The following is a 55,372-nucleotide window of genomic DNA, read 5'->3' as shown; positions in this document are numbered from 1 at the left end:
ATCGAACTGGCCTCGCCAGTTGCCCACATCTGGTTCCTGAAATCGCTGCCGTCGCGTATCGGCTTGCTGATGGACATGACCCTGCGTGATATCGAACGCGTTCTCTACTTCGAGAGCTATGTCGTTATCGATCCAGGCATGACCACCCTTGAAAAAGGCCAGCTGCTGAACGACGAGCAGTACTTCGAAGCGCTGGAAGAGTTCGGTGACGATTTCGATGCCCGCATGGGTGCCGAAGCTGTCCGTGAGCTGCTGCACGCTATCGACCTGGAGCACGAGATTGGCCGTCTGCGTGAAGAAATTCCGCAAACCAACTCCGAAACCAAGATCAAGAAGCTGTCCAAGCGTCTGAAGTTGATGGAAGCCTTCCAGGGCTCCGGCAACCTTCCAGAATGGATGGTGCTGACCGTTCTGCCGGTTCTGCCGCCAGATCTGCGTCCACTGGTCCCGCTGGATGGCGGTCGCTTCGCGACTTCCGACCTCAACGATCTGTATCGTCGAGTGATCAACCGTAACAACCGCTTGAAGCGCCTGCTGGATCTGTCCGCTCCGGACATCATCGTGCGCAACGAAAAGCGTATGTTGCAGGAAGCCGTCGACGCACTGCTCGACAACGGTCGTCGTGGCCGCGCTATCACCGGTTCCAACAAGCGTCCTCTGAAATCCCTGGCTGACATGATCAAGGGTAAGCAAGGTCGTTTCCGTCAGAACTTGCTCGGTAAGCGTGTTGACTACTCCGGCCGTTCGGTAATTACCGTAGGTCCGACCCTGCGTCTGCACCAGTGCGGTCTGCCGAAGAAGATGGCTCTCGAGCTGTTCAAGCCGTTCATTTTCGGCAAGCTGGAAATGCGTGGTCTCGCTACCACCATCAAAGCAGCCAAGAAGATGGTCGAGCGCGAATTGCCAGAGGTTTGGGACGTTCTCGCTGAAGTGATTCGCGAACACCCGGTTCTTCTCAACCGTGCACCGACCCTTCACCGTCTGGGTATCCAGGCGTTTGAACCGGTACTGATCGAAGGTAAGGCTATCCAGCTGCACCCTCTGGTCTGCGCCGCGTACAACGCCGACTTCGACGGCGACCAAATGGCTGTGCACGTACCGCTGACACTGGAAGCCCAGTTGGAAGCGCGTGCGTTGATGATGTCGACCAACAACATTCTGTCGCCAGCCAACGGTGAGCCAATCATCGTTCCGTCGCAGGACGTTGTATTGGGCCTGTACTACATGACCCGTGAAGCGATCAACGCCAAAGGCGAAGGTCGTGTGTTCGCGGATCTGCAGGAAGTTGACCGTGTGTTCCGTGCCGGCGAAGCCGCACTGCACGCCAAGGTCAAAGTGCGGATCAACGAAACCGTCAACGACCGTGATGGCGGCAGCGTGACCAACACCCGTATCGTCGACACCACTGTCGGCCGTGCGCTGTTGTTCCAGGTTGTGCCAAAAGGTCTGTCGTACGACGTCGTCAACCTGCCGATGAAGAAAAAGGCGATCTCCAAGCTGATCAACCAGTGCTACCGCGTGGTTGGTCTGAAAGAGACCGTGATCTTCGCTGACCAGTTGATGTACACCGGTTTTGCCTATTCGACCATTTCCGGCGTTTCCATCGGTGTTAACGACTTCGTTATCCCGGATGAAAAAGCCCGCATCATCGGTGCAGCCACCGACGAAGTGAAAGAGATCGAAAGTCAGTATGCCTCCGGCCTGGTAACCCAGGGCGAGAAGTACAACAAAGTGATCGACCTTTGGTCCAAGGCGAACGACGAAGTTTCCAAGGCGATGATGGCCAACCTCTCGAAAGAGAAAGTCATCGACCGTCATGGCGTCGAAGTCGACCAAGAGTCTTTCAACTCGATGTACATGATGGCCGACTCGGGTGCGCGGGGTTCCGCAGCACAGATTCGTCAGCTGGCCGGTATGCGTGGCCTGATGGCCAAGCCGGACGGTTCCATCATTGAAACGCCGATCACCGCGAACTTCCGTGAAGGTTTGAGCGTACTCCAGTACTTCATCTCCACTCACGGTGCTCGTAAAGGTCTGGCGGATACCGCGTTGAAAACAGCGAACTCGGGTTACCTGACCCGTCGTCTGGTAGACGTGGCGCAAGACTTGGTTGTAACCGAGATCGATTGCGGCACCGAACACGGCCTGCTGATGACTCCGCACATTGAAGGCGGTGACGTTGTAGAGCCGCTGGGTGAGCGCGTATTGGGTCGTGTTATCGCCCGTGACGTATTCAAGCCAGGTACCGAGGACGTCATCGTTCCTGCCGGCACCCTGGTTGACGAGAAGTGGGTCGAGTTCATCGAGCTCAACAGCATCGACGAAGTGATCGTTCGTTCGCCGATCAGCTGCGAAACCCGTTTCGGTATCTGCGCCAAGTGCTACGGTCGCGACCTGGCTCGTGGTCACCAGGTGAACATCGGTGAAGCGGTCGGCGTTATCGCTGCCCAGTCCATCGGTGAGCCGGGTACCCAGCTGACGATGCGTACGTTCCACATCGGTGGTGCGGCAAGCCGGACCTCCGCAGCCGACAGCGTTCAGGTTAAGAACGGCGGTACCGTCCGTCTGCACAACCTGAAACACGTTGAGCGAGTGGACGGTCACCTGGTTGCCGTGTCCCGTTCCGGTGAGCTGGCTATCGCTGATGACTTCGGTCGTGAGCGCGAGCGTTACAAGCTGCCGTACGGTGCGGTAATTTCGGTTAAGGAAGGTGACAAGGTCGACGCTGGTGCCATCGTGGCCAAGTGGGATCCGCACACTCACCCGATCGTTACCGAAATGAAAGGTACCGTGACCTACGTGGGCATGGAAGAAGGCATCACGATCAAGCGTCAGACTGACGAATTGACCGGTATGACCAACATTGAAGTACTCGACGCCAAAGACCGTCCAGCTGCCGGTAAAGATATCCGTCCTGCTGTGAAGATGGTTGATGACAACGGCAAGGATCTGTTGCTGCCAGGCACTGACGTTATCGCTCAGTACTTCCTGCCAGCCAACGCCCTGGTCGGTGTGGCGGACGGCGCGAAGATCGCGATCGGTGATGTTATCGCTCGTATCCCGCAAGAAACTTCGAAGACCCGTGACATCACCGGTGGTCTGCCGCGTGTTGCGGACTTGTTCGAAGCTCGTCGTCCGAAAGAGGCCTCGATTCTGGCTGAAGTCAGCGGCACCATCGCGTTCGGTAAAGAAACCAAGGGCAAGCGCCGTCTGGTTATTACCCCGAACGACGGTAGCGATCCGTACGAAGAGCTGATTCCGAAGTGGCGTCACCTGAACGTGTTCGAAGGCGAACAGGTAAACCGCGGCGAAGTTATCTCCGACGGCCCAAGCGATCCGCACGACATCCTGCGTCTGCTGGGTGTGAGTGCGCTGGCCAAGTACATCGTCAACGAGATCCAGGACGTTTACCGTCTGCAAGGCGTGAAGATCAACGACAAGCACATCGAGACCATCCTGCGTCAGATGCTGCGTAAAGTTGAGATCGCTGAATCCGGCGATTCCAGTTTCATCAAGGGCGACCAGATGGAATTGACTCATGTTCTGGTAGAGAACGAACGTTTGAGCGGCGAAGACAAATTTGTCTCCAAGTTCACTCGCGTTCTGCTGGGTATCACCAAGGCGTCGTTGTCCACCGAATCGTTCATCTCGGCGGCTTCCTTCCAGGAAACCACCCGTGTACTGACCGAGGCGGCGGTTACCGGCAAGCGCGACTACCTGCGCGGCCTGAAAGAAAACGTGGTCGTGGGTCGTCTGATCCCGGCGGGTACCGGCCTGGCCTACCACAGCGAGCGTAAGCGCCGCCGTGATGCAGACAAGCCGTTGCGCGTAAGCGCCAGTGAAGTGGAAGCTGCACTGACCGAAGCGCTGAACTCGAGCGGTAACTGAGTTCTGCGGTAAATGAGCTGAGGCCCTGGTCACTCCGTTCATCGAATCGAGACAATTTGTCGAGGTTTGATGGGCGGGGAGGTCGGGGCCTTGCCTTGACTGGGGACAAGATCCTCTTTAGACTCTTGTACCCCTAAATTTGGCGGGAATTCGTTCCTGCCATTTTGCTTTTCTTGCAAGACAATAGCGTCGCAAGACAACAGTGGAGCTAGTAGATGGCAACTATCAACCAGCTGGTACGTCAGCCGCGTAAGCGTATCGTCGAGAAATCCGACGTGCCTGCGCTGCAGAACTGCCCGCAACGCCGTGGCGTGTGCACCCGTGTGTACACCACCACGCCGAAAAAACCTAACTCGGCACTGCGTAAAGTATGCCGTGTGCGCCTGACCAACGGTTTCGAGGTTTCCTCGTACATCGGCGGTGAAGGCCACAACCTGCAAGAGCACAGCGTGGTACTGATCCGCGGCGGTCGTGTAAAAGACTTGCCAGGTGTTCGTTACCACACCGTTCGCGGTTCGTTGGATACTTCCGGCGTTAAAGGTCGTAACCAGGGTCGTTCGAAGTACGGTACCAAGCGTCCGAAGTAATGGTCGCTTGCTGCAAAAAACTGATTTCTATTTTTCTGAGTCGATAAGAGTAAGGTCGGAGGCGTCCCGTAGTAATGGGCACCGATTCCGAGCGAACCTGAAGACCGTTTGAGGGCTTATCCATGCCAAGAAGACGCGTAGCAGCCAAGCGCGAAGTGCTTGACGATCCAAAATACGGAAGCCAAATCCTGGCCAAGTTCATGAACCACGTGATGGAAAGCGGCAAGAAAGCCGTTGCCGAGCGTATCGTTTATGGCGCGCTGGAAAAGGTTAAAGAACGCAAGAACAGCGACCCCCTGGAAATCTTCGAGAAAGCTCTCGACGCCATCGCTCCGCTGGTCGAAGTAAAGTCGCGCCGTGTAGGCGGTGCTACTTACCAGGTTCCGGTTGAAGTTCGTCCGTCCCGTCGTAACGCTCTGGCAATGCGCTGGTTGGTAGACTTCGCCCGTAAGCGCGGCGAGAAGTCTATGGCTCTGCGTTTGGCTGGCGAACTGTTGGACGCTGCCGAAGGTAAAGGTGCTGCAGTTAAGAAGCGTGAAGACGTGCACCGTATGGCTGAAGCTAACAAAGCTTTCTCGCACTACCGCTTCTAATTTTAGCGTCACTCAATTTGCGAGGGCTTTATGGCTCGTACTACACCGATTAATCGCTACCGTAACATTGGTATCGTTGCTCACGTGGATGCTGGTAAAACCACCACCACCGAGCGCGTCCTTTTTTACACTGGCAAAAGCCACAAGATGGGCGAGGTGCATGACGGCGCCGCGACCACCGACTGGATGGTTCAGGAGCAGGAGCGTGGTATTACCATTACTTCTGCTGCTATTACCGCCTTCTGGCAGGGTTCTGCTAAGCAGCACAAAGACCAATATCGCTTCAACGTCATTGACACCCCGGGTCACGTAGACTTCACCATTGAAGTTGAGCGTTCCCTGCGTGTACTCGACGGCGCGGTCGTTGTGTTCTGTGGCACTTCCGGCGTTGAGCCTCAGTCCGAAACCGTATGGCGTCAAGCCAACAAGTACGGTGTTCCACGTATCGTCTACGTGAACAAGATGGACCGTGCCGGCGCTAACTTCCTGCGCGTGATCGCTCAGATCAAGCAGCGTCTGGGTCACACCCCGGTGCCAATCCAGTTGGCTATCGGTTCCGAAGACAACTTCCAGGGTCAGATCGACCTGATGACCATGGAAGCGGTTTACTGGAACGATGCTGACAAGGGCATGACTCCACGTCGCGAAGCCATCCCTGCTGAACTGCAGGAGCTGGCTGAAGAGTGGCGCAGCAACATGGTTGAGGCTGCGGCCGAAGCCAGCGAAGAGCTGATGAACAAGTACCTCGAAGGCGAAGAGCTCACCATCGAGGAAATCAAGGCCGCTCTGCGTCAGCGTACTATCGCTGGCGAAATCGTCCTGGCTGTTTGCGGTTCTTCCTTCAAGAACAAAGGCGTTCCCCTGGTTCTCGACGCCGTTATCGACTACCTGCCGGCTCCAACCGACATTCCTGCCATCAAGGGTACTGACCCGGATGACGAGGAAAAGCAGATGGAGCGTCACGCAGACGACAACGAGCCGTTCTCGGCTCTGGCGTTCAAGATCGCTACCGACCCATTCGTGGGTACCTTGACCTTCGTCCGCGTTTACTCGGGCGTGTTGGCCTCCGGCGACGGCGTGATCAACTCGGTTAAAGGCAAGAAAGAGCGTGTGGGTCGTATGGTGCAAATGCACGCAAACGCCCGCGAAGAGATCAAGGAAGTGCGCGCTGGTGACATCGCGGCCTTGATCGGCATGAAGGACGTCACCACTGGTGAAACCTTGTGCAACGCTGACAAGCCAATCATCCTGGTTCGCATGGACTTCCCGGAGCCGGTTATTTCGGTTGCCGTAGAGCCTAAGACCAAGGATGACCAGGAAAAAATGGGTATTGCTCTGGGCAAACTTGCTCAGGAAGACCCGTCTTTCCGCGTTAAAACTGATGAAGAGACTGGTCAGACGATCATCTCTGGCATGGGCGAGTTGCACCTGGACATCCTGGTTGACCGGATGCGCCGTGAGTTCAACGTCGAAGCCAACATCGGTAAGCCTCAAGTTTCGTACCGTGAGCGCATCACGAAGAGCTGCGAAATTGAAGGCAAGTTCGTTCGTCAGTCCGGCGGTCGTGGCCAGTTCGGTCATTGCTGGATTCGTTTTGCTCCTGCTGACGAAGGTCAGGAAGGTCTGCAATTCCTGAACGAAGTAGTGGGTGGTGTGGTTCCTAAGGAATACATCCCGGCTATCCAGAAGGGTATCGAAGAGCAGATGAAGAACGGTGTTGTTGCCGGCTATCCGCTGATCGGCCTGAAGGCTACCGTGTTTGATGGTTCTTACCACGACGTCGACTCGAACGAGATGGCGTTTAAGGTGGCTGCTTCCATGGCGACCAAGCAACTGGCCCAGAAGGGTGGTGGTGAGTTGCTCGAGCCGATCATGGCGGTAGAGGTTGTTACGCCTGAAGACTATATGGGTGACGTGATGGGCGACCTGAACCGTCGTCGCGGCATGATTCTGGGTATGGAAGATACGGTTTCCGGTAAGGTTATCCGTGCTGAAGTTCCGTTGGGCGAGATGTTCGGTTATGCGACCGACGTTCGTTCGATGTCCCAGGGTCGCGCAAGCTACTCTATGGAATTCAAAAAATACAATACGGCTCCGTCGCACATCGTCGAAACCGTTACCAAAAAACAAGGCTGATTCAGTCCTTTAGGCAAGGAGTTAATTGTCGTGGCTAAAGAAAAATTTGATCGTTCCCTACCGCACGTAAACGTTGGCACCATCGGCCACGTTGACCACGGTAAAACCACTCTGACCGCTGCTCTGACTCGCGTCTGCTCCGAAGTTTTCGGTTCGGCCGTAGTTGAATTCGACAAGATCGACAGCGCACCAGAAGAAAAAGCTCGCGGTATCACCATCAACACCGCGCACGTCGAGTACAACTCGAACATTCGTCACTACGCTCACGTTGACTGCCCAGGTCACGCTGACTACGTGAAGAACATGATCACCGGTGCTGCCCAGATGGACGGCGCGATCCTGGTTTGCTCGGCCGCTGATGGTCCGATGCCACAAACCCGTGAGCACATCCTGCTGTCCCGTCAGGTAGGCGTTCCGTACATCGTGGTCTTCCTGAACAAGGCTGACCTGGTAGACGACGCTGAGCTGCTGGAACTGGTTGAGATGGAAGTTCGCGACCTGCTGTCCACCTATGACTTCCCAGGCGACGACACTCCGATCATCATCGGTTCTGCTCGTATGGCGCTGGAAGGCAAAGACGACAACGAAATGGGCACCACTGCCGTTCGTAAGCTGGTCGAAACTCTGGATACCTACATCCCAGAGCCAGAGCGTGCTATCGACAAGCCATTCCTGATGCCAATCGAAGACGTATTCTCGATCTCGGGTCGTGGTACTGTTGTGACTGGTCGTATCGAGCGCGGTATCGTTCGCGTTCAAGATGCACTGGAAATCGTTGGTCTGCGTGACACCACCACCACCACCTGCACCGGTGTTGAGATGTTCCGCAAGCTGCTCGACGAAGGTCGTGCTGGCGAGAACTGCGGCGTTCTGCTGCGTGGCACCAAGCGTGACGACGTTGAGCGTGGCCAGGTTCTGGTTAAGCCAGGTTCGGTTAAGCCGCACACCAAGTTCACCGCAGAAGTTTACGTTCTGAGCAAGGAAGAAGGCGGTCGTCACACTCCGTTCTTCAAGGGCTACCGTCCACAGTTCTACTTCCGTACTACTGACGTGACCGGTAACTGCGAGCTGCCAGAAGGCGTTGAAATGGTAATGCCAGGTGACAACATTCAGATGACTGTTACCCTGATCAAAACCATCGCAATGGAAGACGGTCTGCGCTTCGCTATCCGTGAAGGCGGCCGTACCGTTGGTGCTGGCGTTGTAGCTAAAATCATCGAGTAAGCATCTCTTTTGAGATAGCTTCGATGCTTTGAAAGGCCCCCGCTCAGCGGGGGCTTTTTTATTGGGTTGACACCTATATGGGGCGTCTATAGAATTGCGCCTCCTTTTAACGGGCGTATTGCGCTCGGTGGGAATAGCAGCCGGAGTCTGAAATCCAATGCAAAATCAGCAAATCCGTATCAGGTTGAAGGCTTTTGACCATCGCCTGATCGACCAATCCACCCAGGAAATCGTGGAAACCGCGAAACGTACTGGTGCTCAAGTGCGTGGTCCAATTCCACTGCCTACCCGTAAAGAGCGGTTCACCGTTCTGGTCTCCCCGCACGTCAACAAAGACGCGCGTGACCAGTACGAGATCCGTACTCATAAGCGCGTTCTGGACATCGTCCAGCCAACGGATAAAACCGTTGATGCACTTATGAAGCTTGATCTTGCGGCCGGTGTGGAAGTGCAGATCAGCCTCGGCTAAGACTCGGTCTTAGTCGTGTAACGCTCTGAAATGGGCGGCCATAGCGGGTGAAAGCCCCGTACACTCATGAGGTTTACAACATGACTATTGGTGTAGTCGGTCGTAAATGCGGTATGACCCGTATTTTCACCGAAGAAGGTGTCTCCATTCCGGTCACGGTCATTGAGATCGAGCCGAATCGCGTCACCCAGTTCAAAACTGAAGAGACCGATGGCTATCGTGCAGTGCAAGTCACTGTCGGCGAGCGTCGTGCTTCGCGTGTAACAGCAGCTCAGGCTGGCCACTTCGCTAAAGCGAACGTTGCCGCTGGTCGTACCGTAATGGAATTCCGCCTTGAAGAAGGCGAGTACCAGGCCGGCGATCTGATCAACGCTGAAATCTTCGCCGCTGGTCAACTGGTTGATGTAACCGGTCAGTCCAAGGGTAAAGGCTTCCAGGGTACGATCAAGCGTTGGAATTTCCGCGGGCAAGATAACACCCACGGTAACTCCGTATCCCACCGCGTTCCAGGCTCTATCGGCCAGTGCCAGACTCCTGGTCGTGTATTCAAGGGCAAAAAAATGTCCGGTCATATGGGCGCTGAGCGCGTGACCGTGCAGTCCCTCGAAGTAGTGCGCGTGGACGCTGAACGCAATCTGTTGTTGGTCAAGGGCGCTGTTCCTGGCGCTACTGGCGGCAACTTGGTTGTACGTCCAGCAGCCAAGGCTCGCGGTTAAGGGGAAGCTGACATGCAATTAAATGTAAATGACGCTCAAGCGATCGAAGTTTCCGAACTGACATTTGGCGGCGAATTCAACGAGACGCTGGTTCACCAAGCAGTCGTGGCCTACATGGCTGGCGGCCGTCAGGGTAGCAAGCAGCAGAAGACCCGTTCCGACGTTCGTGGTGGCGGTAAGCGCCCATGGCGTCAGAAAGGTACTGGCCGTGCTCGTGCCGGTACTATCCGTAGCCCAATCTGGCGTGGCGGCGGTACCACTTTCGCAGCTCGTCCTCAGGATCACTCGCAGAAGCTGAACAAGAAGATGTATCGCGCAGCAATGCGTTCCATCCTTGCTGAGCTGGTGCGTACTGATCGTCTGGTCGTGGTTCAGGATTTCGCCGTTGAAACGCCGAAAACCAAAGACCTGCTGGGCAAGCTGAACAACATGAGCCTGACCGACGTTCTGATCGTGTCGGACGCTGTTGATCAGAACCTGTACCTGGCTGCTCGTAACCTGCCACACGTAGATGTACGTGACGTGCAAGGTTCCGATCCAGTTAGTCTGATCGCATACGACAAGGTGTTGATCACCGTGTCGGCCGTGAAGAAATTCGAGGAGCTGCTGGGATGAACCAGGAACGCGTATTTAAAGTTCTGCTTGGCCCGCACGTTTCCGAGAAGGCTACGGTTCTGGCAGACAAGAAAGGCCAGTTCGTTTTCAAGGTTGCTACTGATGCAACCAAGCTGGAAATCAAGAAGGCCGTCGAAAGCCTGTTCAGCGTGAAAGTAGAGCGTGTTACTACCCTGAATGTTCTGGGTAAGAGCAAGCGCACTGCTCGCGGTCTGGGCAAGCGTAATGACTGGAAGAAGGCAGTTATCTCCCTTCAGCCAGGCCAAGATCTCGATTTCAGCAGCAGTGCTGAGTAAGGAAGGGGTGCATCATGGCAATCGTTAAATGCAAACCGACTTCCCCTGGCCGCCGTTTTGTGGTCAAGGTGGTCAACCAGGAGCTGCATAAAGGCGCTCCTCACGCACCGCTGCTCGAGAAGAAGTCGAAGTCTGGTGGTCGTAACAACAATGGCCGTATTACCACTCGTCACATCGGTGGTGGTCATAAGCAGCATTATCGTCTGGTCGATTTCCGTCGCAACGACAAAGATGGCATCGCTGCCACTGTCGAGCGTATCGAATACGATCCAAACCGTACTGCTCACATCGCTCTGCTGCTGTACGCAGATGGCGAGCGTCGCTACATCATCGCCCCTAAAGGCGTGAGCGCTGGCGACCAGCTGATCGCAGGTGCCCTGGCACCGATCAAGCCGGGCAACGCTCTGCAACTGCGTAACATTCCAGTTGGTAGCACCGTACACGGCATCGAATTGAAGCCAGGTAAAGGCGCTCAGATCGCTCGTTCCGCTGGTGCTTCGGCTCAGCTGATCGCTCGTGAAGGCGTGTACGTTACCCTGCGTCTGCGTTCCGGTGAAATGCGTAAAGTCCTGGCTGAATGCCGTGCGACCCTGGGCGAAGTCTCGAACTCCGAGCACAGCCTGCGTTCGCTGGGTAAAGCTGGTGCCAAACGCTGGCGTGGCGTTCGCCCAACCGTTCGTGGTGTTGCCATGAACCCGGTTGACCACCCACATGGTGGTGGTGAAGGTCGTACCTCTGGTGGTCGTCATCCGGTATCGCCATGGGGCTTCCCGACTAAGGGCGCGAAGACTCGTGGTAATAAGCGTACCGACAAAATGATCGTCCGTCGTCGCAAGTAAATAGAGGGATACGACAGTGCCACGTTCTCTGAAAAAAGGTCCTTTTATCGATCTTCACCTACTGAAGAAGATCGAAGTGGCGGCGGAAAAGAACGATCGCAAACCGGTGAAAACCTGGTCGCGTCGTTCGATGATCCTGCCACAAATGGTCGGTCTGACCATCGCAGTACACAACGGTCGTCAGCACGTCCCAGTTCTCGTGAACGAAGACATGGTCGGCCACAAACTGGGCGAGTTCGCCGGTACCCGCACTTATCGCGGGCACGTGGCAGACAAGAAAGCCAAGCGTTAAGGGGTTAGGAAATGGAAGTAGCCGCTAAGTTGTCGGGCGCTCGAATCTCCGCCCAGAAAGCCCGCTTGGTCGCCGACCAGATCCGCGGGAAGAAGGTGGGCGAAGCGCTCAACCTGTTGGCTTTCAGCAGTAAGAAAGCCGCCGAGATCATGAAGAAAGTGCTGGAGTCGGCCGTAGCCAACGCCGAGCATAACGAAGGCGCAGACGTTGATGACCTGAAGGTCAGCACCGTTTTCGTCAACGAAGGGCGTTCGCTGAAGCGCATCATGCCACGTGCCAAAGGCCGTGCTGATCGCATCGTCAAGCGGTCTTGCCATATCACTGTCAAGGTTGCTGACAAGTAACGGAGTCGAAGAGATGGGTCAGAAAGTACATCCCATTGGCATTCGCCTGGGAATCGTCAAGGAGCACACCTCCGTCTGGTACGCAGACGGTCGGACTTATGCGGACTATTTGCTCGCAGATCTGAAGGTGCGTGAGTATCTCCAAGACAAACTAAAAAGCGCGTCCGTAAGCCGTATCGATATCCATCGTCCGGCTCAAACTGCACGCATCACCATCCACACCGCTCGTCCAGGTATCGTTATCGGGAAGAAAGGTGAAGATGTTGAGAAACTGCGTCAGGACCTGACCAAGCAAATGGGTGTGCCTGTGCACATCAATATCGAAGAGATCCGCAAGCCGGAGCTCGACGGTATGCTGGTTGCGCAGAGCGTAGCTCAGCAGCTGGAGCGTCGCGTAATGTTCCGTCGCGCTATGAAGCGCGCTGTACAGAACGCCATGCGCATTGGTGCCAAAGGCATCAAAATCCAAGTGAGCGGTCGTCTCGGCGGTGCTGAAATCGCACGTACTGAATGGTATCGCGAAGGTCGTGTGCCATTGCACACCCTGCGTGCCGACATCGACTATGCCAACTACGAAGCTCACACCACCTACGGTGTGATCGGTGTAAAGGTTTGGATCTTCAAAGGCGAAGTAATTGGTGGTCGCCAAGAAGAACTGAAACCACAAGCACCAGCGCCTCGTAAAAAAGCTGCTAAGTAAGGGGTACGCCAAATGTTGCAACCAAAGCGTACGAAGTTCCGCAAGCAAATGACTGGTCACAACCGTGGCCTGGCATTGCGCGGTAGCAAAGTCAGCTTCGGCGAGTTCGCGCTGAAGTCTGTAGCTCGTGGTCGTCTCACCGCTCGTCAGATCGAGTCAGCGCGTCGTGCTCTGACCCGTCACGTAAAACGTGGTGGCAAGATCTGGATCCGTGTATTCCCGGACAAGCCGATCTCCAAAAAACCTCTCGAGGTTCGGATGGGTAAAGGTAAGGGTAACGTGGAATACTGGGTTGCCCAGATTCAGCCAGGCAAAGTCCTGTATGAAATCGAGGGTGTTTCTGAAGAGCTGGCGCGTGAGGCTTTCGCCCTGGCTGCTGCAAAGCTGCCGCTCGCCACCTCCTTTGTTAAACGGACGGTGATGTGATGAAAGCGAATGAACTTCGTGAAAAATCCGCACAGCAGCTGAACGAGCAACTGCTCGGCTTGCTGCGCGACCAGTTCAATCTGCGTATGCAGAAAGCAACTGGCCAGTTGGGGCAGTCTCATCTGCTCTCGCAAGTTAAGCGTGACATCGCTCGCGTGAAGACTGTGCTCAACCAGCAGGCAGGTAAGTAATCATGGCTGAAGCCGAAAAAACTGTCCGTACGCTGACTGGCCGTGTTGTCAGCGACAAGATGGACAAAACCATCACCGTTCTGATCGAGCGTCGCGTTAAGCACCCGATCTACGGTAAATACGTTAAGCGTTCGACTAAGCTGCACGCGCACGACGAAACCAATCAGTGCCACATCGGCGACAAAGTCACTATTCGTGAAACTCGTCCTTTGGCCAAGACCAAGTCTTGGGCGCTGGTTGATGTTCTCGAACGCGCTGTGGAAGTCTAAGGACTAGGGGTCGGAGAAATTATATGATTCAGACTCAATCCATGCTCGATGTGGCCGATAACAGCGGCGCTCGCCGTGTTATGTGCATCAAGGTGCTGGGTGGCTCCCATCGTCGTTACGCTGGTATCGGTGACATCATCAAAGTTACCGTGAAGGAAGCAATTCCTCGCGGTAAAGTGAAAAAAGGCCAAGTGATGACTGCTGTTGTAGTCCGCACTCGTCACGGCGTACGTCGTGCTGATGGCTCCATTATCCGCTTTGATGGCAACGCTGCTGTTCTTCTGAACAACAAGCAAGAGCCAATCGGCACCCGTATCTTTGGGCCAGTGACCCGTGAACTTCGTACTGAGAAGTTCATGAAGATCGTCTCGCTCGCCCCAGAAGTGCTGTAAGGAGATCCGACATGCAAAAGATTCGTCGTGACGACGAGATCATCGTGATCGCCGGCAAAGACAAAGGTAAGCGCGGTAAGGTGCTGAAGGTTCTTGCTGACAACCGTCTGGTTGTTGGTGGTCTGAACCTGGTCAAGCGTCATACCAAGCCTAACCCGATGTCGGGCGTACAAGGCGGTATCGTCGAGAAAGAAGCGCCACTGCACGCTTCTAACGTCGCCATCTTCAACGGCGAAACCAACAAGGCTGACCGCGTTGGTTTCAAAGTAGAAGACGGTAAGAAAATTCGTGTCTTCAAGTCGACCCAAAAAGCGGTTGATGCTTGAACACTGCTAGGTAGAAGACCATGGCACGACTAAAAGAGATTTACCGGAAGGAAATCGCTCCGAAACTTAAGGAAGAACTTAAGCTTTCGAACGTGATGGAAGTTCCGCGCGTTACCAAAATCACCCTGAACATGGGTCTGGGCGAAGCGATCGGCGACAAAAAAGTCATCGAGCACGCTGTAGCTGACCTGGAAAAGATCACCGGCCAGAAAGTCGTTGTGACCTACGCTCGCAAATCCATCGCTGGCTTTAAAGTCCGTGAAGGTTGGCCGATCGGCGTCAAAGTGACCCTGCGCCGTGAGCGTATGTACGAGTTCCTGGATCGTCTGCTGTCGATCTCCCTGCCTCGGGTTCGCGACTTCCGCGGCCTGAATGCCAAGTCCTTCGATGGTCGTGGCAACTACAGCATGGGCGTGAAAGAGCAGATCATCTTCCCGGAAATCGACTACGACAAGATCGATGCTCTCCGCGGTCTGGACATCACCCTGACCACCACTGCCAAGAACGATGATGAAGGCCGCGCTCTGCTGCGTGCGTTCAAATTCCCGTTCCGCAACTGATTGGAGTAGGACCATGGCCAAGATGAGCATGAAAAACCGCGAGCTGAAGCGTCAGCTCACGGTTGCCAAGTACGCCAAGAAGCGTGCAGCACTGAAAGCTATCATCGTTGATCTGAACGCAAGTCCAGAAGCGCGTTGGGAAGCTACAGTTGCCCTGCAGAAGCAGCCACGTGACGCAAGCGCCTCGCGCATGCGTAACCGCTGCCGCCTGACCGGTCGTCCACACGGCGTTTACCGCAAGTTCGGCCTTGGCCGTAACAAACTGCGTGAAGCGGCAATGCGTGGTGACGTACCAGGTCTGGTTAAAGCCAGCTGGTAAGTACTGTCAAAGTCTCGGTGCAAGGGTTCGCAAGAACCTGACCACCGGTGGCCTTGAATCTGGATCAAGCCCCTTTTGGGGCTTGATTCATTTCTGGGGTGTGTCTAGAATACCCGGCTCGCCTGAGCCCGTGTTTTTTATACCCGGAGATTCTCGGCGACACGTAGTAGCCGCAAGGCTAATTTTTCTGTATTAGGAGCGTCTAGCCCATGAGTATGCAGGACCCGTTAGCGGACATGCTAACTCGAATCCGTAATGCCCAGATGGCTGAAAAGTCCGTCGTAAGCATGCCATCTTCCACGTTGAAGGTAGCTGTTGCCAAAGTCCTGAAGGACGAAGGTTACATCGCGGGTTATCAGATCAGCAGCGAAACAAAACCACTGCTGTCTATCGAGCTGAAATACTTCGAAGGCCGTCCGGTTATCGAAGAAGTGAAGCGCGTTAGCCGTCCAGGCCTGCGTCAGTACAAGTCCGTCGATGATCTGCCAAAAGTTCGTGGCGGTCTCGGTGTGTCTATCGTCTCCACCAACAAGGGTGTGATGACTGATCGTGCTGCGCGCGCTGCCGGTGTCGGCGGCGAAGTTCTTTGCACTGTGTTCTAAGGGGGGATAAGCATGTCTCGCGTCGCTAAGAACCCCGTTAAGCTGCCAGCCGGCGTCGAAGTAAAATTCGCAGGCCAACAGCTTTCGGTGAAGGGTGCCAAGGGCACTCTCGAACTGAATATCCATTCGTCCGTTGAGATCGTTGAAGAAGCTGGTGAGCTGCGTTTCGCTGCTCGCAATGGCGATCAACAAACTCGCGCAATGGCTGGTACCACTCGTGCGTTGGTAAACAACATGGTCCAAGGCGTAAGCCAAGGCTTCGAGCGCAAGCTCCAGCTGGTCGGTGTTGGTTACAAAGCGCAAGCAAAAGGCACAGTGCTGAACCTGGCTCTTGGCTTCTCGCATCCAGTGGATTACGAACTGCCGGAAGGCATCACCGCTGAGACTCCTAGCCAGACCGATATCCTGATCAAGGGCATCGACAAGCAGCTGGTAGGTCAAGTGGCCGCCGAGATCCGCGACTTCCGTCCACCAGAGCCGTACAAAGGCAAAGGTGTGCGCTACGCGGACGAAGTCGTCCGTCGTAAAGAAGCCAAGAAGAAGTAGGGCATAGCAAATGACCGACAAAAAAGTTACTCGACTGCGTCGCGCTCGCAAAGCACGCCTGAAAATGCACGAACTCGAAGTCGTGCGTCTCTGCGTGTTCCGCTCTTCGCAGCACATCTACGCCCAGGTCATTTCGGCCGACGGCAACAAAGTCCTGGCAAGCGCCTCGACTTTGGATAAAGAACTGCGTGATGGCGCCACTGGCAACATCGACGCGGCCACTAAGGTTGGCCAGCTGGTCGCTACGCGTGCTAAGGCCGCTGGCGTCTCGCAGGTGGCTTTCGACCGCTCTGGCTTCAAGTACCACGGCCGCGTTAAAGCGCTGGCTGATGCTGCTCGTGAAGCTGGGCTGGAGTTCTAAGTTATGTCAAATAACGACCAAAAGCGCGACGAAGGCTACATCGAGAAGCTGGTTCAAGTTAACCGCGTAGCCAAAACCGTTAAAGGCGGCCGTATCTTCACTTTCACCGCGTTGACCGTGGTTGGTGATGGTAAAGGGCGTGTTGGCTTCGGCCGTGGCAAGTCGCGTGAAGTGCCTGCTGCGATCCAGAAGGCAATGGAAGCTGCTCGCCGCAACATGATCCAGGTTGATCTGAACGGCACCACCCTGCAGTACGCAATGAAGTCCGCCCACGGCGCTTCGAAGGTGTACATGCAGCCTGCTTCTGAAGGTACCGGTATCATCGCTGGCGGCGCAATGCGTGCCGTTCTCGAAGTTGCTGGCGTTCAGAACGTTCTGGCCAAGTGCTATGGCTCGACTAACCCGGTAAACGTGGTTCACGCCACTTTCAAGGGTTTGAAAGCAATGCAGTCTCCTGAATCCATTGCCGCCAAGCGTGGCAAAAGCGTCAAGGAGATCTTCTGATCATGGCTACCGTTAAAGTTACGCTGATCAAAAGCATGACCGGCCGCATCCCTAACCACAAACTGTGCGTTAAGGGTCTGGGTCTGCGTCGCATCGGTCACACTGTAGAAGTCCAGGATACTCCCGAGAATCGTGGGATGATCAACAAGGCTTACTACATGCTGCGTGTCGAGGGTTAATCGATGAAACTCAATGATCTGAGTCCAGCGCCGGGTTCCCGTCGCGAAAAGCATCGTCCGGGCCGTGGTATCGGTAGTGGTTTGGGTAAGACTGGTGGCCGTGGTCACAAAGGTCAGACTTCCCGCTCCGGTGGCACCATTGCTCCAGGCTTTGAAGGCGGTCAACAGCCGCTGCATCGTCGCCTGCCGAAGTTCGGTTTCGTTTCCCTGAAGGCCATGGACCGCGCAGAAGTGCGTCTGTCCGAGCTGGCTAAAGTGGAAGGCGACATCGTCACCGTGCAGTCCCTGAAAGATGCCAACGTGATCAACGTCAACGTACAGCGTGTGAAAATCATGCTGTCCGGTGAAGTGACTCGCGCTGTCACTATCGGCAAGGGAATCGGCGCCACCAAAGGTGCGCGTGCGGCTATCGAAGCAGCTGGCGGCAAGTTCGAGGAATAAATGGCTAAGCAAGGTGCTCTCTCTGCGCTCGGCAAAGGCGGTATGTCTGAACTTTGGGCTCGTCTGCGTTTTCTGTTCCTGGCGATTATCGTCTACCGAATAGGCGCACACATCCCGGTTCCAGGTATCAACCCGGACCGACTCGCGGACCTGTTTCGACAGAATGAGGGGACCATTCTTAGCTTGTTCAACATGTTTTCCGGCGGCGCGCTGGAGCGGATGAGCATTTTTGCACTGGGGATCATGCCGTACATCTCGGCATCGATCATCATGCAACTGATGACCGCCGTCAGCCCGCAGCTGGAGCAGTTGAAGAAGGAAGGTGAAGCTGGCCGTCGCAAGATCAGCCAGTACACCCGCTACCTCACCGTCGTTCTTGCTCTTGTCCAGGCCATTGGCATGTCCATTGGTCTGGCAGGGCAGGGCGTTTCGTTCACTGGTGACTTTAGCTTCCATTTCGTCGCAGTAACCACTTTTGTGGCTGGTGCGATGTTCATGATGTGGCTGGGTGAGCAGATTACTGAGCGTGGTGTTGGCAACGGTATCTCGATGTTGATTTTTTCGGGTATCGTCGCCGGTCTTCCGAGAGCGATCGGGCAGTCTTTCGAGTCTGCGCGTCAGGGTGATATCAATATCTTCGCCCTGGTTGCCATCGGTTTGCTGGCAGTAGCGATTATCGGTTTCGTGGTGTTCATTGAGCGTGGTCAGCGTCGTATTGCTGTTCACTACGCCAAGCGTCAGCAGGGCCGCAAGGTCTTCGCTGCGCAGACCAGCCACTTGCCGCTGAAGGTGAACATGGCCGGTGTTATCCCGGCTATTTTCGCGAGCAGCATCTTGCTGTTCCCGGCTTCGTTGGGTGCCTGGTTCGGCCAGTCTGAAGGTATGGGCTGGTTGCAGGACATCTCGCAGTCGATCGCTCCTGGTCAGCCGTTGAATATTCTGCTGTTTAGTGCAGGGATTATTTTCTTCTGCTTCTTCTATACGGCGTTGATGTTCAATCCGAAAGACGTAGCGGAGAACCTGAAGAAGTCCGGTGCCTTTATTCCGGGTATCCGTCCAGGTGAGCAGTCTGCGCGCTACATTGATGGCGTTCTGACTCGTTTGACCCTGTTCGGTGCTCTTTACATGACGGCCGTCTGCCTGTTGCCCCAGTTCCTGGTGGTTGCAGCGAACGTACCGTTCTACCTTGGCGGGACCTCGTTGCTGATCGTCGTCGTGGTTGTGATGGACTTCATGTCCCAAGTACAATCGCACCTCGTTTCGCACCAGTACGAATCCCTGATGAAGAAAGCCAACCTGAAGGGTTACGGCAGCGGCATGCTGCGCTGACCCATAAGGTTCGAGGAGTTGGTGATGAAAGTTCGTGCATCGGTGAAAAAGCTGTGCCGTAACTGCAAGATTATTCGCCGCGAAGGTGTTGTTCGAGTAATTTGCAGCGCGGAACCGCGTCACAAACAGCGCCAAGGCTGAGTGTGATTGTGCTTCAAGCCCGGCAGCTAGTGCGCTGCCGGGTTGATTATTTGTTATTACAGCGATATTATCTCGCGCCCTATTTCTTGGCTTCCGGGGCGTAGGTAGCTGTCAATTGGAGTCCCACTGAATGGCCCGTATTGCAGGCGTTAACATTCCAGATAACAAGCATACTGTTATCTCGCTGACCTACATCTATGGTGTTGGTCGCACTACTGCACAGAAAATTTGTGCAGAGACTGGGGTAAACCCAGCCGCAAAGATCAAGGATCTGAGCGACGAGCAGATTGAACAGCTGCGTGGCGAAGTGGCGAAGTTCACCACTGAAGGTGACCTGCGTCGCGAAATCAACATGAAAATCAAGCGCTTGATGGACCTCGGTTGCTATCGCGGTCTGCGTCATCGTCGTGGTCTTCCAGTACGCGGTCAGCGTACCAAGACCAACGCGCGTACCCGTAAAGGTCCGCGTAAGCCGATCCGCAAGTAATCGCCCCAGCGAATCGACAGGAAAATTATCATGGCAAAACCTGCTGCTCGTCCTCGTAAAAAAGTTAAAAAGACAGTGGTTGATGGCATCGCCCACATCCATGCTTCTTTTAACAACACCATCGTGACCATTACCGACCGTCAAGGTAACGCTCTTTCCTGGGCTACCTCCGGTGGTTCGGGTTTCCGCGGTTCCCGCAAGTCCACCCCGTTCGCTGCTCAAGTAGCTGCTGAACGTGCTGGTCAAGCTGCGCTGGAATACGGCCTGAAAAACCTCGACGTAAACGTCAAAGGTCCAGGTCCAGGTCGTGAATCCGCAGTCCGCGCTTTGAACGGCTGTGGCTACAAGATCGCCAGCATCACCGACGTGACGCCTATCCCGCACAACGGGTGCCGTCCGCCGAAGAAGCGCCGCGTGTAATCCAGGAGATTGTAAAGAATGGCTCGTTACATTGGTCCAAAATGCAAACTCGCTCGTCGCGAAGGCACCGATCTCTTCCTGAAGAGCGGCGTGCGCGCGATCGAATCGAAGTGCAACATTGAAGCAGCACCTGGTATCCACGGCCAACGCCGCGGTCGCCAGTCCGATTACGGCACCCAACTGCGTGAAAAGCAGAAGGTCCGTCGTATCTACGGCGTTCTCGAGCGTCAATTCAGCGGCTACTACAAAGAAGCAGCTGGCAAGAAAGGTGCAACCGGTGAAAACCTGCTGCAACTGCTCGAATGCCGTCTGGACAACGTTGTATACCGTATGGGCTTTGGTTCGACTCGTGCCGAATCCCGTCAGCTGGTATCGCACAAGTCGATCAGCGTAAACGGTCAGACCGTTAACGTTCCGTCCTACCAGGTTCGTGCTGGTGACGTGGTTGCTGTTCGCGAGAAAGCAAAAAACCAACTTCGCATTGTCCAAGCTCTCGATCTGTGTGCCCAACGTGGCCGCGTAGAATGGGTAGAAGTAGACACTGAGAAGAAGTCGGGCGTTTTCAAGAACGTTCCAGCTCGCAGTGATCTGTCCGCCGACATCAACGAAAGCCTGATTGTCGAGCTCTACTCCAAGTAAGGGCTAGAAAATAGGTGCATCCATGCAGATTTCGGTAAATGAGTTCCTGACACCCCGCCACATTGATGTGCAGGTTGTCAGTCCAACCCGCGCCAAGATCACGCTCGAGCCTCTCGAGCGTGGCTTTGGCCACACCCTGGGCAACGCGCTGCGCCGCATCCTGTTGTCCTCAATGCCCGGCTGTGCAGTAGTCGAGGCCGAGATTGACGGTGTGCTCCACGAGTACAGCGCCATCGAAGGTGTACAGGAAGACGTAATTGAAATCCTGTTGAACCTTAAAGGTCTGGCTATCAAGCTGCACGGCCGTGACGAAGTTACGCTGACCTTGTCGAAGAAGGGTTCGGGGGTGGTTACCGCTGCCGATATTCAGCTGGATCATGATGTCGAGATCGTTAATCCCGATCACGTAATCGCTAACCTGGCGTCTAACGGCGCCCTGAACATGAAGCTCGTAGTAGCTCGTGGTCGTGGTTATGAACCGGCAGACTCGCGTCAGAGCGATGAAGACGAAAGCCGCAGCATCGGTCGCTTGCAGCTTGACTCTTCGTTCAGCCCGGTTCGCCGTATCGCATACGTGGTGGAAAACGCCCGTGTCGAGCAGCGTACTAACCTGGACAAGCTGGTTATTGATCTGGAAACCAACGGTACCCTGGATCCTGAAGAGGCTATCCGCCGTGCTGCAACCATTCTGCAACAGCAGTTGGCTGCGTTCGTCGACCTCAAGGGTGACAGTGAGCCAGTGGTTGTCGAGCAGGAAGACGAGATCGATCCGATCCTGCTTCGCCCGGTTGACGATCTGGAACTGACTGTACGTTCGGCTAACTGCCTTAAGGCGGAAAACATCTACTACATCGGCGACCTGATTCAGCGTACCGAAGTAGAGCTGTTGAAGACTCCGAACCTGGGCAAGAAATCCTTGACTGAAATCAAGGACGTTCTGGCCTCCCGCGGTCTGTCCCTCGGCATGCGCCTCGACAACTGGCCGCCTGCAAGTCTTAAGAAGGACGACAAGGCGACTGCCTGATCGTCGTAATCACCGAACGTAGTGTTTGGTAAGGAATGAACCATGCGTCATCGTAAAAGTGGTCGTCACCTGAGCCGCACCAGCTCGCACCGCAAGGCCATGTTCCAAAACATGGCGGTGTCGCTGTTCGAGCACGAGCTGATCAAAACTACTCTGCCAAAAGCTAAAGAACTGCGCCGCGTTGCCGAGCCGCTGATCACTTTGGCCAAGACAGATAGCGTTGCTAACCGCCGTTTGGCTTTCGACCGTACCCGTTCGAAAGCTATCGTTGGTAAGCTCTTCAACGACCTGGGCAAGCGTTACGCTACCCGTGAGGGTGGCTACCTGCGCATCCTCAAGTGCGGTTTCCGCGCTGGCGACAACGCGCCTATGGCGTACGTCGAGTTGGTTGATCGTGCTACTGCTGGCGAAGCTGTATCCGCCGAGTAAGACGTCAGTCTGAAACAAAAAACCGGGCCTAGTGCCCGGTTTTTTGTGCCTGAAAGTAAAGCGCGCTGCGTACAAGCTTTTAACCGCTTCAAGTGGTCATCATGGGTCGGGGATGATCATTAGTAATTTTCTATCGATGCCTACAGGTTAATGAATTTGTAGGTGTCAGATTGATGATCAATACTCCCTCTCAGCCGATTAGCCGGCAGTTCAAGACCGACAGAGGAAGGAAGATCACATGAGCCAAAACAACACGCTAACAACTGCCAGTGGCGCTCCTGTCGCCGACAACCAGAATTCCCGCTCCGCCGGCCCTCGCGGCCCATTGCTGCTCGACGACTTCCACCTGCTCGAGAAGCTTGCCCACTTCAACCGTGAAAATATCCCGGAGCGTCGTGTGCACGCGAAGGGTTCAGGTGCTTACGGTACGTTTACCGTCACCCGCGATATCACCCAATACACCAATGCCAAGCTATTTGAGGCTGTCGGTAAGCAAACGCCAACCTTCCTGCGATTCTCCACTGTCGGTGGTGAGCGCGGTTCGGCAGACACCGAACGTGATCCTCGTGGCTTCGCGCTGAAGTTCTATACCGAAGAAGGCAACTGGGACATTGTTGGCAACAACACGCCGGTATTCTTCATTCGCGACCCACTCAAGTTCCCGGACTTTATCCACACTCAAAAGCGCCTGCCACAAAGCAACCTCAAAAGTGCACAGGCGATGTGGGACTTCTGGTCGCACTCTCCGGAAGCGTTACACCAGGTCACCATTCTGTTCTCCGACCGGGGCATTCCCGACGGCTATCGTCACATGCACGGCTTCGGCAGCCACACTTACAGCCTGATCAACGCCACGGGCGAGCGTCATTGGGTGAAGTGGCACTACAAGACCCAACAAGGCATCAAGAATCTTGCACCTGCAGAGGCGGCGCGGCTGGCGGGTACCGATCCTGATTACGCCCAGCGCGACTTGTTCGAAGCGATCGAGCGAGGCGAGTTCCCAAAATGGCGCGTGTGCATCCAGATCATGACCGAGGCCCAGGCTTGCGCGCACTATGAGAATCCGTTCGACGTGACTAAAACCTGGTCGCAGAAGGAATTCCCGTTGATCGAAGTGGGTGAGTTGGAGCTCAATCGAAATCCACTGAACTACTTCGCCGAGGTCGAGCAAGCTGCGTTTGGCCCAAGTAACATGGTGCCCGGTGTAGGTCTGTCGCCAGATCGCATGCTGCAAGGTCGGGTATTCGCTTACGCTGATGCGCACCGCTACCGTATCGGTACCAATCACCAGCAATTGCCGGTGAATGCGCCGCGCAGTCCGGTGAACACCTATCAGCGCGATGGCTCGATGGCGTTTGGCAGCAATGGTGGTGCGGCGCCCAACTACGAGCCCAATAGCTATATCGAGTCGCCAAAGCAGGCGCCCCGTTATGCTGAACCTGCATTGGCATTAAGCGGCGCAGCTGATCGTTATGATCATCGCAAAGACACCGACTATTACAGTCACGCTGGCGCACTGTACCGATTGATGAATGACGAACAGAAAGCGTTGCTGGTCCACAACATTGCGGGCGCAATGGCGGGGGTCTCAAGCGACGTCGTCGACCGTCAACTGCAGCATTTCTTCAAGGCCGATCCGGCGTATGGAGAAGCAATTGCAACGCTGCTCAACGTACAGCTTAACGAAGTCTAAATGAGAAGCAGAACCGCCCTTATTAGGGCGGTTTTTGCGTTATTTAAGCTGCTTTTCTCAGAATATCTTCGCTTTTATTGCGTGCGGCGAGTGACGTTGTGGTCATGTTGGTTCAAACTACAGACTTTCAAGCAGGGAGATGTAGGGCGATGCAAGGCCACCCAGACGTTATCGATTACCTCAACACGTTGCTGACCGGCGAACTGGCCGCGCGTGATCAATATTTCGTCCACTCGCGGATGTATGAGGACTGGGGTTTCACCAAGCTCTACGAACGAATCAACCACGAGATGGAAGAAGAAGCAGGGCACGCTGATGCACTGATGCGCCGGATTCTGATGCTCGAAGGCACGCCGCGCATGCGTCCGGACGATCTGGATGTCGGCACCACGGTTACTGAAATGCTCGAAGCGGACTTGCGCCTGGAATACAAGGTTCGGGCCGCGCTGTGCAAGGGCATCAAGCTCTGCGAACAGCACAAGGACTATGTCAGCCGCGAAATGCTGCGGGTCCAACTGCATGACACCGAAGAAGATCACACCTATTGGCTTGAAAAGCAGCTTGGCCTGATCAAGTTGATCGGTCTCGAGAATTACCTGCAATCCCACACCTGATTGCGGCGAATACAAAAAAGCCCCTGTCACCGATGAAGTGACAGGGGCTTTTTCGTGGGGGCCCAGTTAAGCCCTGTCACGCTCCAGCAGGGGCTTGAGGTAATAACCGGTATGGGATTGCTTCATCTCTGAAACCTCTTCCGGCGTGCCAACGGCAATGATCTGCCCGCCCTTGGAACCGCCCTCCGGGCCCAGGTCCACCAGCCAGTCAGCGGTCTTGATGACGTCTAGGTTGTGCTCGATCACCACCACCGTATTGCCGTGGTCGCGCAGACGGTGCAACACATCCAGCAGTTGCTGGATGTCCGCAAAGTGCAGCCCGGTAGTTGGCTCGTCGAGGATGTACAGGGTCTTGCCAGTGTCACGCTTGGACAGTTCGCGCGACAGTTTGACCCGCTGGGCCTCACCACCGGACAGTGTGGTCGCCGATTGTCCCAGCTTGATGTACGACAAGCCGACGTCCATCAGAGTTTGCAGTTTGCGCGCCAAAGCCGGCACCGCATCGAAGAACTCCCGGGCCTCCTCGATGGTCATCTCGAGGGTTTCATGAATGCTCTTGCCCTTGTATTTGATCTCAAGGGTTTCGCGGTTGTAGCGCTTGCTCTTGCACACATCGCACGGCACATAGATATCCGGCAGGAAGTGCATTTCCACCTTGATCAGGCCATCACCCTGACAAGCTTCGCAGCGTCCGCCCTTCACGTTGAAGGAGAAGCGCCCGGGGCCATAACCGCGCGATCGTGATTCCGGTACGCCGGCAAAAAGCTCACGAATCGGTGTGAACAGACCGGTGTAGGTGGCCGGGTTGGAGCGTGGGGTACGACCAATGGGGCTCTGGTCGATGTCGACGACCTTATCCAGATGCTCCAGGCCCTTGATGCTGTCGTGAGCAGCCGCTTCCAGGGTGGTTGCACCGTTGAGCGCCGTGGCACTCAACGGAAAGAGCGTGTTGTTGATCAGTGTCGACTTGCCTGAGCCGGACACGCCGGTCACGCAGGTCAGCAGGCCGATGGGAATATCCAGGTCTACGTTGCGCAGGTTATTGCCACGGGCGCCCTTGAGCGTCAGCGACAGCTTCTTGTTGCGCGGTGTGCGCTTGGCCGGCACCGCGATCTTCACGCGGCCCGAGAGGTACTTGCCGGTCAGGGAGTCGGGATGTGCCATTACCTCGGCCGGCGTACCTTCAGCAACGATGTGTCCGCCGTGAACCCCCGCACCAGGGCCGATATCCACCACATAGTCGGCCAGGCGAATCGCGTCTTCATCGTGCTCTACCACGATCACCGTGTTGCCGATGTCCCGCAGGTGTTTCAGTGTGCCAAGTAACCGGTCGTTATCACGCTGGTGCAGGCCGATCGAGGGTTCGTCGAGGATGTACAGAACACCGACCAGCCCGGCGCCGATCTGGCTGGCCAGGCGGATACGCTGGGCCTCACCACCGGACAAGGTGTCTGCGCTGCGATCCAGCGACAGATAATCGAGGCCGACGTTGACGAGGAACTGCAGGCGTTCGCGAATTTCCTTGAGGATCTTGTCGGCGATCTCGCCACGGCGGCCAGTCAGTTTCATCCCTTCGAAATAGTCGCAGGCATCACCGATTGGCAGGTTGGTCACCGCCGGCAGGGTTTTCTCGCCGACCCACACATGCCGTGCTTCGCGACGCAGACGGGTGCCGCGGCAATCAGGGCAGGACTGGGTGCTGAGGAACTTGGCCAGCTCTTCGCGTACCGAGGCCGACTCGGTTTCACGGTAGCGGCGTTCCAGGTTTGGCACGATGCCTTCGAACGGGTGCGAGCGCTTGACGATATCGCCCCGGTCATTCAGGTATTTGAAATCGACGTTTTGTGAACCGCTGCCGTGCAGGATGCTCTTCTGCTGCTCGGCCGGCAGTTCGTTGAACGGCACTTCCAGACTGAACTTGTAGTGGGAGGCCAGCGAGCCAAGCATCTGGAAGTAATAGACGTTGCGCCGGTCCCAGCCGCGAATCGCGCCTTCGGCCAGGGTCAACTCTCCATTAACCAGGCGCTTGATGTCGAAGAACTGCTTGACCCCCAGGCCGTCACAGGTCGGGCAGGCACCGGCCGGGTTGTTGAAGGAAAACAGCTTGGGCTCGAGTTCACTGATGGCGTGCCCGCAAATTGGGCAGGCGAAGCGCGCGGAGAAGATCATCTCTTCGCCCGGCTCGTCGTCCATCGGTGCCACCAGGGCGATGCCATCTGCCAGTTTCAGCGCGGTCTCGAAGGATTCGGCCAGGCGCTGTTGCAGGTCTGCACGCACCTTGAAGCGGTCGACCACGACATCAATGGTGTGTTTTTTCTGTTTATCGAGCTTCGGTGCTTCGTCCAGCTCATACAACTTGCCGTTGATCCGGGCACGGACGAAACCTTGTGCGCGCAGTTCCTCGAAGACCGAAAGGTGCTCACCTTTGCGCTCGCGAATGACCGGGGCCAACAGCATGAGCTTGCTGCCCTCAGGTTCGGCAAGGACCAGGTCGACCATCTGGCTGACGGTCTGCGCTTCCAGGGGAATGTCGTGGTCCGGGCAGCGTGGAATGCCGACGCGCGCATAGAGCAGGCGCAGGTAGTCGTAGATTTCGGTGATGGTGCCCACGGTCGAACGCGGGTTGTGCGAGGTCGACTTCTGTTCGATGGAAATCGCCGGCGACAGGCCTTCGATGGTGTCGACGTCAGGCTTTTCCATCATCGACAGGAACTGCCGGGCATAGGCCGACAGCGACTCGACATAGCGGCGCTGGCCTTCGGCGTACAACGTGTCGAAAGCCAGGGACGACTTGCCCGAGCCGGACAGGCCGGTGATGACGATCAGCTTGTCCCGTGGCAGGGTCAGGTCGATGTTCTTCAGGTTGTGGGTTCGAGCCCCACGAATCAGGATCTTGTCCAAGGTGGCCTCGCTCGGCGGGCGTCGAAAACGTAGGAGTATACGGCCAAATACTGGATGGATGCACACTATCGAATGTTGCAATGGCTGCCTTACATGAAAGCTCTGTCATCTACACGCGGCAAAGCGTCGCGATATACCCTGCCAATCGATGGGACTGGTAGAATCGCCGCCGGTTCACATGAGGTTTTTCCATGCACGATCCCCACAGCGAGCGCATGAGTGGCAGCGAGACCCGCGCGGCAAGCGGTCTGGCCCTGGTGTTCGCCTTCCGTATGCTCGGCATGTTCATGGTGTTGCCGGTATTGGCGACCTATGGCATGGACCTCGCAGGAGCGACCCCGGCCCTCATCGGGCTGGCGATTGGCGCTTATGGCCTGACCCAGGCGATTTTCCAGATTCCCTTCGGTTTCATTTCCGACCGCATTGGCCGCCGCCCGGTGATTTACCTGGGGCTGATCGTCTTCGCGCTTGGCAGCGTCCTGGCGGCCAACGCCGACTCGATCTGGGGCGTGATCGCCGGGCGCATCCTGCAAGGTGCCGGGGCGATTTCCGCCGCGGTGATGGCTTTACTGTCAGACCTGACACGCGAACAGCACCGGACAAAGGCCATGGCGATGATCGGCATGACGATCGGCCTGTCGTTTGCTGTTGCCATGGTAGTAGGACCGTTGCTGACCCGTGCCTTCGGGCTGTCCGGACTGTTCCTTGCCACAGGTGGCATGGCGCTGGTTGGCATCGTGATTGTGATGTTCATGGTGCCGCGCTCCACGGGCCCGTTGCAGCACCGTGAATCCGGCGTCGCGCGCCAGGCCCTGATACCGACGCTCAAGCACCCGGACCTGCTGCGCCTGGATCTTGGTATCTTTGTGTTGCACGCAATGCTGATGTCGAGTTTCGTCGCCTTGCCCCTGGCGCTCGTCGAAAAAGCCGGGCTGCCCAAGGAGCAGCATTGGTGGGTGTACCTGACCGCGCTGCTGATTTCCTTCTTCGCCATGATCCCGTTCATCATCTACGGCGAGAAGAGACGCAAAATGAAACGTGTTTTACTCGGCGCCGTCGTGACGCTGATGCTCACTGAGCTATTCTTCTGGCAGTTCGGCGACAGCTTGCGGGCTCTGGTGATTGGTACCGTGGTGTTTTTCACCGCCTTCAATCTGCTGGAAGCTTCGTTGCCGTCGCTGATCAGCAAGGTTTCACCGGCGGGCGGCAAGGGCACGGCGATGGGGGTCTACTCCACCAGTCAGTTCCTTGGCTCGGCACTGGGCGGCATACTTGGCGGCTGGCTGTTCCAGCATGGCGGTCTGTCGGTTGTGTTCCTTGGATGCGCTGGTCTGGCTGCCCTCTGGCTGGCCTTTGCTGTTACCATGCGTGAACCTCCCTACGTGACAAGCCTGCGCTTGCCATTGTCGCCCGAGGCGATCCGCGAAGCGGGGCTGGTTGAGCGCCTGAAGGCCGTCGTAGGGGTAACAGATGCAGTGATAGTCGCAGACGAAGCGGCGATTTACATCAAATTGGACACCGAACTATTGGATCGCACCACCCTTGAAAGCCTGGTGAACAACCCGGCCGGGGCAGCGTGCGTAGCCTAGGAGAACGTAATGGCCCGTGGGGTTAACAAAGTCATATTGGTCGGCACTTGCGGCCAGGATCCTGAAGTTCGTTACCTGCCGAATGGCAACGCCGTGACCAACCTGAGTCTGGCAACCAGCGAACAGTGGACCGACAAGCAAACCGGTCAGAAAGTCGAAAAAACCGAATGGCACCGCGTGTCGATGTTCGGCAAGGTCGCGGAAATCGCCGGCGAATACCTGCGTAAAGGTTCGCAGGTCTACATCGAAGGCAAGCTGCAGACCCGCGAGTGGGAAAAAGACGGTATCAAGCGTTACACCACTGAAATCGTGGTCGACATGCAAGGCACCATGCAACTGCTGGGCGGTCGTCCTCAACAGGGTGACCAACAAGGCCAGGGCGGCGGTAACAACTACCAGCAATCCGCTCCTCGCCAGCAGGCTCCGCGTCCACAGCAGTCGGCACCGCAACAGTCGCGCCCGGCTCCTCAGCAGGCCGCGCCGCAGCCAGCTCCGGATTTCGATAGCTTTGATGACGATATTCCGTTCTAAGCAATAGCTTCGAACGAATGAAAGCCCGGCACTCCCATCAGGATGCCGGGCTTTTTGTTACCCGCGGTTTTCGATTCCTCTGTAGGAGCCGTATTGCGCGGCAAGGCGCGTTTTGTGGTTAACGGCTGGCGGCGAGGAACTCGTCGGTGGACACCACCTTGGCGTAGGCAAAACCCAATGCCGACATGAACGCGGCATGCACGTGGGCTGCCGGAACGGTCAGTCCATTGAACTCCAGGTCACGGGAGGCACAGGCATCGTGGATCACCGTGACGCTGTAGCCGAGGTCGTTGGCGGCGCGGGTGATGCCGTCGACACACATGTGGCTCATGCTGCCGACCACCACCAGTTCCTTGATGCCTTGCTCGTCGAGAATGCTCTGCAGTTCGGTTTCGCGGAACGAGTTGACGAAGTGCTTGAGCACCACCGGCTCATTGCCTTGGTTGAGGACTTTAGGGTGCAGCTTCGCCCCGTCGGAGCCCGGGGTGAAAAACGGCGCTTGTGCGGAGGTGAACTCGTGGCGGATGTGCACTACCGAATCACCGGCCTCACGAAAGGCCTTGAGCAGACGAACAGCGTTGTCTGCGGCGGCATCGGCACCGACCAACGGCCACTTGCCCTGGGGGAAGTAGTCTTTTTGGATATCGACTACGATGAGTGCTTGCTTGGCCATGACTGTTTCCTCGAAGTGCGGTTTGGGTGTGGAATGAAGTATTGACCCTGGCAGACCGTCCGGGGATTGGCCGCACCGACAATAGAAGGGGGAAAACTGACAATGGAAGCACAAAGGGCAATCGCCGAGCTGGGCGTGTTGATCTATCCCGGCGCGCAGATGGCGGCGGTGCATGGGTTGACGGACCTGTTCGGGGTGGCCAACCGTATCGCTGCAGAGCACCAGGCGGCGCGCTTGCCTTTGTTGCGGATCAGCCATTGGCAGGTCGATGGCGAACAGGCGCCCGTTCGTGTCTATGACAGCCATCCCGCTGCGGACAGCGCATTGGTAGCGGTGTTGATTCCGCCGTCGATTGCCGGCTTCACCGAAGCCCAGGCGCCGCATGCGCTGCTGCGTTGGCTTCGCCAGCAGCACGCCAACGGCGCGACCCTGGGCGGTGTCTGCGTGGGCTCGCTGCTATTGGCTGAAAGCGGACTGCTGGACGGTCGCAGCGCCACCACCCATTGGACTTCCGCGAAAACCTTCGCCGAGCGCTACCCGGCGATCAAGCTCAAGGCTGATACGCCCATCGTCGATGACGGCGACCTGATTACCACGGCCGGGCTGATGGCGTGGTCTGAATTGGGTCTGCGCCTGGTCAATCGTCTGCTGGGCCCGAGCATTGCCACCGGCACTGCGCGTTTCCTGGTGGTGGAACACAGCGACAGCGCCAGTGAGTGTGGCAGCAATTTCGCCCCGATTCTCAACCATGGCGATGCCGCGATCCTCAGGGTTCAACACTGGCTGCAAAGCACGGGTGCCACCGATGTCTCGCTGACGGCGATGGCTGAACGGGCAGGGCTGGAGGAGCGGACGTTCCTGCGGCGATTCCGTGCGGCAACCGGGCTTAAGCCGACGGAGTACTGCCAGCACCTGCGAGTCGGCAAGGCCCGGGAAATGCTCGAATTCACCAACGGCACCATCGATCACATCGCCTGGACCGTGGGATATCAGGATCCGGGGGCGTTTCGTTCGACATTCAAGAAGATTACCGGACTGGCCCCCAGTGATTACCGGGCGCGGTTTGGGGCGATGCCGAGTGCGGCCCCCCGATAGAAGCATCACCCTGCGGGAGTGCCAAAATGCTCAAGTCGTGCAAAATGCCAGAATCCTGATACCCGTCGTGCAGAATAAAGCAGGCGCGACGCTATGCTTTTTGCACAACCGATTGATTTTAAAACCGTTATTTTCGAGGGACGATTGGCCTGAACCCTGCACCCCATCAGCTACATTCATTTAGCGACGATTGAAGGGGGACGCATGACCCCAACCAACCGCAAAAAACTGGTAGTCGCCCATTCGGTCCGCCCCGATGCGCCGCAGCACGAAGTCGAAACCAATCGCGCCCTGGCCCGTTGGCTGGCGCAAATCCTCGGGCTCAAATACGGCGGCAGCTACGACCCGCAGGTGCATGGCGGGCGGGACATCTATTTGTTGCCGACCCAGACCCTGGTGGGCGCCGCTGCCGCCCGGCAGTTGGGCGTCAAGGGACCAGAGGATTTATGGGGCGGATACGTCGAGCACGATTTCATCTGCACCAAGGCCATCAGCCATGGTTTGTTGAACAGGCATGCCCATGCACCGCAAGGCTGGGCGCCGATGTTTTCCGAACGGGTGCGCACGGTAGTGCTCGACGGTCTCAGTGTTTTCTCCTTCGACGATGCACGGCCGGCGGCGGAGCATCTGCTCTACAGCGGTCCGATCCGTATGAAGCCAATTCATGCCTGTGCGGGGCGCGGCCAGGAAGTCATCACTAGCCTCGACCAGTTCGACGAAATCCTCGCCCGTCCTGAAGCCAAGGCGCTGTTCAGTGAAGGTGTGGTACTGGAGCAGGACCTGGACCAGGTGATTACCCACAGCGTTGGGCAGAGTTTCATCGGCGCCAGGTTGCTCAGTTATTGCGGTGATCAATACTTGACCAAAGACGCTCATGGCGAAGAGGTCTATGGTGGTTCGAACCTGCTGGTGGTGCAGGGTGGCTACGACGATCTGCTGGCGCTGGATTTGCCTGACGATGTGCGATTGGCGATCAGGCAGGCCAAGGTGTTCGACGCGGCCGCCGATGAAGCCTATCCCGGTTTCTACGCCTCGCGGCGCAATTACGACATCGCCCAGGGAATTGCCAGTGACGGCCAGCGACGCAGCGGCGTGCTCGAGCAATCCTGGCGCATGGGCGGGGCCAGCAGCGCGGAAGTGGCAGCGTTGCAGAGCTTCGTCAACGATCCGGGGATGCGCGCGATTCTTGTGTCTTCGGTGGAAACCTACATCGATCAGCCACTGCCGGCGGACGCCATCGAGGTGTACCGAGGGCCAGCGGAAAACAGTGATTTTCTTCTCAAGTACGTAACGGTCAAATCCTATGACGGCTAGAAGCGAAAGCATTCAAATCGACATCGACGACGAACAGATGAGTGGGACTTTCCTGAGCCCCAAATCAAAAGTCCCTGGCGTGCTGTTCGTGCACGGTTGGGGGGGTAGCCAGGAGCGAGATCTGGAGCGGGCGAAAGGCATCGCCGGTCTGGGGTGCGTATGTTTGACCTTCGACCTGCGCGGGCATACCGGCGGCACGGGTATTCCGTTGACCCGCGTGACCCGTGAAGACAATCTGCGTGACCTGCTGGCGGCCTACGACCGCTTGCTGGCGCACCCGGCGCTGGATACCTCGGCGATTGCCGTGGTCGGCACCAGTTACGGCGGATACCTGGCCTCGATCCTCACCTCGCTACGGCCGGTGCGCTGGCTGGCCCTGCGAGTGCCGGCGCTGTACCGCGACGATCAATGGCATACGCCCAAGCGCGATTTGGACAAGCTCGATCTGCGCGATTACCGCAGCACTCTGGTGCGCGCCGACAGCAATCGGGCACTGCATGCCTGTTCGCAATTCACGGGTGATGTGTTGTTGGTACAGTCCGAAACCGATGATTACGTGCCTCACGCGACCATCATGAGTTATCGCGCGGCGTGCCAGCAGACACACTCGCTGACCCACCGCATCATCGACGGCGCCGATCATGCGCTGAGCGATCCGGTTTCCCAGCAGGCCTACACCTCGATCCTGGTGGACTGGATTACGGAAATGGTGGTGGGTGAGCGGTTGAGCATTATTCAGTCAAAATGAATAGTAGTGTCGCTCATGACGCCTTCGCGACCAGGCTCGCTCCCACAGGGGAATGCATTTCAAATGTGGGAGCGAGCCTGCTCGCGAAGGCGTCCACCCATTATTTGGGTTTTTTCGATATCCGCAATGACTTGGCCTTGGCCTCCACCATCAGGTACATCACCAGCGTGATCAATAACGGCAACAGGAAATAAATCGCCCGATACGCCAGCAAACCCGCCACCAGGCTACCCCGCGATGCCTCGTGTTGCAGCAGCGCCACGAACACCGCTTCCAGCACGCCAAGCCCTGCCGGAATGTGGGTGATGACCCCGGCGATGGCGCTGATCAGCAACACGCCAAGCACCAGCGGATAATCCAGTTTGCTCGGTAGCAGCGTGAAAATGACCGCGGCCATCAACGACCAGTTCAGCGCCCCCAGGGCCAGTTGCAGGACCGCCATGCGCAGTGATGGCAAGTTGATTTCGACCCCGCGGATCGCCCACTCGCGGCGTTTGGAAAACTGGCAGGCCGCGAGATATCCCGCGCTCGCCAGCAAGAGTAAAACGCCCACGCCTTGCAGCGCGCCGCTACTGAGTTTCCAGCCTGGCGGCATGCGCACCAGCCCACTGCTGAACACCGCGCCGGCAATCACCATGTAGCCGAACCAGTTGGTCGCCAGGCTCAGGCCGAGGATTTTCGCAATGTTGGCCTTGCTCACCCCGAGTCGCGAATACAGCCGATAACGCATGGCGATGCCGCCCACCCAGGCGCTCAGGTTGAGGTTGAAGGCGTAGCTGATGATGCCCACCGGCAGGATCTGTTTCCACGTCAGGTCCTGGCGAATGTAGGTTCGGCCGATCAGGTCGAAGCAGGCGTAGACCAGGAAACTCATCAGTGTCAGCCCTGACGCGATGATCAAGGTGCGTACCTTGAAATCGGCCAGGGTGTCGAGCACCTCGTTCCATTCGATGCGCTGGGCAAACATCGTCAAGAGGACGATCAGCGCCAGGAAAAACAGCATTGTCAGTGGTCTTTTCCAACGACTCCAGCGCGATTTCGCCGGGTGCTCGGCGTGGGACGCCGCGTGTGTTTCAGTGCGGCTCATGTTGATCGCTCCCGGTCGGTGGGGTGAACGTTTTCAAGCGTGGTTTGTGCGCTGGCAGCCAACCGGCCCATGCCGGGAAATGGCGTAGGAAATGGAACACCAGAAAGCCCACGGTCATGTGCCAGATGCGCCCGCGTGGGGCCTCGTCCACCGACATGGCCTTGCAATGGTTGTCGCTGAGTTCTTCAAGCCGATCGAACAGGTCGCGGTTGAACGCGCGGTCACGGATCAACACGTTGGCCTCCAGGTTCATCGACAGGCTCAGCGGGTCGAGGTTGCTGGAGCCGACTGTGCTCCAGTCTTCGTCCACCAGCGCGACTTTGCCGTGCAGTGGCCGGTCGCAGTATTCGAAGATTTTCACCCCGGACTTGAGCAGGTAATCGTAAGTCATGCGCGCCGCGAGTTTGGCCACCAACATGTCCGGCTGTCCCTGCAGGATCAGGCGCACTTCTACGCCGCGGCGCGCGGCGTTGCGGATTTCGCGCAGCAACCTGTAGCCTGGGAAGAAGTAGGCGTTGGCAATGACCACGCGCCGCTGCGCCGTGCGCAGCGCCAGGCGGTAGACCTCTTCGATGTCGGTCGCGTGCTCGGCGTTATCGCGGTACACCAGTCGTACCTGACCGTCGTGATCGGTGACGGCCAATTCCGAACGCCGTTGTCGACGCCGTTGCCACCAGTATTTGGCGCGGGCCGGGCGACCGCATTGCAGCAGGGCAAAGTGGTGAATGTCGGCCACCGCCGGGCCTTGCACTTCAACCGAATAATCCTGCTTGGCTTCGGGGCCGAAATCGGCCAAATGATCGGCGGAGAAGTTGATCCCGCCAATGAACGCAATCGTCCCATCCACTACCACGATCTTGCGGTGCAGGCGTCGAAACCAGTTGGTGCGGATGCCCAGGCGCTTGGGTGCCGGGTCGAACATCTGTAAATGCACGCCAGCACCGCTCAGGGCGGAAAGATAATCGGCAGTCAGTTCTCCGCAGCCAAACCCGTCGAAGCTGGCAGTCACGCGGACACCCCGTTGTGCCGCCTCGATCAGCACCTCCTTCAATTCTTCACCGACTTTGTCCTCGAACACAATGAAGGTTTCCAGGAGGATTTCGGTGGTGGCCTGGCGCATCGCCTCGAATACTCTAGGGAAATAGGCTTCGCCATTTTCCAGCAGTTGGACCCGATTGTTGCCTTGCCAACCGTACTCGACGTCGACGGCTGCCGGCTCGCTAATGGGCGGTGCGGCAATGGTTCTTTCCAGCGTGTTTTTTTCCATCGACGGGATGCTCATAGCTCGATCTCCACCGACAACGGTGCGTGATCCGATAGGTGTGACCAGGGACGGTTCGCCAATACCTGCGGATAGCTGGCCTTGAGGTTACGTACGTAGATACGGTCCAGGCGCAAGGTCGGCAATCGCGCGGGGAAACTGCGCGCCGGCTTGCCGTGGTGCTCGGCGAACACTTCGCGCAGACCACAGGGCTGGAGCAGGGCATCGGCGCGTTGGCGCCAGTCGTTGAAATCACCGGCGACAATCACCGGGGCGTCGCCTGGCAACGACTCAAGGCGGCGGCCCAGTAACTTGAGTTGTTCATTGCGATGGGTTTCGCGCAAGCCAAGATGGACGCAAATGGCATGCACCTCCGGGCCCTCTCCCGGCAGGCGCAACACGCAATGCAAAATGCCGCGGCTCTCGTGTCCGCTGATGGACACGTCCAGGTTGTCGTGCCGAACGATCTGGAATTTCGACAGCAAGGCGTTGCCGTGATCACCTGCCGGATAGACCGCATTGCGTCCGTAGGCAAACTGCGGCCAGAGGGTGTCCGCGAGGAATTCGTACTGGGGCATCGCTGGCCAGTTGTCGTAGCGCTTGTGGTGATGCTCGTGGGTGCCGTGTACCTCCTGCAGAAACACCACGTCGGCGGAGACACTGCGCACCGCCTCGCGCAGTTCAGGCAGGATGAATCGCCGGTTCAACGCCGTGAAGCCCTTGTGGGTGTTGACCGTCAGTACGGTGAAACGATGCACCGTGGTATCGATGGTCGCCTGCTCGTCGGTGGTGCCAACCGGGTCGGAAACGCTCATGGCAGCACCCCTTCCGCAGCGGGCTCACCGGGGGCGGTGAGCAGCTCTTTGTCGAGGTCGAAGCGTGCCAGCAAACGGCGCGCATCGAAGGGCGCGCGGACCTTGATGTCGTTATCGAAGTAGCAGAAAACTTCTCGAGACTTTCGCACCCTGGGTTTGAGGCGAGGTGCGATCAGGTGGGGATCAGCCGGTTGCCGACCATGATGCCAGGCATCGATCCGGTCACCCCAACGCTTCAGTGCCTGAGGGGTGTAGCCACTGGCGTAGAGCTCTTCGGCACCGTGCAGGCGCAGGTACACGAAGTCGCTGGTGAGGTCTTCGCGATAGGGCCATTTACCGGCGGTGTCGGCAATCACCAGGGCCGTGTTGTAGCGTTTGAGCAGGCGGACAAATGCCGGATCGATGAAGCTGTCGTTGCGGATTTCCACGGCATGGCGCAAGGGCTTTTTCTTGCTTGTCTTAAGGCTGGCGTGGCCGTTCACATGGGCGTCGTGCTGGCGGGCAAGGGCAGCGGCCTGCTCCGTGTCGTGGGGCAATTGCTCGAGGAAGCTCTCGAACAGTGCGGCGTCGAATTTGAAGTTGGGCGGAAACTGCCATAGAAACGGTCCGAGTTTTTCCTTGAGTTCCAGGACCCCGGAGGCGAAGAAGTTCGCCAGGGGTTTGTGGATGTCACGCAGACGCTTGATATGGGTGATGAAGCGCGGCGCCTTGACGCTGAACACAAAGTGCTCCGGGGTTTCGGCATACCACTGGGCATAGCGTTCTGGCCGCTGCAGGGCGTAGAACGACCCATTGATTTCGATGCTGTTGACTGCCCGTGAGGCGAATTGCAATTCGCGCCTCTGGGCCAGTCCCTTCGGGTAGAAATCCCCCCGCCAGGGCGTGTAGCGCCAACCTGAAATGCCGATGTGAATCGCCGCCATGTCGCCTCCCGTCTGACTGCCCCCTGATCTTTTGATGACTGCCAGAGGTTGACGAAAGTTTCGGTGGGACTACGGACGGTATGCATTTCATACATCACCGCAATACCCGTTGGGGCCGGTTTGCTGGCGATCGCGCTGGCGGCTTTTTCCTTGGGCACTAGACTGGTGGCGATTGTCGAGCCAATCGAGAAAAACACCCCGTGCGCCAGGCCGGTGACGATCCGCGACAGGATCAGCGAGTAGCCCGGCGCTTGGCATTTACCGGCCAACACCGAACTAGTCCGGCATTTCTCGATCAGTTCCTTACAGTCCTATCCAAAGGAGCGGATGCCTTGATCAGGCTCAAGACGGCGATATTAATGGGGGCGCTGTTGTTCTTCGGCAGCGAGGAACTGGAAGCGGCGGCGATACCGGGTGTGCCGGCAGCGGCCACCGCCGCCACACCGCCGGCACATCCCGAACCCTTGGTTCAGGGCGGGTTGCTGGGCGCCATCAGTTCAAGCATCGATGGCATTCAGGACAAGCTCAATTTCAACAAGGACCTGCTCGACGCCTGGCGTCTGCGTGCGGATCGTGCGGCCGATGAGGTGGATCAATTGGTCAATCGTCCATCGGCCCGCTCGAGCTGGAGCGTGGCGGCCGATTTCCTGCTGCTGACGGCGGTGTGGGCAGGTGTCTTCGGCTTGCTCTGGATGTTCGGCAAGTTCTTGACCGAACGCCTGTGCCGTCATCGCTTGCTGCTCAGTCGAGAGCGTGGGCAGGCGTTGCTTGGGTATGTCTTGCCCTACAGCCTCCCCGCGGTGATCAGCCTGCCGTTGACGATCTATGCCAGCCAGTTCATGGCTTTGTCAGCGGGTCGGGCGCTGGCGTTGTGTTTTGCCTATGCCACCAGCAGTGGGGTGTTCGCGGCGTCGTTGGTGATGTCCCTGGTGGTGCTGTTCAATGTCGGGCACAAGCGCCGGGCGGTGCAGATCATTCGCCAGGACAGCCCGCGGCCGCTGTTCGCGATCGGCTTCCTGGTCGCCCTCAGCGACGCCTTGACCAGTCCGCAGATCGCCCATCAACTGGGTAACAACCTCACCAGCAGCATCGCCGTATTTACCGGGCTGGCGGCCTCGATTTCCTTTGGTTTGCTGGTGGTCCGCATGCGCCGTCCGGTCGCTCACGTTATCCGCATCCTGCCGCTGGCCCAGCGGCGGGCGCAGCCGGCGTTGCGCGAAACCCTGCGGATTTTTTCCGGGCTCTGGTATTGGCCGATCCTGTTGATGGTGCTGGTGTCTGTCATCAACTTGATCGGCATTGGCGATGACAACCAGCAAGTGTTGCGCAGCGCGCTGTTCACCACGGTGCTGCTGATCGCGACGGTGTTTCTCAGCACCACGTTGCATCACTTGTTCAAGTCCCGTAGCGAATCCGACGTGCGCCGCAGTGGCGCCTACAAAGAGCGCTTCCTGAGCCTCTCCCACGCGTTGTTGCGTATCGCCATGGCCATTGTGTTCATCGATATCCTCGGACGAATCTGGGGCGTGTCACTGTTCGATTTTGCGGTCAGCAATGCCGTAGGGCGGGCGATCAGTGACGCGGTGAGCCATATCGGCTTGATCTTCCTGGTGACGTGGATGGTCTGGGTCGTGCTGGACACGGCGATCCAGGAAGCCTTGAAACCCCCGCTCAACAAGCGCGGGGCGCGCCAGCCTAGTACGCGGGTAAAGACGATCCTGCCGTTGCTGCGCAATGCGATCAAAATCATTTTGGTGGTGATCTGCGCTATCACCACCATGGCCAATCTGGGAATCAATGTTGCGCCGTTCCTGGCCGGTGCCGGGGTCATTGGCCTGGCCATCGGTTTCGGTTCCCAGCAACTGGTTCAAGATGTAATCACCGGGTTGTTCATCATCATTGAAGACACCCTGTCGATCGGCGACTGGGTGGTGCTCGATTCCGGGCATGCCGGCACGGTCGAAGGCCTGACCATTCGCACCCTGCGCCTGCGCGACGGCAAAGGGTTCGTGCATTCGGTGCCCTTTGGCCAGATCAAGGCCGTGACCAACCAATCGCGGCAATTTGCCTACGCGTTCTTCTCCGTGCAGTTCACCTATGACACCGATGTCGACAAGGCCATCGAACTGATTCGCGAAGCAGGGCATTCGATCAGCGACGACCCGTTCCTCAGGTACAACCTGCAAGGGCCGCTGGATGTGTTCGGCGTTGACAAGATGGACCTCAATGGCGTGGTCTTGACGGCACAATTTCGCACCGTGTCGGGAGGGCAGTATGCGGTGAGCCGTGCATTCAACCAGCGTTTGAAAAAGCTTGTGGATAACAGTCCCGAGGTGCATTTCGCGCAGACTTATCCACAGCAGGTCTTGATGCCGAGGCAGGCGGTGGAGCCTGTGCTTGATGGGGCGGCTGAGCCTGGGCATTCGGCGGTGATGATGCCGGATCGGCCTCGCCCCCAATAAATTTGTCGGTTGTGATGGCCCCTTCGCGGGCAAGCCCGCTCCCACAATGGATTTATGTACACCGGTCCAATGTGGGAGCGGGCTTGCCCGCGAAGGGGCCGGATGAGACAACATCAATGCCGGATAAGCTTGCTCTGCACTTCAGCCATAGCCCGTTGATCCAGCTCCAGCCAAAAACACGGCTTGCCAGCGATCTGCGCAGCCACCGGCAAACCATCGCGATACACCAGTCGATTACTCGCCAGCGCCGGCACTTTCGCACCGGGCAGCAGGGTGCCGGCGAGGTTCAGCGGATCGACCCCGCAGACTGCGATCAAGCTGCCGTCGTGGGGTCGTCGCCGTACTTCGCGCAGCAGTGGAATAGCCTCCGGCAGTGCGAACTGTTCACCCGCCAATCCACTGACAAAACGCCCGCCCCGAATCTCGCCCCGCGCTTCCAGCCGATGGAAGGTGCGCAGCAATTCCCGCCAGCTCGGCAGCCAATCGGCCTCACGTTCGAGCAATCGCCAGAACACCACACCGTAGCGGCGCAACAAGGTCATGGCGATGTGTTCCAGGGTCTCTGCGGGTGTTGGCGTCGGTCGCGGATTATCCACCACTGGCGCGGCAGTCCCACGACGCAACAGTGCCCAGCGCCCGGCATCGTCCATGCCGCCGATAAAGGCCCCGCGCCCGCGCCGGCTACTACGCTGCTGGCGCTTGCTGGCCGGGGTGATCAGTGCGCGCAGGCCGGCAAAGCTGTCGGCGTTGACCAACCCGGCACCGACCAGTTCCTGCAGGGCGATTTCCAGTTCCGTGCGCAACAGGTGGGCTTCATGAATCAGCTCATCGAAAAACAGCGCGCCGTGCTGGCTGAGGGCGGCGTGAACCTTCTGTGTCTTGGGCGACAGTTCGCCGACCGGCGTCTGTTCGGTCAAGTCGCTCCAGAGACCGACCCGCTGACGCGGCAACAACACGATCGGCGTACTGCGCAGCGCGGTGCCGGTGCTGCGGTTGCGTGCGGTCAACCGGGTCCAGACCAGCTTGCCGCTACGGCAGGCATCATCGAGCCAGGTGGGCGAATAGTCCTTGAGCCTCGCGGGCAGCAGGTCGCTGTCCCAGGCCGAAGCTGCAGCGGGGTAGCCTTCGAACTGAGCACTGATGGCCGATAACATCGAGCTGCCCTGGCCTCGGGTGGCGTTGGACAGGTGCTGCCAGTCGAACAGAAATCGCATGAAATCCTGCAAGGCCACGGGCTCGATTTCCCGGCGCAGGCGCTTGACCGTATAGCGGTGAATCCGTGCCAGCAGGTGTCGCTCGCACCACTCATCTTCAGTGCTGCCCGGAGTGAACCGGCCGCGCAGCACGTAGCCTTCGTGTTCGAGTAGCGCCAGCGCCCGAGTGACGTGTGTCGCTGGCAATTGGAGCGGCTCGGCGATCGCCTGCAGCGGCAATGGACCAAACGCGCTGAGCCGTGCGCGAATCACTTCAAGCACCGCGTCGTCCACTTCCCAGTGCTCATCGAACCCCGGCAACGCTTCCAGCGCTGGCATCAAGACAGCCTGTGGATAAATGGCCCGCAGGCAGGTCAGTCGTTCCCGCGCCAACCAAAGTGAATGGCTGATGCGGCAGGCGCGGCCGCTGTCGGCCAGGGTGTCCAGCCAATCGAGCCATGGGGCGTTGGCGCTGGCCTCGGCCTCGGTGATGCACGCCAGGCTCATCAACGCCTCGTGCATTTCATCCACACCGCTGGGTGTCGGCCAGGCTTCTTCGCGCACGGCAGCAATCGCCTCGACATCCAACGCACCAAGGTCATCGGTTGATTCTGGCTCGCTCCAGCGTCGATTGATAACGGCTTGTGTGCGGCGCTCTTCCAGTGGCGCGTCGTCAAGAAAAGTGTATGGCCGGGCGCTGAGTATTTCCGCCGCCAGCGGCGAGGGTGCCGGCAGGTCTCGGCTGATCAGGCGGACCTCACCGCGCTCCATGCGCCGCAACAGCGCCAGCCAGCCTTCACTGTCCATGGCGTCGTGCAGGCAATCATCGAGGGTTTGTTCCACCAGCGGATGGTCGGGGACTTCCCGTTCGCCGACCAGGTTTTCCACGCAGGCAATCTGATCGGGAAACACGCTGGCGATCAGGTCTTCACTTTTCATGCGCTGGATCTGCGGCGCGACCTTGCGCCCGCCGGTATAGCGCGGCAACGCCAGTGCCACGCCGGCATTCCAGCGCCAGCGCACACCGAACAGCGGCGCGTCGAGCACGGCCTGGATCAGAATGTGTTGCGCGCTGTTGCTGTGCAGATAGCGCCAGACCTCATCGAGTTCAAAGCTGTGGCTGGTGGACAACGACAAGACGATGGCGTCCTCGCTGGCGGCCGCCTGCAATTCGAAATTGAAGGTGCGGCAAAAACGCTTGCGTAGGGCCAAGCCCCACGCGCGATTGATGCGGCTGCCGAACGGGCTGTGGATGATCAGTTGCGTGCCGCCCGACTCATCGAAAAACCGCTCCATCAGCAGCGTGTCTTGGGAGGGCAGGGCGCCGAGGGACTGGCGCGCACGGGCGAGGTATTCGACCAGTTGTTCGGCGCTGGCCAGGTTCAGGCCGAGGTTGTCGGTCAACCAATCGAGGCTTGGCTGCAAATTGCCCGGCGTGGCGCCCAAGAGCTCATCGAGTCGGGCCTGCAGGCGCGCTACGGCAAACGACAGTTCAGCACTGCGCCCCGGGGCTTCGCCAAGCCAGAACGGGATCGTCGGCGGCTGGCCCTGAGCGTCTTCGACCCGGACCTTGCCGGTTTCGACCCGCAGGATCCGGTACGAGGTATTGCCCAACTGGAACACATCGCCAGCGATGCTCTCCACGGCGAAATCTTCGTTGACGCTGCCGATATTCAGCGCTTGCGGCTCCAGCAATACGGCGTAGTCGGCGTTGTCCGGAATCGTCCCGCCGCTGGTCACGGCCGTCAGTTTGGCGCCGCGACGACCACGCAGGGTACGGTTCACGGCGTCGCGGTGCAGATAGGCGCTGCGAATACCCTGACGCCCGTTGTAACCCTCGGCAAGCATGCGCAGCAGCGCCTGATAATGTTTTTCGTCGAGCGCGGCATAGGGCGAGGCCTGCCGGAACAACGCCAGCAAGGCGTCCTCTGGCCATTCCTGGCAACTGACTTCGGCGATGATCTGTTGCGCCAGGACATCCAGCGGTGCCTCGGGGATCAGCAGGGTGTCGAGCTCGCCCCGGCGCACGCAGTCGAGCAGCGCGACGCATTCAATCAGGTCGTCGCGGGTGGTCGCGAACAAACGACCCTTAGGCGTGCCGCCGACCTGGTGTCCGGAGCGTCCAACCCTTTGCAAAAAGCCGGCAATCGAGCGCGGCGAGGCGATCTGGCACACCAGGTCGACGTCGCCAATGTCGATGCCCAATTCCAGCGACGCGGTGGCGATCAACACTTGCAGCTCGCCGCGCTTGAGCCGCTGTTCGGCGTCCAGGCGAAACTCCTTGGCCAGGCTGCCGTGGTGGGCGGCCACGGCGTCCTTGCCCAAGCGTTCGCTCAGGTGCCGACTCAGGCGTTCGGCCAGGCGCCGCGTATTGACGAACACCAGCGTAGTGCGGTGCTCGCGGGCCAGGGCGGCCAGACAGTCATAGACCAGTTCCCAGACATCGTTCGCCATCACCGCCGACAGCGGCACGGGTGGAACCTCGATGCCCAGATCTCGTGGGCGGGCATGGCCGATGTCGATGATTTCGCAGTCCCGATCGCGGCCGACCAGAAAGCGCGATACCGCTTCTATGGGTTTTTGCGTGGCCGACAGGCCGATGCGCACCAGCGGTTCGGCGCACAACGCCTGCAAGCGTTCCAGGCTCAGGGCCAGGTGGCTGCCGCGCTTGCTGGCGGCGATGGCGTGGATTTCGTCGACGATCACCGTGCGTGCGGTGCCGAGCATTTTTCGGCCTGAGTCGGAGCCGAGCAGCACGTACAGCGATTCCGGGGTGGTGACCAGAATGTGCGGCGCGGTCTTGCGCATCGCCGAGCGGTCTTTTTGCGGTGTATCGCCGGTGCGCACGGCGGTGCTGATGCGCAACTCGGGCAGGCCCATCACCCTCAACTGTTCGCTGATACCGGCCAACGGGTTTTGCAGGTTGATCTGGATGTCGTTGGACAGCGCCTTGAGCGGCGAAACGTAGACCACCAGGGTTTCGTCAGGCAAGCCTTCGAGGGTTTCCAGGCCACGGTGGACCAGGTCGTCGATCACGGCGAGGAAGGCGGTGAGGGTCTTGCCGGAACCCGTGGGTGCGGCAATCAGGGTCGAGCGGCGCTGGCGGATCAGCGGCCACGCCCGGGCCTGGGCGGCGGTGACCGTCGCGAAAGTCTTGCTGAACCAGGCGCTGACGGCGGGGTGGAAGCCGGCCAAGGCACTGTCGACGGGGATGGGCAGGTTCATGGTCTGATTTATGCGGGTGACTCAGTGAAGATGCAAGTACCGCTCAAGACCTTTGCTGGCCTTTAGGGCCCCTTCGCGAGCAGGCTCGCTCCCACATTGGGCCGGTGTACACAATTTCATTGTGGGAGCGAGCCTGCTCGCGAAGAGGCCAGTAGCTGCACTACAAATCCCGGACATCTACACTTTACGGATGACGGTTGCGCACTAAACCCGCAAAATGCAACGATTCCGGCAACTATCGACGACATTGCCCGCGGGCGCCGTCGATTAAGCCATCGTTCCAATCAGACTGGGCCTGCTGACTCTATGCGAATGCGCCTTATGTTACTGGGCGGCGGAAATGCCCTTGGGCAGGCGCTGATTCGCCTCGGTGCGGAGGAAGACATCGGTTTCCTCGCCCCCCGCCCACCTCAAGACGGCTGGGATGCCGCGAGCCTGACGCAACTGCTCGACGACACCCGTCCGGACGCGTTGATCAACCTCGCCTACTACTTTGACTGGTTCCAGGCGGAGGCGGTCAGCGAACAGCGCCTGGCCGGGCAGGAGCGGGCGATCGAGCGCCTGGCCGAACTGTGCCAGCATCACAACATCGTCTTGCTGCAACCCTCGAGTTATCGCGTGTTCGACGGCTCCCGGGCGACAGCCTACAGCGAAAAAGACGAGCCGCAGCCGCTGGGCCTGCGTGGCCAGGCGTTGTGGCGAATCGAACAAAGCGTGCGCGCCACCTGCCCGCAACACGTGCTGTTGCGTTTCGGTTGGCTGCTCGATGACAGTCCCGACGGCACCCTCGGGCGCTTCCTCAGCCGCGCCGAGCAGTCACAGGAGCTGTTGATGGCCGACGATCGCCGTGGCAATCCGACACCGGTGGACGACGCGGCCCGCGTGATCATTTCGGTGCTCAAGCAACTGGACTGTGGCGCGCCGCTTTGGGGCACCTACCACTACGCCGGGCATGAGGCGACCACGCCACTAGCCTTGGGGCAGGCGATTCTCACCGAAGCACGCGCCCTGCATCCGCTGGCCGTCGAAGCTCCGACCGCCCAGGCTCACGCCGCGCGACCGGACGCCGCCGAAGAACCGCAGCACGCGGTACTGGCCTGCAAGAAAATTCTGCACACCTTCGGAATCAAGCCGCGCGCCTGGCGTGCGGCCCTTCCGGGTCTTTTGGACAGGTTCTATCGTCATGGCTGATCGCCCCGTTTTGATTACCGGAGGGGCCGGTTTCATCGGCTCCCATCTCACCGATGCCTTGCTCGCCAAGGGCTATTCGGTTCGGATTCTCGATGATCTGTCTTCCGGTAAACGCAGCAACCTGCCGCTGGACAATCCCAAGGTCAAGCTGATTGTCGGCGACGTGGCCGATGCCGCCCTGGTCGCCCGTGCGATGGCCGGTTGCGGTGCCGTGGCGCACCTGGCGGCAGTGGCATCGGTACAGGCGTCGGTGGACGATCCGGTGAAGACCCACCAGAGCAACTTCATCGGCTCGCTAAATGTTTGCGAAGCCATGCGCCAGTCCGGGGTCAAGCGCGTGCTTTTTGCCTCCAGTGCCGCGGTGTATGGCAACAATGGCGAAGGCGAGTCGATCGGTGAAGACACGCCCAAGGCACCGTTGACGCCCTACGCATCGGACAAGCTGGCGAGCGAGCAATACTTCGATTTCTACCGGCGCGAGCATGGGCTGGAACCGGTGATTTTTCGCTTCTTCAACATCTTCGGCCCGCGCCAGGATCCGTCCTCGCCGTATTCCGGGGTGATCAGCATTTTCAGCGAGCGCGCACAGAAAGGCCTGCCGATCACCGTGTTTGGCGACGGTGAGCAAACGCGGGATTTTCTCTACGTCGAAGACCTGGTCGATTTGCTGGTGCAGGCTATCGAGAAACCCCAGGTGGAAGACGGCGCGGTAAACGTCGGCTGGAACCAGGCGACGAGTCTCAAGCAAATGCTTGCAGCCCTCGAGGTGGTCGTTGGCAAGCTGCCCCCGGTGAGCTACGCCCCGGCACGCTCCGGCGATATTCGTCATTCACGGGCCAACAACCAGCGTTTGCTGGAACGCTTCAGAGCGCCCGAGCCGACGCCGTTGAGTGTCGGGTTGGCGCGGTTGCTGGGACAATAGAAAAAGGCGCCGGTTGAGGCGCCTTTTTTGTTGCCGATCGTTCTCACGCTCTGCTTGGGAATGCCTCAATGGACGCTCTGCGTCTGCTCTTGGGACGCGGAGCGTCCCTGGCTGCATCCCACGCTGAGCGGGGGAACGATCATCACCACCACGTGAATGTTTAGAACTTGTAACCCAGGCCGACCATGTAGATAAACGGATCCGCATCCACGTTCACCCGTGCCCGGGTGCCCGGCGCGATGGCGTTGTTTTCCACGGTCGCACGCGTGTCGATGTCGATGTAGCGCATCTGCGCGTTGAACAGGATGTTGTCAGTCAGCATGTAATCGGCACCTACCTGCCAGGCCACGCCCCAGGAGTTTTCGGTCTTGAAGTTGCTGAAACCATTGGCGCGCGCTTCGCTGCTCAGGTGTTCGTCATACATCCAGGTGTAGTTGACGCCTGCACCGACATAGGGCTGGAACGCGGACTTGGGGTCGAGCGGGTAGTACACCAGGCTCAAGGTCGGCGGCAGTTGATTAAAACTGCCGAGTTTGCCGTTGGCTGCGCTCAGGGCAGTGCCCTTGAGTTTTACGTCATGCTCGAACGGCGTGGCCGCCAGCAATTCGATGCCAAGGTGATCGGTGATCATATAGGCGAAGTTAAGGCCCAGTTGTGTGTCGCTGCTCAGCGTCGCCTCGCCGCCCAGGTCGGCACCGCTCAATGGGCCCTGATCGACCTTGACGCTGGAACTGTCGGTATTCGGATCGACGGTGATCGCGCCTGCACGCAAGAGGATGTCGCCTTTTTCGTGAGCGTGGGCGAGCGGGGCCGCGAGCGCGAGGGCAAACAGCGAGGCGCCGAGCAAGGACTTGTTCATGGGGGCTCCAGAGGACGTTAAAAATGTTCGATGTCCAATGGTAAGTCGGCTAACGATTTGGTCTTTTGATGCAGCTCAATGAAAGTGAGATGAGATTGTTTTTTGGGGAACCTGTGAGGGCCTCTTCGCGGGCAAGCCTCGCGCCTATGGCAATTCATACAGGTAAATCTTGTCCGCCTCCATCTGGTAACCGGCATCCGCCAACTCGCTGGTGGACGCTTTTACCTGCAACGCACCTTCGATCCAGTACGGCTGATACAGCTCGTCGAGCTTCACGCCCACTTCGCTTTTGACATGCACGATCTGGTTCGACGGCGGTGGCGGTACGTGAATACAGGCGCCGAAATACGGCACCAGCAGAAACTCCGTGGTGCGACCTTCTTCACTCACTTCCAGCGGCACGATGTAGCCCGGCAAGCGAATGTTCTGCCCGTCGAGGGCCTTGACCACCGGCGCGTTGGGCATGTCCTGCTTCGCGGCCGGTGCCGATTCGGCAGCCAGTGCATCGCTCATCTTCGACAGGTCATGCAGCGGCGTCATGTTCGGCACTTCCGCGGCCGCATCCGGCGGGATCATTTCCGACCAGGTCAGCTCTTTCGGCGCAGCCGCCCACAATGGCAGGGCGACCAGCATCAACAGCGCAAAGACAGCGCGGGGCATTTCAACATCCTCATAAACGAATCGACAGGCCATCGGCCAGGGATTGGCGATAGGCGCGCCAGGCAGGCACGCTGCCCATCAGCAACGCAGCGATCAGGATGCCACCGAGTAGCGTCCATTCATATTCACTTGGCCATGCCAGTGGCAGAAACAGGCCGTAATTGGCTTGCACGTAACCCTGTGCCGCAGCGATGCCGATGTAAAGCAGCGCCACGCCGGCAACCACACCGGCCAGCGCCAAGGCAAACGCTTCCAGTACCAGCAGCGTCGCGACATGCCAAGGTCGCGCACCTACCGAACGCAGGATCGCCATCTCCCGGCGGCGTTCGTTGAGGCTGGTAAGAATCGCCGTGAGCATGCCGATCAACCCGGTCAACACCACGAACAGCGACACCACGAACAAGGCTTTTTCCGCGGTGCTCATCAAGCTCCACAACTCTTGCAGCGCAACGCCCGGCAAGATCGCCAGCATCGGTTCGCCGCGGAATTCGTTGATTTCGCGCTGCAAGGCAAAGGTTGAAATCTTGCTGTTCAGGCCGAGCATGAATGCGGTGATCGCTTGGGGCGTCAGGTCCATGTTGCGCGCCTGATCGGCGCTGATCCGCCCGTTGCCCCGGGCCGGCACACCGTTGTGCCAATCAACGTGAATGGCCTCCATACCGCCGAGGCTGATGTGCAGTGTGCGGTCCACCGGGGTGCCAGTACGCTTGAGAATGCCGACCACGGTGAAGGGCTTGTCGTCATGCTTGACCAGGCTGATCACGGCCACACCGTGGGCCAGCACCAGCTTGTCGCCGAGTTTGTAGTGCAATGCGTCGGCCACTTCGGCACCGAGCACCACTTCGAACGGATCGGTGGCGAAGGCACGGCCATCGGCCAGTTCCAGGTGTTGCTGGCGGCCGTACTGGTAGTGTTCGAAGTACGCCTCGGTGGTGCCCATCACCCGATAACCGCGATGGGAGTCGCCGAGTGACATCGGGATGGCCCACTTCACTTTCGGGTTGTTGGCGAAGTGTTCGAAGCTGTCCCAGCGGATATTGTTGGTGGCGTTGCCGATGCGGAACACTGAGTACAGCAGCAGGTTGACCGAGCCTGAACGTGCGCCGACGATCAGGTCGGTGCCACTGATGGTGCTGGCGAAACTGGCCTTGGCCTCGGTGCGCACCCGTTCCACAGCCAGCAGCAGGCACACCGACAGGGCAATGGCGAACGCGGTGAGGATCGCGGTGAAACGGCGGTTTGCCAGGCTGGCCATGGCTAGACGAAACAGATACATCTCAAACCTCGAAAGACGTGGCGGCGCGATTGAGTTCGGCCAGCGACAGGTGGCGGTCGAACAGCGGCGCCAGGCTCTGGTCATGGCTGACGAACAACAGGCTCGACCCGGCTTCGCGGCATTCGGCGAACAGCAGGCGAATGAAGTTCTCCCGGGCGTCGTAGTCGAGGGCCGAGGTCGGCTCATCGGCGATCACCAGTTCCGGTTGACCGATCAGCGCGCGCGCGGCGGCCACTCGTTGTTGCTGGCCGATGGACAGGGAGTCGGCGCGGCGAGCGAGGATGTTGTCGTCCTTCAAACCCAAATGCGCGAGCAGGGTGGCGGCGGCCTGATCGATGCTGCCGTGGCGCTGTTTTGCCCGCTCGGCGCGCAGTTTGGAGAAGTGGCAGGGCAGTTCGACGTTCTCGCGCACTGACAGAAACGGCAGCAGGTTGAACTGCTGGAAAATGTAGCCGGTGTGATCGACGCGAAAGTGATCGCGGGCGCCGGCAGAGAGTGCCGTCAGCTCCTGGCCGAGCAGGCGAATGCTGCCGCGATCGGGCTTTTGCACACCGCCGAGCAGGCCGAGCAGGGTGGTCTTGCCGCTGCCGCTGGGGCCCTTGAGGAACAGGGTTTCCCCCGGTTCCAGGCGAAACGCCGGGATATCCAGCAATGGCGGATGACCGGGCCAGCTGAAGCCCAGGTCGGACAGTTCGATGAGTGCTTGGGTCATGGCGCCGATTTCATGAATGTTGATTAACCTGTGGGAGCGGGCTTGCTCGCGAAGGGGGGAGTGTCAGTCGACATCTATGTTGCATGACACACTGCCTTCGCGAGCAAGCCCGCTCCCACATTGGTTTTGCAGTGAATTCAGAATTTGAGGGCGGCAGCCTTTGCCGTCACTTCAACCCCTTGCTGCCCGCTCGGGCCGATCAGTTGTACCTGAATTTTCTGGGTCGCCGGGAATGTGTTGAAGATATTCGCCAGGTCCAGGTTTTTCAGCGCAGCGGGTGTAGTGCAGGTGAACTGGTAGCGGGCGTGGATTTCGCTGTGATCGTGGTGATGCTCGTCCTTGGCATCTTTGTCGTGATCGTCGTCGGCGTTCGGCTTGTCACCGAAGAGGGGGCTTTGCAGTTTCTGAGAAGCCACCCCACAACCGGCTGCTGTCGGCAGGTTGAACAGCGTCAAGGGTTTTTCAAGCTGACTGCGGACTGCGGCGACCTTGGCCTTGTCAGCGTCGGTGGCGGCGGCATGCTCGAATCCCACCAGATTCATCGCCGGACTTTCCAGCTCCAGCTCCAGGGTCTGGCCGTCCAGCACCGCGTTCAGGCGCCCGACGCCGTGCTCGTGGGCGCCAAGGCTGCCGTGCTCATGGTCGTGATCATGTTCGTCGGCGGCATGGGCCACAGCCAGCGGCAACATGGCAAACGGCAGGGCGAGAAGCAGGCGGCGCATGGCGAGTCTCCGAAAGACAAGATAAAAAAAATGTTATGTAATCTTATAACGTTTGTGCGCGGATTGTGACTGCCAGCTTGGCGTTGCACAAGCCCCATGGGAGCATGGGCATGAAGAAATGTTCGGGAGCTGACTCATGTTGCGAATTCGCGGAAACATCGGCGACTGGCCGGTGGATTTGACGCTGGAGATGGATGACGCCGATTGGGCGCGGCTGGGGGCGCAACTGCAGGTAGAAAAAACCGAAGTCAGTGCACCAGCGGCGAAACCGCTGAATCAAGACGATGCGCTGTGGCAGGTTGCCAGGGATTTGCTGCGCAAGGCCGGGCAATTGAGCGGGCCGGACTTGCTCGATCAACTGGAAGGGCTGGCCGGCAGTGCGGCGGCGGGCAAGCGCCTGTTGGTGCGCTTGCGTCATAGTGCGGATGTAAAAGTCGAGAGCGGCGGCGATACGCCGATTTATCGCTGGCTGTAGGAGCGAGCATGCTCGCGATGGACGTAATGCTTGGCGCGTTTCTACAGACAGCACGCGTCATCGTTGACGTCCATCGCGAGCATGCTCGCTCCTACAGGACGGGGCTGTTAATACAGTGCAGCAAAGAGCTTGCGGCGGTAGGTCGTCACTAACGGATGATCGTTACCCAGCAGTTCGAACACCTGCAGCAAGGTCTTGTGCGGCAAACCTTCGCTGTAGCTGCGGTTGCGGATGAACAACTTGAGCAGGCCATCCAGCGCCGCGTCGTACTGCTGGCGCGCCAGTTGTTGCACGGCCAACTGGTAGACCGCTTCATCGTCCTGTGGGTTTTTTGCCAGGCGCGCTTTAAGGTCGGCGGCATCCGGCAAATCCTTGGCCTGGCCGAGGAACTTGATCTGCGCCTTGGCGCCGGCCAGGGCGGCCTTGTGCTCATCGCTCTTGACCGCGTCGAGTACGGCTTGCGCCTCGCCCAGCTCACCGCGCTCGGTGAGGCAGCGGGCGTAAAGAATCAGCGCCTTGGCATTGGTGTTGTCTTCGCCCAGCAGCACTTTTAGCAGAGCTTCCGCATCGGCGAAGCGGCTGTCATCGAACAAGGCCTGGGCCTGTTCGAACGGATCGGCGGCCGCCGGTGGCGGCATTTGTACATGGGGCTCGAGCAGCGCACGCACGGCCGACTCCGGCTGCGCACCGGCAAAACCATCGACCGGCTGGCCATCCTTGAACAGCACCACGGTCGGCAGGCTACGAATACCGAAGCGGGCGACGATGTCCTGTTCGAGGTCGCAGTTGACCTTGGCCAGCAGCAGTTCGCCCTGATAGCTCTCGGCAATGGTCTGCAGCATCGGCATCAGGACCTTGCAGGGGGCACACCATTCGGCCCAGAAATCCACCAGCACCGGTTTGTGAAAGGAGTTCTCGATCACCGACTGGTCGAAATCGGCAGTCGTGGCGTCGAAGATGTACGGCGTTTGCTGACTCATGGGGGATCTCTTGGAAGCGTGAATGTGCTCACTATAAGGGCTGGCGCAAAAGATCGCAGCCTTCGGCAGCTCCTACAGGATCGGGTTTACACACGGTCAATGTAGGAGCTGCCGAAGGCTGCGATCTTTTAACGGTTTGCGTGGTAGAGGCTCACATGCCGAAACTCTTCGGGTTCACACAGGTCCGGCAAGGTCATGGCCTCCAGCATTTCGATGCGCCGGTACAGCGGATGACGAAAATCGCGCACCCGCGAGTCCGCCACCAGCGCTTCGCGGCCACGACTGAGGAACTCATCGAGCAGCGGCAAATTCGCCCGGTCGTACAGCACATCCGCCACCAGGATCAGGTCAAAACGGTCGTCTTCGGCGAAAAAGTCCGTCGAGTAAGTGAGCGCTACGTCATTGAGTTCGGCATTCGCCCGACAGGCGGCAATCGCCAGCGGGTCAAGGTCGCAGGCCACTACTTCCAGCGCCCCCGCCTTGACCGCGGCAATCCCCGCGACCCCGGAGCCGGCACCGAAATCCAACACCCTTTTGCCTTCGACCCAATGCCGGTTCTGCGCCAGATACCGAGCCACGGCCAGACCGCTGGCCCAGCAAAAACTCCAGTACGGCGGCTCATGCAGAATGCGGCGGGTCTCTTCCGGGCTGAAGGCGCGGTCCATGTTGTCGCCATCGATCAGCCACAGCTTCAGATCAGTCTCCGGCAGCCCACAGGCGACCAGTCGCGCATCGCCGAGCAATTCACCCAACGCCTGTTGCAGGTCCAGCGGCGTCTTCATGGCGCTTTGACAAATTGCAGCTGGCCCAGCGCCTGGGTGGTCGGCTGATAGATCCGCTGTGACGGCAGGTGCAGGATCAGTTGGCCGGACTGGCTGGCGCGGCCGCGCAGTTCAACGCGGGCACCGGCCGGGAACGATTCTGGATTGAAGCGCAGATGAAACGGCAATGCCTGGTTGGTGCCGATCAGGTTGGAACTGGCGAGCAATTGTTGCGGACGGTCCTTGTCGTCGATCACCAGCAGGGCCAGCTCGACTTCGGCGCCATCCGGGATGCCTTGCAGGGTGCCGCTCAATTCACGTTGATGGGCCGGCAAAGGACCGACGTTGGCCGACTCTCGGGCTTTTTTCTGCGCTTGTTGTGGCGCCGGGCCAGGCGTTGGCGGCTGGGGGGCATCGCTGCTGCAAGCCACCAACAGGCTGAAAAGGCTGAGCAAAACGAGCGGACGTAACGGCATTGGCAGCTCCGGAAGGGTGAAATCCATGGATCCAGTGATCATCCCGTCTGTATACCGCAAACCCTATGTCTTGTCTTGCCACCCGGATGCGCTACCATGGCCCTCCCTTTTTTTGTTGCCTGCCACCATGCACTGTCCCTTCTGCGGTGCCAACGACACCAAGGTCATCGACTCGCGTCTGGTCGCCGAGGGCGAACAGGTACGCCGCCGGCGCGAATGCCTGGCCTGCGGCGAACGTTTCACGACGTTCGAAACCGCTGAACTGGTGTTGCCGCGCCTGATCAAAACCGACGGCAGTCGCCAGCCGTTCGACGAAGAAAAACTCCGCGCCGGCATGCAGCGTGCGTTGGAGAAGCGCCCGGTGAGTGTCGAGCGCCTCGAATCGTCGCTGGTGCACATCAAACACAAACTGCGCGCCACTGGCGAACGCGAGGTCAAGTCCCTCGTGGTCGGTGAGCTGGTGATGGCCGAGCTGCAAAAGCTCGACGAAGTCGCCTACATCCGCTTCGCCTCGGTGTATCGCCGCTTCCAGGACCTCAATGAGTTCCGCGAAGAAATCGATCGCCTGGCCCGGGAACCGGTGAAAGAATGACCACGCCAGCAGAACTTGCCATCCTCGACGCCCATTACATGGCCCGCGCGCTGGAACTCGCGCGCAAAGGGCATTACACGACACACCCCAACCCGAGGGTCGGCTGCGTGATCGTGCGTGACGGGCAGATCGTCGGCGAAGGCTGGCACGAGCGCGCCGGTGAACCCCACGCCGAAGTCCACGCCTTGCGTGCCGCCGGTGAGCTGGCCCGTGGCGCCACCGCCTACGTGACCCTCGAACCCTGCAGTCACCACGGTCGCACGCCCCCGTGCGCCGATGCGTTGGTCAACGCCGGTGTGGCGCGGGTCGTGGCAGCGATGCAGGACCCGAACCCGGAAGTGGCCGGACGTGGCCTGCAACGCCTGGCGCAGGCCGGCATCGCCACTGAAAGCGGTGTGCTGGAGGGTGAGGCGCGCAAGCTCAATCAGGGATTCCTCAAGCGCATGGAACATGGCTTGCCGTTCGTGCGGGTCAAGTTGGCCATGAGCCTGGACGGTCGCACGGCGATGGAAAGCGGCGAAAGCCAATGGATCACCGGGCCCGCGGCACGTTCCGCGGTCCAGCGTCTGCGCGCCCAGGCCAGCGTGGTGCTGACCGGTGCCGACACCGTGCTGGCGGACAACGCCCGCCTGACCGTGCGTGCCGACGAACTCGGCCTGGATGCCGGGCAAACCGCGCAGGTCATGAGCCGTCTGCCGCTACGCGTACTGGTCGACGGGCGTCTGCGCGTACCGTTGGATGCCCCGTTCTTCAAGGCCGGCCCGGCGCTGGTCGCCACCTGTGTAGCGGTGGAAGAGCAATACGCCAATGGTCCGGAATGCTTGATCGTGCCTGGCTATGACGGTCAGGTCGATCTGCGCCAGCTACTGGTCGAACTCGCCCACCGTGGCGTCAACGAGGTGCTGGTAGAGGCCGGTCCACGGCTGGCCGGTGCTTTCGCTCAACTCGGTTTGGTGGATGAGTTCCAGATTTTCATTGCCGGCAAGTTCTTGGGCTCTTCGGCACGACCGCTGCTGGACTGGCCGCTCGCGCAGATGAAGGATGCACCCGAGCTCAAAATCACCGAAATTCGCGCGGTGGGCGATGACTGGCGAGTCACCGCCATTCCTTCACCGGCAGCGAGCGTATAATTTCCGGCCATCGCTATAGCGCTGGCTCTGTTCTCGAGGAGAACCCCATGTTCACCGGCATCATCGAATCCATCGGCAGTATTCGTGCATTGACCCCAAAAGGCGGAGATGTGCGGGTGCATGTAGAAACCGGCAAGCTCGACCTGAGCGACGTCAAACTGGGCGACAGCATCGCGGTCAACGGCGTATGCCTGACCGCCGTTGAACT

At 58.6% G+C, this 55,372-nt stretch carries 62 protein-coding genes and 1 pseudogene (2 of these 63 only partly in view); 47 read left to right on the top strand and 16 right to left on the bottom strand.

All coding sequences use genetic code 11. The features are described from left to right. From rpoC to bfr, 35 genes are all read left to right on the top strand, one after another. Positions 1–3,888, top strand: the 3' portion of a protein-coding gene (gene rpoC / locus HGP31_RS28235; protein ID WP_008065703.1) for a DNA-directed RNA polymerase subunit beta'. Its footprint begins 312 nt before the window's first position; only the last 3,888 of its 4,200 coding nucleotides appear in the window; its start codon lies beyond the left edge, outside the window; the stop codon is at positions 3,886–3,888. 215 nt (positions 3,889–4,103) lie between these two features. Beyond that, on the top strand, positions 4,104–4,475 hold the full coding sequence (gene rpsL, locus HGP31_RS28230) for a 30S ribosomal protein S12 (protein WP_003186084.1): 372 nt from the start codon (positions 4,104–4,106) through the stop codon (positions 4,473–4,475). Between the two features lie 122 nt (positions 4,476–4,597). Further along, positions 4,598–5,068, top strand: a complete 471-nt coding sequence (rpsG, locus tag HGP31_RS28225) for a 30S ribosomal protein S7 (RefSeq protein ID WP_002555493.1) — start codon at positions 4,598–4,600, stop codon at positions 5,066–5,068. Positions 5,069–5,098: 30 nt separating this feature from the next. Then, positions 5,099–7,204 carry an elongation factor G gene (gene fusA / locus HGP31_RS28220; RefSeq protein ID WP_008065706.1) on the top strand — a complete coding sequence of 702 codons (2,106 nt, stop codon included), beginning with the start codon at positions 5,099–5,101 and terminating at the stop codon, positions 7,202–7,204. A gap of 30 nt (positions 7,205–7,234) precedes the next feature. Continuing rightward, a complete protein-coding gene (tuf, locus tag HGP31_RS28215; RefSeq protein ID WP_008065716.1) occupies positions 7,235–8,428 on the top strand; it encodes an elongation factor Tu in 1,194 nt (397 codons plus the stop codon). A gap of 157 nt (positions 8,429–8,585) precedes the next feature. Beyond that, positions 8,586–8,897, top strand: coding sequence for a 30S ribosomal protein S10 (gene rpsJ, locus HGP31_RS28210; protein WP_003186070.1), 312 nt, complete (start codon positions 8,586–8,588; stop codon positions 8,895–8,897). Positions 8,898–8,977: 80 nt separating this feature from the next. Then, positions 8,978–9,613: a 50S ribosomal protein L3 gene (gene rplC, locus HGP31_RS28205; protein WP_003186059.1), complete on the top strand. Its 636-nt coding sequence runs from the start codon at positions 8,978–8,980 to the stop codon at positions 9,611–9,613. 12 nt (positions 9,614–9,625) lie between these two features. After that, on the top strand, positions 9,626–10,228 hold the full coding sequence (gene rplD, locus HGP31_RS28200) for a 50S ribosomal protein L4 (RefSeq protein WP_003228735.1): 603 nt from the start codon (positions 9,626–9,628) through the stop codon (positions 10,226–10,228). Further along, positions 10,225–10,524, top strand: coding sequence for a 50S ribosomal protein L23 (rplW, locus tag HGP31_RS28195; protein ID WP_002555488.1), 300 nt, complete (start codon positions 10,225–10,227; stop codon positions 10,522–10,524). Before rplD ends, rplW begins: the two co-directional genes overlap by 4 nt. 14 nt (positions 10,525–10,538) lie before the next feature. Next, positions 10,539–11,363 (top strand): 50S ribosomal protein L2, encoded by an 825-nt coding sequence (gene rplB / locus HGP31_RS28190; protein ID WP_003186055.1) that lies wholly within the window; start codon positions 10,539–10,541, stop codon positions 11,361–11,363. Between the two features lie 16 nt (positions 11,364–11,379). Next, positions 11,380–11,655 (top strand): 30S ribosomal protein S19, encoded by a 276-nt coding sequence (gene rpsS / locus HGP31_RS28185; RefSeq protein WP_002555486.1) that lies wholly within the window; start codon positions 11,380–11,382, stop codon positions 11,653–11,655. 11 nt (positions 11,656–11,666) lie between these two features. Next, positions 11,667–11,999: a 50S ribosomal protein L22 gene (gene rplV / locus HGP31_RS28180; protein WP_003103908.1), complete on the top strand. Its 333-nt coding sequence runs from the start codon at positions 11,667–11,669 to the stop codon at positions 11,997–11,999. Positions 12,000–12,012: 13 nt separating this feature from the next. Next, positions 12,013–12,699 carry a 30S ribosomal protein S3 gene (rpsC, locus tag HGP31_RS28175; RefSeq protein ID WP_008065719.1) on the top strand — a complete coding sequence of 229 codons (687 nt, stop codon included), beginning with the start codon at positions 12,013–12,015 and terminating at the stop codon, positions 12,697–12,699. Between the two features lie 12 nt (positions 12,700–12,711). Then, positions 12,712–13,125, top strand: a complete 414-nt coding sequence (rplP, locus tag HGP31_RS28170) for a 50S ribosomal protein L16 (RefSeq protein ID WP_003228729.1) — start codon at positions 12,712–12,714, stop codon at positions 13,123–13,125. Then, complete coding sequence (gene rpmC, locus HGP31_RS28165) at positions 13,125–13,316, top strand: 50S ribosomal protein L29 (RefSeq protein WP_002555481.1); 192 nt, start codon at positions 13,125–13,127, stop codon at positions 13,314–13,316. The genes rplP and rpmC overlap by 1 nt, the downstream gene beginning before the upstream one ends. A 2-nt stretch (positions 13,317–13,318) precedes the next feature. Continuing rightward, positions 13,319–13,585 carry a 30S ribosomal protein S17 gene (gene rpsQ, locus HGP31_RS28160; protein ID WP_003176419.1) on the top strand — a complete coding sequence of 89 codons (267 nt, stop codon included), beginning with the start codon at positions 13,319–13,321 and terminating at the stop codon, positions 13,583–13,585. A 23-nt stretch (positions 13,586–13,608) separates the two neighbouring features. Further along, positions 13,609–13,977 carry a 50S ribosomal protein L14 gene (rplN, locus tag HGP31_RS28155; RefSeq protein WP_002555479.1) on the top strand — a complete coding sequence of 123 codons (369 nt, stop codon included), beginning with the start codon at positions 13,609–13,611 and terminating at the stop codon, positions 13,975–13,977. Between the two features lie 11 nt (positions 13,978–13,988). Beyond that, on the top strand, positions 13,989–14,303 hold the full coding sequence (gene rplX / locus HGP31_RS28150) for a 50S ribosomal protein L24 (protein ID WP_003186046.1): 315 nt from the start codon (positions 13,989–13,991) through the stop codon (positions 14,301–14,303). A gap of 20 nt (positions 14,304–14,323) precedes the next feature. Then, on the top strand, positions 14,324–14,863 hold the full coding sequence (rplE, locus tag HGP31_RS28145; protein WP_003210069.1) for a 50S ribosomal protein L5: 540 nt from the start codon (positions 14,324–14,326) through the stop codon (positions 14,861–14,863). Positions 14,864–14,876: 13 nt separating this feature from the next. Then, entirely contained in the window at positions 14,877–15,182 is a 306-nt protein-coding gene (rpsN, locus tag HGP31_RS28140; protein ID WP_003176414.1) for a 30S ribosomal protein S14, read from the top strand. A 209-nt stretch (positions 15,183–15,391) separates the two neighbouring features. After that, a complete protein-coding gene (rpsH, locus tag HGP31_RS28135) occupies positions 15,392–15,784 on the top strand; it encodes a 30S ribosomal protein S8 (RefSeq protein ID WP_008065722.1) in 393 nt (130 codons plus the stop codon). 12 nt (positions 15,785–15,796) lie between these two features. Further along, positions 15,797–16,330 (top strand): 50S ribosomal protein L6, encoded by a 534-nt coding sequence (rplF, locus tag HGP31_RS28130; protein ID WP_003176412.1) that lies wholly within the window; start codon positions 15,797–15,799, stop codon positions 16,328–16,330. Between the two features lie 10 nt (positions 16,331–16,340). Beyond that, on the top strand, positions 16,341–16,691 hold the full coding sequence (gene rplR, locus HGP31_RS28125; protein ID WP_003186037.1) for a 50S ribosomal protein L18: 351 nt from the start codon (positions 16,341–16,343) through the stop codon (positions 16,689–16,691). 3 nt (positions 16,692–16,694) lie between these two features. Further along, complete coding sequence (gene rpsE, locus HGP31_RS28120; protein ID WP_003186035.1) at positions 16,695–17,195, top strand: 30S ribosomal protein S5; 501 nt, start codon at positions 16,695–16,697, stop codon at positions 17,193–17,195. A gap of 2 nt (positions 17,196–17,197) precedes the next feature. After that, a complete protein-coding gene (gene rpmD / locus HGP31_RS28115) occupies positions 17,198–17,374 on the top strand; it encodes a 50S ribosomal protein L30 (RefSeq protein ID WP_003176408.1) in 177 nt (58 codons plus the stop codon). 3 nt (positions 17,375–17,377) lie between these two features. Continuing rightward, positions 17,378–17,815, top strand: a complete 438-nt coding sequence (gene rplO / locus HGP31_RS28110) for a 50S ribosomal protein L15 (protein WP_003228720.1) — start codon at positions 17,378–17,380, stop codon at positions 17,813–17,815. Beyond that, positions 17,816–19,144 carry a preprotein translocase subunit SecY gene (secY, locus tag HGP31_RS28105; protein ID WP_008065724.1) on the top strand — a complete coding sequence of 443 codons (1,329 nt, stop codon included), beginning with the start codon at positions 17,816–17,818 and terminating at the stop codon, positions 19,142–19,144. A gap of 24 nt (positions 19,145–19,168) precedes the next feature. Continuing rightward, positions 19,169–19,285: a 50S ribosomal protein L36 gene (gene rpmJ, locus HGP31_RS28100; protein ID WP_002555468.1), complete on the top strand. Its 117-nt coding sequence runs from the start codon at positions 19,169–19,171 to the stop codon at positions 19,283–19,285. 130 nt (positions 19,286–19,415) lie between these two features. After that, positions 19,416–19,772: a 30S ribosomal protein S13 gene (gene rpsM, locus HGP31_RS28095; protein ID WP_009045849.1), complete on the top strand. Its 357-nt coding sequence runs from the start codon at positions 19,416–19,418 to the stop codon at positions 19,770–19,772. A gap of 30 nt (positions 19,773–19,802) precedes the next feature. Next, positions 19,803–20,192, top strand: coding sequence for a 30S ribosomal protein S11 (rpsK, locus tag HGP31_RS28090; protein ID WP_002555466.1), 390 nt, complete (start codon positions 19,803–19,805; stop codon positions 20,190–20,192). Between the two features lie 18 nt (positions 20,193–20,210). Continuing rightward, a complete protein-coding gene (rpsD, locus tag HGP31_RS28085) occupies positions 20,211–20,831 on the top strand; it encodes a 30S ribosomal protein S4 (protein WP_003176404.1) in 621 nt (206 codons plus the stop codon). Positions 20,832–20,853: 22 nt separating this feature from the next. Beyond that, complete coding sequence (locus HGP31_RS28080) at positions 20,854–21,855, top strand: DNA-directed RNA polymerase subunit alpha (protein ID WP_007970428.1); 1,002 nt, start codon at positions 20,854–20,856, stop codon at positions 21,853–21,855. Positions 21,856–21,897: 42 nt separating this feature from the next. After that, on the top strand, positions 21,898–22,284 hold the full coding sequence (rplQ, locus tag HGP31_RS28075; protein ID WP_007970429.1) for a 50S ribosomal protein L17: 387 nt from the start codon (positions 21,898–21,900) through the stop codon (positions 22,282–22,284). Between the two features lie 238 nt (positions 22,285–22,522). Beyond that, positions 22,523–23,977, top strand: coding sequence for a catalase (locus HGP31_RS28070; RefSeq protein ID WP_020799828.1), 1,455 nt, complete (start codon positions 22,523–22,525; stop codon positions 23,975–23,977). Positions 23,978–24,126: 149 nt separating this feature from the next. Next, positions 24,127–24,591 (top strand): bacterioferritin, encoded by a 465-nt coding sequence (gene bfr, locus HGP31_RS28065; protein ID WP_008053867.1) that lies wholly within the window; start codon positions 24,127–24,129, stop codon positions 24,589–24,591. Positions 24,592–24,657: 66 nt separating this feature from the next. Here the strand turns inward: bfr and uvrA are convergent, their stop codons facing one another. Further along, positions 24,658–27,492, bottom strand: coding sequence for an excinuclease ABC subunit UvrA (gene uvrA / locus HGP31_RS28060; RefSeq protein ID WP_020799827.1), 2,835 nt, complete (start codon positions 27,490–27,492; stop codon positions 24,658–24,660). A gap of 191 nt (positions 27,493–27,683) precedes the next feature. Between uvrA and HGP31_RS28055 the strand changes: the two genes are divergently transcribed. Continuing rightward, the gene (locus HGP31_RS28055; RefSeq protein ID WP_008065728.1) at positions 27,684–29,081 is read left to right on the top strand and encodes an MFS transporter; all 1,398 of its coding nucleotides are present in this window, start codon (positions 27,684–27,686) and stop codon (positions 29,079–29,081) included. A gap of 9 nt (positions 29,082–29,090) precedes the next feature. Next, positions 29,091–29,612 (top strand): single-stranded DNA-binding protein, encoded by a 522-nt coding sequence (locus HGP31_RS28050; protein ID WP_020799826.1) that lies wholly within the window; start codon positions 29,091–29,093, stop codon positions 29,610–29,612. 118 nt (positions 29,613–29,730) lie between these two features. On the opposite strand, the gene HGP31_RS28045 is transcribed toward HGP31_RS28050, so the two are convergent. Then, a complete protein-coding gene (locus HGP31_RS28045) occupies positions 29,731–30,285 on the bottom strand; it encodes a cysteine hydrolase family protein (protein ID WP_168759023.1) in 555 nt (184 codons plus the stop codon). A gap of 102 nt (positions 30,286–30,387) precedes the next feature. On the opposite strand from HGP31_RS28045, the gene HGP31_RS28040 reads away from it, so the two are divergent. From HGP31_RS28040 to HGP31_RS28030, 3 genes are all read left to right on the top strand, one after another. Then, entirely contained in the window at positions 30,388–31,380 is a 993-nt protein-coding gene (locus HGP31_RS28040; protein WP_168759022.1) for a GlxA family transcriptional regulator, read from the top strand. A gap of 204 nt (positions 31,381–31,584) precedes the next feature. Next, the gene (locus HGP31_RS28035; protein WP_020800586.1) at positions 31,585–32,694 is read left to right on the top strand and encodes a DUF3182 family protein; all 1,110 of its coding nucleotides are present in this window, start codon (positions 31,585–31,587) and stop codon (positions 32,692–32,694) included. Continuing rightward, on the top strand, positions 32,684–33,442 hold the full coding sequence (locus HGP31_RS28030; RefSeq protein ID WP_020800587.1) for an alpha/beta hydrolase family protein: 759 nt from the start codon (positions 32,684–32,686) through the stop codon (positions 33,440–33,442). The genes HGP31_RS28035 and HGP31_RS28030 overlap by 11 nt, the downstream gene beginning before the upstream one ends. A gap of 100 nt (positions 33,443–33,542) precedes the next feature. Here HGP31_RS28030 and HGP31_RS28025 read toward each other — a convergent pair whose 3' ends face one another. The 5 genes and pseudogenes from HGP31_RS28025 to HGP31_RS31085 form a co-directional block, all read right to left on the bottom strand. Further along, positions 33,543–34,529, bottom strand: a complete 987-nt coding sequence (locus HGP31_RS28025) for a lysylphosphatidylglycerol synthase domain-containing protein (protein ID WP_020800588.1) — start codon at positions 34,527–34,529, stop codon at positions 33,543–33,545. Beyond that, entirely contained in the window at positions 34,516–35,811 is a 1,296-nt protein-coding gene (clsB, locus tag HGP31_RS28020; RefSeq protein ID WP_020800589.1) for a cardiolipin synthase ClsB, read from the bottom strand. The genes HGP31_RS28025 and clsB overlap by 14 nt, the downstream gene beginning before the upstream one ends. Then, positions 35,808–36,605 carry an endonuclease/exonuclease/phosphatase family protein gene (locus HGP31_RS28015; protein WP_168759021.1) on the bottom strand — a complete coding sequence of 266 codons (798 nt, stop codon included), beginning with the start codon at positions 36,603–36,605 and terminating at the stop codon, positions 35,808–35,810. Before HGP31_RS28015 ends, clsB begins: the two co-directional genes overlap by 4 nt. Continuing rightward, positions 36,602–37,528, bottom strand: a complete 927-nt coding sequence (locus tag HGP31_RS28010) for a DUF72 domain-containing protein (RefSeq protein WP_020800591.1) — start codon at positions 37,526–37,528, stop codon at positions 36,602–36,604. Before HGP31_RS28010 ends, HGP31_RS28015 begins: the two co-directional genes overlap by 4 nt. Before the next feature lie 125 nt (positions 37,529–37,653). Then, positions 37,654–37,782: pseudogene (locus tag HGP31_RS31085) on the bottom strand (MFS transporter); the annotation flags it as partial. 78 nt (positions 37,783–37,860) lie between these two features. Here HGP31_RS31085 and HGP31_RS28000 point away from each other — a divergent pair. Then, positions 37,861–39,990 carry a mechanosensitive ion channel family protein gene (locus HGP31_RS28000; protein WP_168759020.1) on the top strand — a complete coding sequence of 710 codons (2,130 nt, stop codon included), beginning with the start codon at positions 37,861–37,863 and terminating at the stop codon, positions 39,988–39,990. A 113-nt stretch (positions 39,991–40,103) separates the two neighbouring features. On the opposite strand, the gene HGP31_RS27995 is transcribed toward HGP31_RS28000, so the two are convergent. After that, positions 40,104–44,408: a DEAD/DEAH box helicase gene (locus HGP31_RS27995; protein WP_168759019.1), complete on the bottom strand. Its 4,305-nt coding sequence runs from the start codon at positions 44,406–44,408 to the stop codon at positions 40,104–40,106. Between the two features lie 306 nt (positions 44,409–44,714). Between HGP31_RS27995 and HGP31_RS27990 the strand changes: the two genes are divergently transcribed. Both HGP31_RS27990 and HGP31_RS27985 read left to right on the top strand, forming a co-directional pair. Beyond that, the gene (locus HGP31_RS27990; RefSeq protein ID WP_033043465.1) at positions 44,715–45,599 is read left to right on the top strand and encodes a sugar nucleotide-binding protein; all 885 of its coding nucleotides are present in this window, start codon (positions 44,715–44,717) and stop codon (positions 45,597–45,599) included. Next, positions 45,592–46,521: an NAD-dependent epimerase/dehydratase family protein gene (locus HGP31_RS27985; RefSeq protein WP_168759018.1), complete on the top strand. Its 930-nt coding sequence runs from the start codon at positions 45,592–45,594 to the stop codon at positions 46,519–46,521. Before HGP31_RS27990 ends, HGP31_RS27985 begins: the two co-directional genes overlap by 8 nt. Before the next feature lie 160 nt (positions 46,522–46,681). On the opposite strand, the gene HGP31_RS27980 is transcribed toward HGP31_RS27985, so the two are convergent. The 5 genes from HGP31_RS27980 to HGP31_RS27960 form a co-directional block, all read right to left on the bottom strand. Then, the gene (locus tag HGP31_RS27980) at positions 46,682–47,380 is read right to left on the bottom strand and encodes an OmpW/AlkL family protein (RefSeq protein WP_020796267.1); all 699 of its coding nucleotides are present in this window, start codon (positions 47,378–47,380) and stop codon (positions 46,682–46,684) included. Between the two features lie 144 nt (positions 47,381–47,524). Further along, positions 47,525–48,040: a DUF3299 domain-containing protein gene (locus tag HGP31_RS27975; RefSeq protein ID WP_020796268.1), complete on the bottom strand. Its 516-nt coding sequence runs from the start codon at positions 48,038–48,040 to the stop codon at positions 47,525–47,527. 10 nt (positions 48,041–48,050) lie between these two features. Continuing rightward, positions 48,051–49,316 (bottom strand): ABC transporter permease, encoded by a 1,266-nt coding sequence (locus HGP31_RS27970; RefSeq protein ID WP_110755050.1) that lies wholly within the window; start codon positions 49,314–49,316, stop codon positions 48,051–48,053. 1 nt (position 49,317) lies between these two features. Next, positions 49,318–50,028, bottom strand: a complete 711-nt coding sequence (locus tag HGP31_RS27965; protein WP_033043467.1) for an ABC transporter ATP-binding protein — start codon at positions 50,026–50,028, stop codon at positions 49,318–49,320. A gap of 137 nt (positions 50,029–50,165) precedes the next feature. After that, positions 50,166–50,750: a DUF2796 domain-containing protein gene (locus tag HGP31_RS27960; RefSeq protein WP_168759017.1), complete on the bottom strand. Its 585-nt coding sequence runs from the start codon at positions 50,748–50,750 to the stop codon at positions 50,166–50,168. A gap of 136 nt (positions 50,751–50,886) precedes the next feature. Between HGP31_RS27960 and HGP31_RS27955 the strand changes: the two genes are divergently transcribed. Further along, positions 50,887–51,225, top strand: coding sequence for a hypothetical protein (locus HGP31_RS27955; protein WP_020796272.1), 339 nt, complete (start codon positions 50,887–50,889; stop codon positions 51,223–51,225). A gap of 107 nt (positions 51,226–51,332) precedes the next feature. Here the strand turns inward: HGP31_RS27955 and trxA are convergent, their stop codons facing one another. From trxA to HGP31_RS27940, 3 genes are all read right to left on the bottom strand, one after another. Continuing rightward, entirely contained in the window at positions 51,333–52,205 is an 873-nt protein-coding gene (gene trxA, locus HGP31_RS27950; protein WP_008065763.1) for a thioredoxin, read from the bottom strand. A 128-nt stretch (positions 52,206–52,333) separates the two neighbouring features. Beyond that, positions 52,334–52,987 (bottom strand): class I SAM-dependent methyltransferase, encoded by a 654-nt coding sequence (locus HGP31_RS27945; RefSeq protein WP_033044777.1) that lies wholly within the window; start codon positions 52,985–52,987, stop codon positions 52,334–52,336. Beyond that, entirely contained in the window at positions 52,984–53,442 is a 459-nt protein-coding gene (locus tag HGP31_RS27940; RefSeq protein WP_168759016.1) for a YbaY family lipoprotein, read from the bottom strand. The genes HGP31_RS27945 and HGP31_RS27940 overlap by 4 nt, the downstream gene beginning before the upstream one ends. Positions 53,443–53,569: 127 nt before the next feature. Here HGP31_RS27940 and nrdR point away from each other — a divergent pair, with 127 nt between their 5' ends. The 3 genes in view from nrdR to HGP31_RS27925 are tightly spaced (at most 47 nt apart) and all read left to right on the top strand, a layout consistent with a single transcriptional unit that may run on beyond the window. Then, the gene (nrdR, locus tag HGP31_RS27935; RefSeq protein ID WP_003228656.1) at positions 53,570–54,034 is read left to right on the top strand and encodes a transcriptional regulator NrdR; all 465 of its coding nucleotides are present in this window, start codon (positions 53,570–53,572) and stop codon (positions 54,032–54,034) included. Further along, positions 54,031–55,164: a bifunctional diaminohydroxyphosphoribosylaminopyrimidine deaminase/5-amino-6-(5-phosphoribosylamino)uracil reductase RibD gene (gene ribD, locus HGP31_RS27930; RefSeq protein WP_168759015.1), complete on the top strand. Its 1,134-nt coding sequence runs from the start codon at positions 54,031–54,033 to the stop codon at positions 55,162–55,164. The genes nrdR and ribD overlap by 4 nt, the downstream gene beginning before the upstream one ends. Positions 55,165–55,211: 47 nt before the next feature. After that, positions 55,212–55,372: the beginning of a riboflavin synthase gene (locus HGP31_RS27925; RefSeq protein ID WP_020796277.1), read on the top strand. Its footprint extends 505 nt past the window's final position; the window shows 161 of its 666 coding nt (coding positions 1–161); the start codon lies at positions 55,212–55,214; its stop codon lies beyond the right edge, outside the window.

Origin of the sequence: Pseudomonas umsongensis (assembly GCF_012647205.1) — a bacterium.
GTDB lineage: Bacteria > Pseudomonadota > Gammaproteobacteria > Pseudomonadales > Pseudomonadaceae > Aquipseudomonas > Aquipseudomonas umsongensis.
Note: the sequence above shows the minus strand (reverse complement) of the source record. Positions and strands in the feature narration are given on the sequence as shown.

Coding starts and splice junctions, on each gene's coding strand:
- rpsH (WP_008065722.1), top strand. CDS start 15,392: ATGAGTATGCAGGACCCGTTAGCGGACATGCTAACTCGAATCCGTAAT.
- rpmJ (WP_002555468.1), top strand. CDS start 19,169: ATGAAAGTTCGTGCATCGGTGAAAAAGCTGTGCCGTAACTGCAAGATT.
- HGP31_RS28040 (WP_168759022.1), top strand. CDS start 30,388: ATGGAAGCACAAAGGGCAATCGCCGAGCTGGGCGTGTTGATCTATCCC.
- HGP31_RS28050 (WP_020799826.1), top strand. CDS start 29,091: ATGGCCCGTGGGGTTAACAAAGTCATATTGGTCGGCACTTGCGGCCAG.
- rplD (WP_003228735.1), top strand. CDS start 9,626: ATGCAATTAAATGTAAATGACGCTCAAGCGATCGAAGTTTCCGAACTG.
- rpsJ (WP_003186070.1), top strand. CDS start 8,586: ATGCAAAATCAGCAAATCCGTATCAGGTTGAAGGCTTTTGACCATCGC.
- HGP31_RS27955 (WP_020796272.1), top strand. CDS start 50,887: ATGTTGCGAATTCGCGGAAACATCGGCGACTGGCCGGTGGATTTGACG.
- HGP31_RS28025 (WP_020800588.1), bottom strand. CDS start 34,529: ATGAGCCGCACTGAAACACACGCGGCGTCCCACGCCGAGCACCCGGCG.
- rpmC (WP_002555481.1), top strand. CDS start 13,125: ATGAAAGCGAATGAACTTCGTGAAAAATCCGCACAGCAGCTGAACGAG.
- rplP (WP_003228729.1), top strand. CDS start 12,712: ATGTTGCAACCAAAGCGTACGAAGTTCCGCAAGCAAATGACTGGTCAC.
- HGP31_RS27990 (WP_033043465.1), top strand. CDS start 44,715: ATGCGAATGCGCCTTATGTTACTGGGCGGCGGAAATGCCCTTGGGCAG.
- rplE (WP_003210069.1), top strand. CDS start 14,324: ATGGCACGACTAAAAGAGATTTACCGGAAGGAAATCGCTCCGAAACTT.
- HGP31_RS27965 (WP_033043467.1), bottom strand. CDS start 50,028: ATGACCCAAGCACTCATCGAACTGTCCGACCTGGGCTTCAGCTGGCCC.
- bfr (WP_008053867.1), top strand. CDS start 24,127: ATGCAAGGCCACCCAGACGTTATCGATTACCTCAACACGTTGCTGACC.
- HGP31_RS27945 (WP_033044777.1), bottom strand. CDS start 52,987: ATGAAGACGCCGCTGGACCTGCAACAGGCGTTGGGTGAATTGCTCGGC.
- rpsM (WP_009045849.1), top strand. CDS start 19,416: ATGGCCCGTATTGCAGGCGTTAACATTCCAGATAACAAGCATACTGTT.
- rpsQ (WP_003176419.1), top strand. CDS start 13,319: ATGGCTGAAGCCGAAAAAACTGTCCGTACGCTGACTGGCCGTGTTGTC.
- HGP31_RS28070 (WP_020799828.1), top strand. CDS start 22,523: ATGAGCCAAAACAACACGCTAACAACTGCCAGTGGCGCTCCTGTCGCC.
- HGP31_RS27975 (WP_020796268.1), bottom strand. CDS start 48,040: ATGCCCCGCGCTGTCTTTGCGCTGTTGATGCTGGTCGCCCTGCCATTG.
- rpsD (WP_003176404.1), top strand. CDS start 20,211: ATGGCTCGTTACATTGGTCCAAAATGCAAACTCGCTCGTCGCGAAGGC.
- rplB (WP_003186055.1), top strand. CDS start 10,539: ATGGCAATCGTTAAATGCAAACCGACTTCCCCTGGCCGCCGTTTTGTG.
- rplW (WP_002555488.1), top strand. CDS start 10,225: ATGAACCAGGAACGCGTATTTAAAGTTCTGCTTGGCCCGCACGTTTCC.
- rplV (WP_003103908.1), top strand. CDS start 11,667: ATGGAAGTAGCCGCTAAGTTGTCGGGCGCTCGAATCTCCGCCCAGAAA.
- nrdR (WP_003228656.1), top strand. CDS start 53,570: ATGCACTGTCCCTTCTGCGGTGCCAACGACACCAAGGTCATCGACTCG.
- rplF (WP_003176412.1), top strand. CDS start 15,797: ATGTCTCGCGTCGCTAAGAACCCCGTTAAGCTGCCAGCCGGCGTCGAA.
- HGP31_RS28035 (WP_020800586.1), top strand. CDS start 31,585: ATGACCCCAACCAACCGCAAAAAACTGGTAGTCGCCCATTCGGTCCGC.
- HGP31_RS27980 (WP_020796267.1), bottom strand. CDS start 47,380: ATGAACAAGTCCTTGCTCGGCGCCTCGCTGTTTGCCCTCGCGCTCGCG.
- HGP31_RS28015 (WP_168759021.1), bottom strand. CDS start 36,605: ATGAGCGTTTCCGACCCGGTTGGCACCACCGACGAGCAGGCGACCATC.
- HGP31_RS28055 (WP_008065728.1), top strand. CDS start 27,684: ATGCACGATCCCCACAGCGAGCGCATGAGTGGCAGCGAGACCCGCGCG.
- rpsG (WP_002555493.1), top strand. CDS start 4,598: ATGCCAAGAAGACGCGTAGCAGCCAAGCGCGAAGTGCTTGACGATCCA.
- ribD (WP_168759015.1), top strand. CDS start 54,031: ATGACCACGCCAGCAGAACTTGCCATCCTCGACGCCCATTACATGGCC.
- HGP31_RS27985 (WP_168759018.1), top strand. CDS start 45,592: ATGGCTGATCGCCCCGTTTTGATTACCGGAGGGGCCGGTTTCATCGGC.
- HGP31_RS28080 (WP_007970428.1), top strand. CDS start 20,854: ATGCAGATTTCGGTAAATGAGTTCCTGACACCCCGCCACATTGATGTG.
- rpsC (WP_008065719.1), top strand. CDS start 12,013: ATGGGTCAGAAAGTACATCCCATTGGCATTCGCCTGGGAATCGTCAAG.
- clsB (WP_020800589.1), bottom strand. CDS start 35,811: ATGAGCATCCCGTCGATGGAAAAAAACACGCTGGAAAGAACCATTGCC.
- fusA (WP_008065706.1), top strand. CDS start 5,099: ATGGCTCGTACTACACCGATTAATCGCTACCGTAACATTGGTATCGTT.
- secY (WP_008065724.1), top strand. CDS start 17,816: ATGGCTAAGCAAGGTGCTCTCTCTGCGCTCGGCAAAGGCGGTATGTCT.
- HGP31_RS28030 (WP_020800587.1), top strand. CDS start 32,684: ATGACGGCTAGAAGCGAAAGCATTCAAATCGACATCGACGACGAACAG.
- HGP31_RS27970 (WP_110755050.1), bottom strand. CDS start 49,316: ATGTATCTGTTTCGTCTAGCCATGGCCAGCCTGGCAAACCGCCGTTTC.
- rplC (WP_003186059.1), top strand. CDS start 8,978: ATGACTATTGGTGTAGTCGGTCGTAAATGCGGTATGACCCGTATTTTC.
- trxA (WP_008065763.1), bottom strand. CDS start 52,205: ATGAGTCAGCAAACGCCGTACATCTTCGACGCCACGACTGCCGATTTC.
- rplN (WP_002555479.1), top strand. CDS start 13,609: ATGATTCAGACTCAATCCATGCTCGATGTGGCCGATAACAGCGGCGCT.
- HGP31_RS27940 (WP_168759016.1), bottom strand. CDS start 53,442: ATGCCGTTACGTCCGCTCGTTTTGCTCAGCCTTTTCAGCCTGTTGGTG.
- HGP31_RS27960 (WP_168759017.1), bottom strand. CDS start 50,750: ATGCGCCGCCTGCTTCTCGCCCTGCCGTTTGCCATGTTGCCGCTGGCT.
- rplQ (WP_007970429.1), top strand. CDS start 21,898: ATGCGTCATCGTAAAAGTGGTCGTCACCTGAGCCGCACCAGCTCGCAC.
- HGP31_RS27995 (WP_168759019.1), bottom strand. CDS start 44,408: ATGAACCTGCCCATCCCCGTCGACAGTGCCTTGGCCGGCTTCCACCCC.
- HGP31_RS28010 (WP_020800591.1), bottom strand. CDS start 37,528: ATGGCGGCGATTCACATCGGCATTTCAGGTTGGCGCTACACGCCCTGG.
- rpsN (WP_003176414.1), top strand. CDS start 14,877: ATGGCCAAGATGAGCATGAAAAACCGCGAGCTGAAGCGTCAGCTCACG.
- rpsL (WP_003186084.1), top strand. CDS start 4,104: ATGGCAACTATCAACCAGCTGGTACGTCAGCCGCGTAAGCGTATCGTC.
- rpmD (WP_003176408.1), top strand. CDS start 17,198: ATGGCTACCGTTAAAGTTACGCTGATCAAAAGCATGACCGGCCGCATC.
- rpsK (WP_002555466.1), top strand. CDS start 19,803: ATGGCAAAACCTGCTGCTCGTCCTCGTAAAAAAGTTAAAAAGACAGTG.
- rpsE (WP_003186035.1), top strand. CDS start 16,695: ATGTCAAATAACGACCAAAAGCGCGACGAAGGCTACATCGAGAAGCTG.
- rplR (WP_003186037.1), top strand. CDS start 16,341: ATGACCGACAAAAAAGTTACTCGACTGCGTCGCGCTCGCAAAGCACGC.
- HGP31_RS28045 (WP_168759023.1), bottom strand. CDS start 30,285: ATGGCCAAGCAAGCACTCATCGTAGTCGATATCCAAAAAGACTACTTC.
- rplO (WP_003228720.1), top strand. CDS start 17,378: ATGAAACTCAATGATCTGAGTCCAGCGCCGGGTTCCCGTCGCGAAAAG.
- rplX (WP_003186046.1), top strand. CDS start 13,989: ATGCAAAAGATTCGTCGTGACGACGAGATCATCGTGATCGCCGGCAAA.